Below are 50,918 nucleotides of genomic sequence, written 5' to 3' on the forward strand. Positions count from 1 at the left end.
CTGCCCGCCTACATGGTCCCCACCGCCCTCGTCATCCTCGACACCCTCCCCCTCAACCACAACGGCAAAGTCGACCGCGACGCCCTGCCCGCCCCCGTGCGGGGGGAGGCGGCCGAGGAGGAACAGGGGCCGAGGACCGAGGCCGAGGAGCTGGTCGCGGAGGTCTGGGCCGAGGTGCTCGGGGTCGAGCGGATCGGCGTGCGCGACGACTTCTTCGCCCTCGGCGGCAACTCGCTGCTGGCCATCCGGGTCGCCGCCAGGATCAGGGCGGCCGTGGACCTGGAGATACCGGTCAACGCGGTCTTCACCGACCCCACGGTCGAACGGCTGGCCGACACCGTCGAGGCGCTGCTCATCAACGACATAGAAGGAAGAACCGCCTGATGACCGACCAGCTGTCGGAGCGTGCCGGCGCCCTCACCGCCGACAAACGCGCCCTGCTGTCACAGCGACTGCGCGGGCGGGCGGGGAGCGCGACCGTCCTGCCCCGTCCTCCGGGGACCGAACCGCCACCGTCCAGCGGGCAGGAGCGGCTGTGGTTCATGGAGCAGCTCGCCCCGGGGAACGTCGCCTACACGCTTCCCGTCGCCATGCGCCTGAAGGGGGAGCTGGACGTCGCGCTGCTCGCCGAGGCTCTGACCGCGCTGGTGGCCGGGCACGAGGCGCTGCGGATGCGTTTCCCCGCCACCCAGGACGGGCGGCCGAGGGTCGTCGTCGACGAGCCGTGGCCCGTCACGCTTGAGGTCACCGAGGCGGAGGACGTGGAGCGGGCGGCCGAGATCCTCGGCGCGGAGGCGGCCCGGCCGTTCGACCTGACGAGCGACGCGCCGCTGCGGACGTCGCTGGTCCGCGTCGGGCCCGGCGACCACGTGCTCATGCTCCTCGTCCACCACATCGTGAGCGACGGCCGGTCGCTGGAGATCATGACGGGTGAGCTGCTCGCCCTGTACGGCGGGCTGCGTGAGGGCACCCCCGGTCCGCCGCCGGGCCCGGCCGTGCAGTTCGGCGACTTCGCCGTCTGGGAGCGGGAGCGGCTGGCCGGGCCCGCGGCCGAGGCCGACGGCGCCTTCTGGCGCGCGGAACTGGCCGGGCTGCCCGACCTGGAGCTGCCGACCGACCGTCCCCGGCCTCCCGAGCAGCGGTTCGAGGGCGCGGCCCACTCCTTCACCTGGGACGCCGAGCTGACCGAGACCGTACGCGAGCTGGGCAGGGCGCACTCCGTCACGCTCTACATGACCCTGCTGGCGGCCTACCACGCGGTGCTCGCCCGGCACGCGGGCCAGGACGACTTCGCGATCGGCTCGCCGGTGGCCGGACGGCCCTACCGGGAGCTTGAGGGGGTGGTCGGCGCCTTCGTCAACATGGTGACCCTGCGCGGCCGTACCGGGGCGGACCCGACCGTGGCCGAGCACCTGCGCGAGACCAGGCAGACCGTGCTGGGCGCGCTGGCGCACCAGGACTACCCCTTCCACCGGCTGGTCAACGACCTGCGGGTCGAGCGGGACCCCGGCCGGTCCGCGGTCTTCCAGGCGACGTTCACGCTGGTCGACCGGGCGGTCCGTGAGACGACCGTCGCGGGGCTTGAGGTGAGCCCGTTCGACCTGCGGCTGCGCGCCACCCAGTTCGACCTGGCGCTGTACGTCAGCGAGACCCCCGAGGGGCTGAGCGGTTTCATCACCTACCGGACCGACCTGTTCGAGGCCGTGACCGTCGAGCGTGTCGAACACTCGATGCGGCGCTTCCTGCGGCAGGCCGCGGCCGATCCCGCGCTGCGCCTGTCCGAGGTGGACCTGCTCGGCGAGCGGGAGCGGCGCACGCTGCTCGGCGAGTGGGCGGGCACCCGTACCTGGCGGCCGCAGCATCGCACGCTCGGCGAGATGGCCGAGGCGCAGGCGGCGCGGACCCCGGACGCGCTCGCCCTCGTCGCCGGGGAACGGTCGCTGACCTTCGCCGAACTGCACAGCCGGGCCAACCGGCTGGCCAGGCGGCTGCGGGAGCTCGGTACCGGCCCCGACACGCGGGTGGCGATCTGTCTCGACGAGACCGTGGAGGCCGCCGTCGCGATCCTCGCGGTGCTCAAGGCGGGCGGCGCCTACCTGCCGCTCGACCCCGAGCAGCCGCGTGAACGGATGGACCTTCTGCTCGCCGACGCCTCGGCCGTGCTGCTGGTCACCGACTCGGCGCTGCGCGAGCGGGCGAGCGGTTTCACCGGCCCGGTCGTCGAAATGGACCGGCTGGACGGCCCGGGCGACGACACGCCGCTCGAACCGGTGGCGGGCCCCGGCGACCTCGCCTACGTGATCTACACCTCCGGCACGACCGGGCGGCCCAAGGGGGTCGGCGTCCAGCACCGGCACATCGTGGCCTACCTGGAGTACATCCGCCAGGAGTACGACATCGTGCCCGGCGCCACCTTCGGCCTGCTCCAGTCGCTCGCCTTCGACTTCAGCATGCTGATGTTCCACCTGCCGCTCACCGGCGGCGGAACCCTGCACCAGCTGCCCCGCCGCGGTTCCGGGCCCGAACTGGCCGAGGCCGTGCGGGGCCTCGACTATCTGAAGATGACGCCCTCCCACCTGGCCGCGCTCGGCGCGGAGGTCGAGCCGGAACGGCTGCTGCCGCGCCGGGCGCTCGTCCTGGCGGGTGAGGCGTCCCCGGCCGCCTGGGTCCGTGACCTGGCCTCCCGCGCGGGCTGCGCGATCTTCAACAGCTACGGCCCGACCGAGACGGTCGTCGCGGTGACCGGCGAGCGGGTGGACCCGTCGGCCCTGTCCGGCGGTACGGCCTGGCCCGTCGGCCGCCCCTTCCCCGACGCCCGCGTCTACGTGCTCGACCGGGCGCTGCGCCCGGTGCCGCCGGGGGCCGCCGGTGAGCTCTACGTCGGCGGCGACACCCTGGCCAGGGGTTATCTCGGCAGGCCGGGCCTCACCGCGGAACGCTTCGTCGCCGACCCGTACGGCGAGCCGGGCGCGCGCATGTACCGCACCGGCGACCTCGTCCGGTGGCTCCCCGGCGGGCGCCTCGACTTCCTCGGCCGGGCCGACCACCAGATGAAGATCCGCGGCTACCGGGTCGAGCCCGGCGAGGTCGAGGCGGCGCTTGGCGCCCTGCCCGGCGTCGTCCAGGGTGTGGCCGGGCTGCGCGGCGACCGTCTCGTCGCGTGGCTCGAACGGGAACCGGACGCGCCGGAGACCGGCGCCGCCGAGCTGCGGGCGTTCCTGCTCGACCGGCTCCCCGAGTACATGGTCCCCGGCCGGTTCGTCTGGCTCGACCGGCTCCCGCTCCAGGCGCACGGCAAGGTGGACCGCGCGGCGCTGCCCGACCCGGAGCCGGAACGGCCCGACCTGCGGCCCGGCTACACCGCCCCGGCCGATCCGACGGAGGAGGCCGTCGCCGCCATCTGGGCGGGCGTCCTCGACCTCGAACGGGTCGGCACCGGCGACGACTTCTTCGAGCTCGGCGGCCACTCGTTGCTGGCCACCCAGGTCGTGGCCAGGATGCGCAAGGCCTTCCCGGAGAGCAGGCCGCCGATCGGCGTGCTGGAGATGTTCACCCACCCCACGGTCGCCGCCCTCGCCACGCTCGTCACCGAACGCCGGGCCGGGGCCGCCGCGCCGCGCCGCGTCCTGGCCGAGCTGACCCGCCCGGTCTCCCCCGAGGACCGGGTCGGCTCCGTCATCTGCGTGCCGTACGGCGGCGCGAACGCGGTCGTCTACCAGACGCTCGCCGACGCGATGCCCGCCGGTTACTCCCTCTACGCGGTCGCCGCGCCGGGGCGCGAGCCGGGCGAGGAGGGGCAGCTGCCCTTCGAGGAGGTGGCCAGGCTCTGCGCCGAGGAGATCGCCGAACGCGTCCGGGGCCCCGTCGTGATCTACGGGCACTGCGCGCCCGGCAGCGCCCTGGCCATCGAACTGGCCCGCCACGTCGAGGCGTCCGGCCGTGAGCTCGACGCCCTCTACCTGGGCGGCATCTTCCCCTTCGCCAAGCCGAGGGGCCGTCTCCTCGGCCCGCTCAGCAGCCTCATCAACGACCGGCTGCAGGGCACCAGGAGGGTCGCGGCCGAACTGCGCGCCATCGGCGGCGACGTGTCCGGACTCGACGAGGAGCAGGTGGCCTTCACCGTCGAGCTGATGCGTGAGGACGGCCGGATGGCCGAGGAGTACTACACGCGGATCCTGGCCGCCGAGCAGCCGCGGCTGCGGGCGCCGGTCATCTCGGTCGTCGGCGAACGCGACCCGGGCACCGAGTTCTACCAGGAGCGCTTCAAGGAGTGGTGCTTCGTGTCCGAGTCGGCCTCGCTGGTCGTCATCGACGAGGCGGGCCACTTCTTCCCCAAGTACCGCGCCGGTGAGCTGGCCCAGATCCTGACGGGCACCCACACCGCCGACGAGGCCTGGCGCCGGGAGCACTCGCGGGAGGCGGGCGGCACCTGGTGGCTGCAGGACTCCGTGACGCGGCGGGCCGCCGTACGGCGGGAGCGGGAGCCGGACGTGCGCCGCTTCCTGGCCGTCGCGCTCGGGCAGCTGGTCTCGCTGACCGGGTCGGCGCTGACCGAGTTCGCGGTGCCGATCTGGATCTACACGGTCACCGGGTCCCTGGTCCACTTCGGGCTCATCGCCCTGCTCGCCCTGGTGCCGGGAATCTGCGTCGCGCCGCTGGCGGGCGCCGTGGTCGACCGTCACGACCGGCGGCGGGTGATGATCGCCGGTGACCTGTGCTCGGGGCTGGCCCAGGCGGCGATGCTCGCCCTGCTGCTCACCGGCGGGCTCACGGTCGCCCCGCTGTACGTGCTGATAGCGGTCGTCTCGGTCTCCGCGACCTTCCAGCGGCTCGCCTACCAGGCGTCGATCCCGCAGCTGGTGCCGAAACGCTACCTCGGGCACGCCAACGGCATCGTGCAGCTGGCGATCGGCACCGCCCAGTTCCTCGTCCCGCTCGTCGCGGTCGGCCTGCTGGCCGCCATCGGCCTTGAGGGCATCCTGACCATCCAGGTGGCGGCCTACGTCTTCGCCGTCGTCGTGGTGCTGTTCGTCAGGTTCCCCACCACGCTGGGGCTGCGCCGCCGTGAGCCGATGTCCGCGGAGATCGCCAACGGTTTCCGGTTCTCGCTGGGGCACCGGAGCTTCCGGGCCATGCTCGCCCTCTTCGCCGGGGTGAACCTGTTCCTGGCGCCCATGTTCGTCATGGTCTCGCCGCTCGTGCTGTCCTTCTCCTCGCTGACCGCCGCCGGTGCCATGGCGGTCGCGGCCGGAGCGGGCGCGGTCGCCGGCGGCGTCACCATGAGCCTGTGGGGCGGCCCGACCCACCGCAGGCTGCGCGGCGTGATCCTCACCACGACGCTGATGGCGGTCTCGGGACTGCTGATCGGGCTGCGGCCCAACCTCTGGCTGATCGGAGCCGGGGCCTTCGGCATGTCCTACGCGCTGGCGCTGATCAACGGCGTCATCATGACGATCATCCAGGTGAAGGTGCCCTACCGCTTCCAGGGGCGCGTCATCGCGGTCAACACCATGATCGCCGCGGCGACCACACCGATCGGCTTCGGCGTCATCGCCCCGCTCGCCGCCCCCCTCCTCGACCCGCTGCTCGCCGCGGGCGGCCCGCTCGCCGGCACCCTCGGCGTGGTGATCGGCACCGGGCCGGGACGCGGCATCGGGCTGCTCTACCTGCTGTGCGGGCTCGGCATCGCCCTGCTGACGGTCGCGGGCCTCCGGATCAGGACCCTGGCGCGTTTCGACGACGACGTGCCCGACGCCAGGCCCGACGACCTCGTCGGCATCGAAGAACTCGAAAGGACGCGCGCATCGTGAACACCACCATCGCCTGGGAGGTCGAGGACGGCCGCCCCGCCGCGGCCGACGCCCAGGGGACCGGTCTGAGGGAGACCTGCGAGTGGCTGCGGGAGAACCGTCAGGCCCTCAGGGCGGGCCTGGACGTCCACGGCGCCCTCTACCTGCGGGGGCTGCCGCTCACGGGGGTCGAGGACTTCGCCGAGGTGCGTGACGCCCTGGTCTCCAGGCCCGCCGGGTATGTGGAGAAGGCCACCCCGCGCAGCCACTTCGGCAAGGACGTCTACTCCTCGACGGACCTGCCGCCGTCCCAGGCGATCCGCCCGCACAACGAGAACAGCTACGCGCTCAGCTTCCCCGGGCTGCTGATGTTCGGCTGCCTGGTCGCCCCCGACCAGGGGGGCGCGACCCCGGTGACCGACGTGCGCAAGGTGCTCGGGGACATCCCGGCGCCGCTCGCCGACCGGTTCCGCGCGCACGGCTGGTCCCTGGTGCGCAACTACGGCGACCACATCAGCCTCGGCTGGCGCACCGCCTTCGGCACCGAGGACAGGGACGAGGTCGCCGCGTACTGCGCGGCCAACCACATCGCCCACGAGTGGCTGGACGGCGACAGGCTGCGGACGACGCAGCGCCGCTCGGCGACCATCCGCCACCCGGGGACCGGGGAGGAGGTGTGGTTCAACCACACGGTCTTCTGGAACGAGTGGGCGCTCGACCCGGAGGTGCGTGAGGTGTTCCTTGAGGACCTCGGACACGACAACCTGCCCTTCAACACGGCCTACGGCGACGGCGAGCCGATCTCCAGGCAGGACGTGGAGACGATCGACGAGGCCTACCGGCGGGCGACGGTCAGGGAGACGTGGCGGCCGGGCGACGTCCTGATCGTGGACAACATCCTGTCGGCGCACGCCCGTGAGGCGTTCCGGGGCGGCCGCAGGATCGTGGTCGCGATGGGTGACCCGGTCGCCCTGGACGACTGCGCGCCGACGGTCCCGCCGCTGGGCGGCTTCGCGGCCCCGACGGCCGGACCGGCGAAGAGGCGCCGCTGGTTCGGCCGCCGTTCCTGACTCCTCGGGAGGGGACCGGTCAGGCGCCGTCCTCCAGGTCCCCCTCCGATGCGAGGTAGACCTCCCGCAGCTCGCGCAGGACGTCCGGGTCGGGGTGTTCCCACATGCCCCGGCCCGCCGCCTCAAGCAGGCGTTCGGCGATGCCGTGCAACGCCCACGGGTTGGACTCGGACAGGAACGCCTGGTTCTCCGGGTCGAGCACGTAGGTCGCGGCGAGCTTGTCGTACATCCAGTCGGCCACGACCCCGGTGGTGGCGTCGTAGCCGAACAGGTAGTCGACGGTCGCGGCCAGCTCGAAGGCGCCCTTGTAGCCGTGCCTGCGCATGGCGGCCAGCCAGCGCGGGTTGACCACCCGGGCGCGGAAGATCCTGGAGGTCTCCTCGGACAGGGTCCTGGTGCGGACCGCGTCGGGGCGGGTGCTGTCGCCGACGTAGGCGGCGGGGGCCCTGCCGGTGAGCGCCCTGACGGTGGCGACCATGCCGCCGTGGTACTGGAAGTAGTCGTCGGAGTCGGCGATGTCGTGCTCGCGGGTGTCGACGTTCTTGGCCGCGACCGCGATCCGCCGGTAGGCGGCCTCCATGTCCTGCCTGGCCGGGACCCCTTCGACACCCCTTCCGTAGGCGAAGCCGCCCCACACGGCGTACACCTCGGCCAGGTCGGCGTCGTCGCGCCAGTTGCGGCTGTCGATCAGCGGCAGCAGCCCGGCGCCGTACGCCCCGGGACGGGAGCCGAAGATGCGCATGGTCGCCCTGCGCTCGTCGCCGTGCTCACGGGTGTCGGCCAGCACGTGCGCCCTGACGTAGTTGTCCTCGTCCGGTTCGTCCAGCCCGGCGGCCAGCCGTACGGCGTCGTCGAGCAGGGCGACCACGTGCGGGAAGGCGTCCCTGAAGAAGCCGCTGATGCGGACGGTCACGTCGATCCTGGGCCTGCCCAGTTCCCCGGCGGGGATCGCCTCAAGGCCGGTGACCCGCCGCGACGCCTCGTCCCACACCGGGCGCACGCCCAGCAGCGCCAGCACCTCGGCCACGTCGTCCCCTGCGGTGCGCATGGCGCTGGTGCCCCACACCGACAGGCCGACCGAGCGCGGCCAGTCGCCGTGCTCGGAGCGGTAGCGTTCGAGGAGTGATTCGGCCATCGCCTGCCCGGTCTCCCAGGCCAGCCTGCTCGGCACGGCCTTCGGGTCGACCGAGTAGAAGTTGCGGCCGGTCGGCAGCACGTTGACCAGCCCGCGCAGCGGCGACCCGCTCGGTCCCGCCGGGACGTAGCCGCCGTCGAGGGCGTGCAGGATCGCGCCGATCTCGTCCACGGTGCGCGCCAGCCTGGGGACGACCTCCTCGGCCGCGAACCGCAGGACACGCCCGACCTGCTCCCGGTCGCCGCCCGTCACGGACGCGGCGACCTCGGCCGTGGCGGCCGGGTCCCAGCCGCGTTCCTCCATCGCCTCGACCAGTGACCTGGCCTCGGCCTCCGCCTCGTCGACGCCCAGGCGCCCGGCGGTGCCGTCCTCACGCAGGCCGAGCGCCTCGCGCAGGCCGGGCAGCGCCATGCCGCCCGCCCACATCTGGCGGGCGCGCAGGATGGCCAGCACCAGGTCGACGCGGACGGCACCCTGCGGGGCCGCGCCGAGCACGTGCAGGCCGTCGCGGATCTGGACGTCCTTGACCTCGCACAGCCAGCCGTCCACGTGCAGCAGGAAGTCGTCGAACTCGGCGTCGTGCGGACGGTCCTCGATGCCGAGGTCGTGGTCGAGCCTGGCGGCCTGGATCAGCGTCCAGATCTGCGCCCGGATCGCGGGCAGCTTGGCCGGGTCCATCGCGGCGATGGAGGCGTGCTCGTCGAGGAGCTGTTCAAGCCTGGCCATGTCGCCGTAGGTGTCGGCGCGGGCCATCGGCGGGACGAGGTGGTCGACCAGCGTGGCGTGGGCGCGGCGCTTGGCCTGGGTGCCCTCGCCGGGGTCGTTGACCAGGAACGGGTAGATCAGCGGCAGGTCCCCGAGGGCGGCGTCGGGGCCGCAGGAGGCCGACAGGCCCGCCGACTTGCCGGGCAGCCACTCCAGGTTGCCGTGCTTGCCGACGTGCACCACGGCGTGCGCGCCGAAGCCGTCGGACAGCCAGCGGTAGGCGGCCAGGTAGTGGTGGCTGGGCGGCAGGTCGGGGTCGTGGTAGATGGCGATGGGGTTCTCGCCGAACCCCCGGGGCGGCTGCACCATGACGACGACGTTGCCCGCGCGCAGCGCGGCCAGCACGATCTCACCGTCCGGGTCGGCGGAGGTGTCGACGAACAGTTCACCGGGCGGGGGTCCCCAGTGCTCCTCGACCGAGGCCCGCAGGTCCTCGGGCAGCGTGGCGAACCACGCGGCGTAGCGGGAGGCCTTGATCCGCACCGGGTTGCCCGCGAGCCGTTCCTCGGTGAGCCAGTCGGGGTCCTGGCCTCCGGCGGCGATGAGGGCGTGGATCAGCGCGTCGCCGTCCTGCCCGGTGACGCCGGGCAGTTCGTCCTCGGCGCCGATGTCGTAGCCGTGCTCGCGCATCGCGGCAAGCAGCCGCACCAGGCTCGCCGGGGTGTCGAGGCCGACGGCGTTGCCGATCCTGGAGTGCTTGGTCGGGTAGGCCGACAGCATCAGCACGATCCGCCGCTCTGCGGGCGGGACGTGCCGCAGGACGGCGTGCCGTACGGCGATGCCCGCCACGCGGGAGGCCCGCTCGGGGTCGGCGACGTAGACGGTCAGGCCGTCCCCGTCGATCTCCTTGAAGGAGAACGGCACCGTGATGATCCGCCCGTCGAACTCGGGGATCGCCACCTGGGTCGCCGCGTCGAGCGGGGAGAGGCCGTCGTCGTTGGCCTCCCAGGCGGCCCTGCCGCCGGTCAGGCACAGGCCCTGCAGGATCGGCACGTCGAGTTCGGCGAGCGCGCCGACGTCCCAGGCCTCGTCGTCGCCGCCCGCGGACGCGGTGGCCGGGCGGGTGCCGCCCGCGGCCAGCACGGTCACCACCAGGGCGTCGACCGTGCCCAGGGTGTCGAGCAGGCCCTGCTCGGCGCTGCGCAGGGAGGCGCAGTAGACGGGCAGCGCGCGGGCGCCCGCGTCCTCGATCGCGGCGCAGAGCGTCTCGACGAAGGCGGTGTTGCCCGCGACGTGGTGGGCGCGGTAGTAGAGCACGCCGACGACCGGGCCCTCCTCGCGGCGCGCCCGGCGTTCGAGCGCGCCCCAGGCGGGCGTCGGGGCGGGCGGGGCGAAGCCGTGGCCGGTCAGCAGCAGCGTGTCCGACAGGAAGCGGCCCAGTTCGGCGAGGTTGGCGGCCCCGCCGTGGGCGAGGTAGGCGTGCGCCTCGGCGCACACCCCGCCGGGCACGGTCGACAGTTCCATCAGCTCGGCGTCCGGCGCCTGCTCGCCGCCGAGCACGACGACGGGCAGCGGCCCGGCGAGCAGGGCGTCCAGGCCCTCCTCCCAGGCGCGGCGCCCGCCGAGCAGCCGTACGACGACCAGGTCGGCGCCCTCGACGAGGGGAGGCAGGTCCCCCGCGGTGAGCCTGGCGGGATTGCCGAGCCGGTAGTCCGCGCCGCTGGCGCGGGCGCTGAGCAGGTCGGTGTCGGAGGTGGAGAGCAGGAGGATCATTCGCCACGCTCCCCGGCGGGGAGCGGCGCGGCCGTGAACGGCGGTGCGGGCTTGCGGCTGGGGAACGGCGAACAGCGCACAGGGCTTTCCTCCCTCGGGGTCCTCGCCCCGGGTCGTCGTCGGCTACGACGGCTGGAGTCTCCTGGCTCCCGGATCGATGCTCCCCCCGGCCTTCCCGCCCGTTGCCGGACCGTGGCTGGATGGGGTTCGCTCCCCGGTTACAGTGGCGGGACCGCGCCGGATTCACACCGGCTTCCTCCCTTTTGCCGTCGCCAACGATGAGACTACGGCAGCGAGGTCCCCGCAAGAAACTGGAGTTACCATCCTCAGCGTGTCAAAAGGTCACTTCTCCGGACGATCTCATCCCGACGCGTGCCCGGGGGCGCTCCAGGTGCATTCCGCGGCCGACGGCGGCCTGGCGCGCGTCAGAGTGCCCGGAGGGCGCCTGACGGCCCCGCAGCTGCGCGAGCTGGCCTCGGCCGCCGAGACCTGCGGCAACGGCGTCATCGAGCTGACCTCCCGGGCGAACGTCCAGGTGCGCGGACTGGGCGCCGGGGACGCCTTCGCGGCCCGCATGGCACAGGCGGGGCTGCTGCCCTCGGCCACCCACGAACGGGTCCGCAACGTCCTGGCCTCACCGCTGAGCGGCCTCGACGGCCGGGGGATTCTCGACGTGGGACCGCTGACCCGTGAGCTCGACCTGCGCCTGTGCGGCACGCCCGCGCTCGCCGGCCTGCCGGGGCGGTTCCTGTTCGCGCTCGACGACGGCCGGGGCGACGTGGCCTGGCTCGGGGCGGACGCCGCGATCCTGCCGACCGGCCCCGGCGAGGTGGCGTTGCTGCTGGCCGAGGCCGACAGCGGCCTGCGGATGCCACCGGGATCGGCGGTCGCCGCGCTGCTGACCGCCGCCGAGGCGTTCCTGACCGAGCCCGGGGTGCGGGAGGGCCGTGTGTGGCGGATCGGCGAACTGCCCGGCTGCGCGGAGCGCGTCGCCGCCCGGGTCGCGGCCACCCTGGAGACGACCTCCGCCCCCGTACGGCGGGACCCCGTCCCGGCGCCCTCCCACGGGCCCGTCGGGACCGTCGAACAGCCCTCAGGCCTGAACACGCTCGGCGTCACGGCGCCGCTGGGGCGGCTGACCTCCGCCCAGGCCGCCCTGCTGGCCGGCCTGGCCGTCGAGGAGGTACGGCTGACGCCGTGGCGCGGCGTCGTCCTGCCCGGCCTGTCCCCGGCCGCTCTCTCCGAGGTCGCCGGGCGGCTCGTCGCCGCCGGGCTGGTCCTCGACCCGGCCTCGCCGTGGACGGGTGTGACGGCCTGCGCGGGACGGCCCGGCTGCGCGAAGTCACTGGCCGACGTGCGGGCCGACGCCGCCCGCTGGATCGCGGCCGAGAGCGACCCGCCCTCGGCCGTCCCCGCCCGCCCCGGTACGCTCCCGGTGCACTGGGCGGGCTGCGAACGACGTTGCGGCCGCCCGCGAGGACGGGCCGTCGACGTGGTCGCGACCACGACCGGCTACCGGGTCCTCCTGGAGGACAGCGGCTTGGACAGCGGCTTGAACAGTGGCCCGGAAAGCGGCCTGAACTGCGCGGACACCAAGGAGACCACGGCCGCCGTGGCGGCTCTGAGAGGGGAAACGTGACCGACTACGTCCGGGACGGCGCGGAGATCTACCGGCGTTCCTTCGCCACCATCCGCGCCGAGAGCGACCTGGACGGCCTGCCGCCGGACGTCGCCCAGGTGGCGGTCCGCATGATCCACGCCTGCGGGATGGTGGACCTGGTCGCCGACCTCGGCTGGTCGCCGGGCGTGGTCGCCTCGGCCAGGGCGGCCCTGCGCGCGGGGGCACCCGTGCTGTGCGACGCGATGATGGTCGCCTCGGGGGTGACCCGGCGCCGCCTGCCCGCGGGCAACGAGGTGCTCTGCACGCTGGGTGAGCCCGGCGTGCCCGAGCTGGCCGTACGGCTCGGCACCACCCGCAGCGCGGCCGCCCTCGAACTGTGGCGCGACCGTCTCGAAGGGGCGGTCGTCGCGATCGGCAACGCGCCGACCGCGCTGTTCAGGCTGCTGGAGATGGTCGAGGAGGGGGCGGGACGGCCCGCCGCCGTGCTCGGCGTGCCGGTGGGTTTCATCGGCGCCGCCGAGTCGAAGCAGGCGCTCGCCGGGCATCCGGCGGGTCTGGAGTACCTGGTCGTGCACGGGCGCCGGGGTGGGAGTGCGATGGCCGCCGCCGCGGTCAACGCGATCGCGAGTGAGGTCGAGTGAACGACACGTCAGCGGGACGGCTCAGGGGCGTCGGGCTCGGCCCGGGAGACCCGGAACTGGTGACCGTCAAGGCGGCCAGGCTCATCGGGGAGGCGGACGTCATCGCCTACCACAGCGCCCGCCACGGCAGGAGCATCGCCCGCTCGGTGGCGGCGCCGTACCTGCGGGAGGGGCAGATCGAGGAGGCGCTGATCTACCCGCTCACCACGGAGACCACCGACCACCCCGGCGGCTACCAGGGCGCCATCGACGACTTCTACGCCGACTGCGCGCTGCGGCTGGCCGCCCACCTGGACGCGGGCCGCGACGTGGTCGTGCTGTGCGAGGGCGACCCGCTCTTCTACGGCTCCTACATGCACATGCACAAGCGGCTGGCCCACCGCTACGTCACCGAGGTCGTGCCCGGGGTGACGTCGGTGAGCGGCGCCGCGGCCGTGCTCGGCAGGCCGCTGGTCGAGCGGGACGAGGTCCTGACGGTGCTTCCCGGCACGTTGCCCGCCGAGGTCATCGCCGAACGCCTGGCCGCGACCGACTCCGCGGCGATCCTCAAGCTCGGCCGTACCTTCACCAAGGTTCGCGACGCGCTGGCCGAGGCGGGCCGTCTCGACGAGGCGTGGTACGTGGAGCGCGCGACCACCGGCGCGCAGCGCCTGGCCCCGCTCGCCGAGGTGGACCCGGACAGCGTGCCGTACTTCTCGCTGGCGCTGGTGCCGAGCCCGGTCAACTCCGGCCTTCCCGGCACCCACGGTGAGAGCCGGGCCCCGGAGCGCGTCCAGGGCGGCGAGGTCGTCGTGGTCGGGCTCGGGCCCGCCGGGCGGCCCTGGCTGACGCCGGAGGCTCAGGAGGCGCTGGCCGCCGCCGACGACCTCGTCGGGTACGGCCCCTACCTGGACCGCGTCCCGCCGAACCCGCGCCAGCGCCGTCACCCGACGGACAACCGGGTGGAGGCCGAACGGGCGGCGCACGCCCTCGAACTGGCCGCGGCCGGGGCGCGGGTCGCGGTGGTCTCCTCCGGCGACCCCGGGGTGTTCGCGATGGCCAGCGCGGTGCTTGAGGTCTCCTGCGAGCCGAGGTTCGCCGACGTCGCGGTGCGGGTGCTGCCCGGCCTGACCGCGGCGCACGCGGTGGCCAGCCGGGTCGGGGCGCCGCTCGGCCACGACTACTGCGTGCTGTCGCTGTCCGACCTGCTCAAGCCGTGGGAGGTCGTCGCGGACAGGATCAGCGCCGCCGCGCGGGCCGACCTGGTCCTGGCGATCTACAACCCGGCCTCCAGGAGCCGCACCTGGCAGGTCGCGGCGGCCAGGGACCTGCTGCTCGAACACCGCTCGCCGGACACGCCCGTGGTCGTCGGCCGTGACGTCGGCGGCGCCGGGGAGAGCCTGACCGTCACCACCCTCGGCGACCTCGACCCGGCCACGGTCGACATGCGCTGCCTGCTGCTGGTCGGCTCCTCGACCACCAGGGTCGCCGAAAGGAAGGACGGGAGGCGGGTGGTCTTCACCCCCCGCCGCTATCCCGCCTGACCGCCCGCCACGGCGTCCAGCCACGCCGTGGCCTGCTCGACCGTCTCGGCCGCCGGGACCCCGCCGGGTACGGCGGGGCGGCGCACGACGACGACGGGCAGCCCGAGCTCGCGGGCGGCGAACAGTTTGGCGGTCGTCATCCGGCCGCCGCTGTCCTTGGTGACCACCACCTCGACGCGGTTGTCCCGCATGAGGTCGAGTTCCCCCTCGACGGTGAACGGCCCCCGGCTGAGCAGCACCTGGAGGTTGCGCGGCAGCGGCGGCTGGGGCGGGTCGACGGAGCGGGCCAGGAACCACAGGTCGTCCAGGCCCGCGAAGACCGGCAGGCTGCGCCGGCCCGTGGTCAGGAAGACCCTGCGGCCCAGGCCGGGCAGCGACTCGGCGGCGGCCTCAAGGGAGGGCGTCCAGCGCCAGTCGTCTCCCGGCCCCTGCCGCCAGCCGGGCCGCCGCAGGATCAGCAGCGGCACCCCGGCCAGACCCGCCGCCTCGGCCGCGGACGCGGTCATCCTGGCGGCGAAGGGGTGGGTGGCGTCGACGACGACGCCGATCCCGTTCTCCTCGATCCAGGCCCTGAGTCCGGCGGGTCCGCCGAAGCCGCCCTCGCGCACCTCCCCGACCGGCAGCCTGGGGTCACGGACCCGCCCGGCCAGGGAGGAGATCACACGCGTCCCCGGCCGGTCGGCGAGCGCGGCGGCCAGTCTTCTCGCCTCGTCGGTGCCGCCGAGCACCAGGACGTTCAGCGTGCCCGGGTCAGTCACGGCAGCGGGCCGCGGAGTACAGGTGGCTGTCGGGGAACTCCGAGGCGGTCAGCACCCTGCCGACCACGATCACCGCGGTGCGCACGACGCCCGCGGCGCGGACCTGCCCGGCGATGTCGGCGAGCGTGCCGCGCAGGATCACCTCGTCGTCCCTGCTGGCCCTGGCCACCACGGCCACCGGGCAGTCGAGGCCGTACCTGGGGACCAGCTCCGCCACGACCTCCTCGGCGCGCTGCACGGCCAGGTGCAGGACCATCGTCGCCCCCGACCTGCCGAGGGTGTCCAGGTCCTCCCCCTCCGGCATGGGGGTCGCCCGCGCCGAGGTACGGGTGAGCACCACCGTCTGGCCGACGCCGGGCACGGTCAGCTCCCGCTTCAGCGACGCCGCCGCGGCGGCGAAGGCGGGCACCCCGGGAACCACCTCGTACGGCACGCCCTCGGCGTCCAGGCGCCGCATCTGCTCGGCCATCGCGCTGTAGACCGAGGGGTCCCCCGAGTGCAGCCTGGCCACGTCGTGCCCCGCCTCGTGGGCGGCGAGCATCTCGGCCACGATCTCGTCGAGGGCCATCCTCGCGGTGTCGACGAGGCGCGCGCCCGGCGGGCAGCACTCCAGCAGGGCCTCCGGGACCAGGGAGCCCGCGTACAGGCACACCGGTGAGGCGGCGATCACCCGCTGCCCCCGCAGGGTGATGAGGTCGGCGGCCCCCGGCCCCGCCCCGACGAACCGCACCGTCACCGTTCCTCCTGTGTCCCGGCGGGTTTGACCGCCGTCCAGATCGTCACCGGCATCATGGGCCGCCAGCCGGTGAAACCACCGACCGGGGCGGCCCTGCTGACCGCGAGCCTGACCATCTCGCTGTGGGAGCCGCCGATCCTGGCGTGCCAGGCGGCGACCGTGGTCTCCGACTCGACGGTCACCGCGTTGGCCACCAGCCTGCCGCCGGGCCGCAGCGCCCGCCAGCAGGCATCGATCACGCCGGGGACGCTCACCGCGCCGCCGACGAAGACGGCGTCCGGGGCCGTGAGCCCGCCGAGCGCGCCGGGGGCGGCGCCGGTCACCACGTTCAGGCCGGGCACGCCGAGGGCGAAGGCGTTGCGGGTGAGCCGCCCGGCCCGGTCGCCGTCCCTCTCGACGGCGATCGCCCGGTTCTCCGGGTGGGCGCGCATCCACTCGATCGCGAGGCTGCCCGCCCCGGCGCCGACGTCCCACAGCAGTTCGCCGGGGACGGGCGCGAGCCGGGACATGGTGACCGCCCGCACCTCGCGCTTGGTGAGCTGGCCGTCGTGCTCGAACGCCTCGTCGGGCAGGCCGGGCAGGACCGGCAGCGGGACGGTCCCCGGCGCGGCCACGCACTCGACGGCCACGACGTTGAGGTCGTCGGCCTCGGTCAGGGACCAGCCGCCCGCCGTACCGGAGACCAGGCGTTCGGCCTCACCGCCGAGCCGTTCCAGGACGGTCATCGGGCTCGCGCCGTAGCCACGGGCGGTGAGCAGCGCGGCGACCCGGGCCGGGGTGCGGCCGTCGGCGCTGAGGACGAGCACCCTGCGCCCGTCGTGGACGGCGGTGTGCACGGCCTCGGCGGGACGCCTCACGAGGCTGACCACCTCGACGCGGTCGGCGGCCCAGCCGAGCCTGGCGCAGGCCAGCGAGACCGAGGAGGGGGACGGCAGCACCCTGACCCGTCCGGCGCCGAGCAGCCGCACCAGCGTCGTGCCGATGCCGTGGAACATGGGGTCGCCGCTGGCCAGCACGCACACCGCGCGCCCGCGACCGGCCTCGATCAGGCCGGGCAGCGCGGGCAGCAGCGGCGACGGCCAGGTGACGCGCTCGGCCGTACCGGCGGGGATCAGGGCGAGTTGCCTGGCGCTGCCCATCAGCACCTCGGCGGCGAGCAGCTCCTCGCGTGCCTCCGGGGACAGACCGGCCCAGCCGTCGGCTCCGACGCCGACGACGGTTATCCGGTCAGACATTTCCGAGAACTCGGGTGACGCGGATCTCGATCACGACGCGGGAGGGGTTCTCCCTGGGCTGCCGGTAGCGCTCGGCGTAGCGGCGCACGCCCTCGGCGATCGAGCCGGGGTCCCTGCGGATGACCGCGCTGCCCTCCAGCGTCGACCAGCGCCCGCCGTCGACCTGGCAGACGGCGACGCGCGCGCCGCCGTCCCCGGCGGCCTCGATGTGGCGGACCTTGCGCGAGCCGTCCGAGGTGATCACCCGGGCGATCCCGGCCTCGGCGTCCAGCGTCACGCCGACCGGGATGACGTGCGGCGTGCCGTCGGCCCGCAGCGTGGTCAGCGTGCACAGGTGGTACTCCCGCCAGAAGGCGTGGAAACCGTCCTCGCGATCCGTCAACACCGGCTGTCCCTCCCCATGGCTGCTGTCTACGGGGCGACATGCTAGCCGGGAGGCCGGCCCGGCGGAGGACCGGCTCCACCGGGCCCGGGACTCACTCCGCCGCGGACGCCTGTTCCCCCGCCGCCTCGTCGGCCGTCTCCTTGGACGCCTTGTAGGCCGCGAGGAGCTGCTGACGACGCTCGGCGGGGAGCCTGTCGATGTACAGCATGCCGTCCAGGTGGTCGGTCTCGTGCTGCAGGCAGCGGGCGAGCAGCCCGGTGCCCTCGACCGTGATCGGGGCGCCGGTGACGTCGAACCCGTGCACCACCGCCCGGTCCGGCCTGGCCAGGCTGGCCCGCTGCCCGGGAACGGACAGACAGCCCTCGTCGTAGTCGTCCAGGTTCCGCTCACCGTGACCGGGCAGCACCAGGGTCGGGTTGACCACGACGCCCTTGCGGTACTCCTCGGTCTCGTCCGGGCAGTCGTAGACGAACACCCGCAGCGGCACGCCGATCTGGTTGGCGGCCAGGCCGACTCCCTCCGCGGCGTACATGCTGGCGAACATGTCGGCCACGAGCGCGGCCAGCTCCTCGTCGAAGCCGGTCACGTCCTGGCACGGGCGGTGCAGCACCGGCTCACCCACGAACGTGATCTGCCTCGCCGTGCCCTCGCCGCTTGCTTCCATCCGTCATGCCTCCAGGGTCGCGGTGTGTGGTTCGCAGCAGACTACCGACGGCCGCGCGCTCCCCGTGACGGGCGTCAGCTGCCCCCGCTGTAGATGACCTGCTCGGGCCTGATCCTGACGGTGACGCGCTGCTCGCCCGGCTGGCGGTAGGGGTAGGTCTCCACCCCGAGGTACTTGTTGGCCAGGCCGTCGATGACCTCGTCGGCGCCGTCGAGCTCGAACTCGGCGACACCGGAGACGCTCACCAGGTGGAAGGCGTCCTTCGGGTCGAGCACGCTCACCGAGACCTGCGGGTTGTCGCGCAGGTGGCGCTCCTTGGCGCGGCCGACCGCGGTGTTGAAGATGACGTCGTCTCCGTCGACGTCCACCCAGACGACGGTGCTGTGCAGCGAGCCGTCAGGGCGCAGGGTGGTCACCCAGCCGTGAATGGGCTGGCTGAGCAGGGCCTTGGCGTCGTCGTTCAGCTTTCCCACGGGAACCTCCGCAGTCGCGTGATGTGCCTGTCGACCCATCGAACATCACGGGTAACCGATCAATTCCACCGCCCCCCGCCGAGAGGTAACATCCGCCCAGAGACCGCCCACACGACGGAGGTTCCGCATGAGCTTCGACGAGGCCGCCTTCCAGGTTCCGGCGCGGGGACCCGTCCCGTCGTCCTGACCTGAGGCCGCCCGCGCGCGGTCCCGGTCGCGGCGGTCCGTGCTCCTCGCCCCGGAACGATCACCTTTTCCCCGATCGTTCCTTCCTTCCGAGGAGCTCTTTTGCGTGCTCGCACGTCCGCGCGTCTCGGCGCGGACTTCGGCAAACTCTGGACCGCCTCCGCCGTCTCCAACGTCGGCGACGGGGTCACCCTGACGGCCGGTCCCCTCCTTGTCGCCTCACTGAGCGACGACCCCGTCCTCGTCGCGGGCGCCGTCCTGGCCCAGCAGCTCCCATGGGTGCTGTTCTCCCTGGTCAGCGGCGCCTATGTGGACCGGCTCGACCGGCGGCGGCTGATCGTCGCCGTCAACCTGGTCCGCGCCCTCGCCCTGGGGACGCTCTGCGCCGTCATCGCGGCGGGGGCGCTGACCGTTCCCCTCGTCTACGTCGTCTTCTTCCTGCTCGGCACGGCGGAGACCGTCGCCGACACCGCCTCGGCCGCCCTGCTTCCCGCCGTCGTCGCGCCGGAGCTGCTGGCCGGGGCGAACACACGGCTGATGGCCACCTTCACCGTCGGCAACCAGTTCGCGGCCAAACCGCTCGGCGGATGGCTGTTCACCGTCTCGGCCGCGCTGCCGTTCGGTTTCGACGCGCTGACCTTCGTGGTGGCCGCCGCCCTGGTGTCCGCCATGCGGCCCCTGCCTCTCGCCTCCCCTCCCGGGCCGAGCGGCGGTCTGCGCGCCGACATCGCCGAGGGGGTGCGCCGGCTGTGGCGGCACCGGTTACTGCGGACCCTGGCGCTGAGCATGGGGGTGGGCAACCTGATGTTCTGCGGGGCCTTCGCGGTCTTCGTGCTGTACGCCCGGCAACGTCTGGGCCTGTCGGAGGTGGGGTACGGCCTGCTGCTGACCGCCTTCGCCGCCGGCGGCCTGCTCGGCACGCTGACGGCGGGCCGGTTGTGGTCGCGGTTCGGCGCGACCGCGCTGCTGCGCGCCGGGCTGCTCATCGAGGCGGCGACCCATCTCGTCCTCGCCCTGACCACGCGGCCGTGGGTGGCCGCGGCCATCCTGGTGGTCTTCGGCACACACGCGATGGTGTGGGGGGTGATCGTCGTGACGCTGCGCCAGCGGGCGGTGCCCGGCGGCCTCCTCGGACGGGTCACCAGCGCGTACGCGCTGCTCGACGTCAGCGGCGCCGCCCTCGGCTCGCTGCTCGGCGGTGTCGTCGCCCACGCGCTGGGGATCACGGCGCCGTTCTGGATCGCCGCCGGGACGATGCTCGTCGTCCTGGCCGTCGCCTGGCGCCCCCTGGGCCGGGCGGACGCCCAGGCCCCCGGCCCCGCCGTCGCCGGATAGGGGCCCGGGGCACGGCCCGCCCGCCCCGGGCGGGCCGTACGATCGGCGGATGACCGCCCGCCAGAGTCAGCTCGTCGTCGACTGCGCCCGCCCCGAGACGCTCGCCGTGTTCTGGAGCCGTCTGCTCGGCGGGGTCCCGGTGCACCGGGACCCCGCCTGGTCCAGTCTCGACCCCCCGGGCGGGCTCAGGATGGCCTTCCAGCGGGTTCCCGAGGCCAAGGCGGGCAAGAACCGGCTCCACCTGGACGTCGCCGTCGAGGACGTCGTCGCGGCTGCGGAGGGCGCGCTGAGCCTCGGCGGCCGCCGTTGCGGCGGGCCGGTGCGCGACGCGGCGGGCGTCTTCCAGGTGATGCTCGACCCCGAGGGCAACGAGTTCTGCCTCGTCGGTCCCTGAGGCCCCGCTCAGTGGACGGAGAGCCCGCCGTCCACGAAGATCGACTGCCCGGTGACGTACGCCGAGGCGCGGCTCGCCAGGAAGACCGCCGCGCCCGCGAAGTCCTCCGCCAGGCCGTTGCGGCCGACCATCGTCCGCGCGGCCAGCGCGGCGACCCGCTCGGGGTCGGACGACAGCCGCGCGTTGAGCGGCGTCATCACGAACCCGGGCACGAGCGTGTTGCAGGTGACGCCGTACGGCGACCACGCCTCGGCCTGGGAGCGTGACAGCGATTCGAGCCCTCCCTTGGAGACGCCGTAGGCGCCGCTCTGCACGAAGGCCCGGTGCGCCTGCTGGGAGCTGATGTGGATGATCCGGCCGAACCCCCGTTCCGCCATGCCCGGCCCGAAGCGCTGCCCCAGCAGGTAGGGCGCCTCCAGGTTGACGGCCATGGTGATGTCCCACACGTCCTCGCCCAGCTCCCCCATGGGGGGACGCTGGTTGATCCCGGCGCTGTTGACGAGGATGTCGGGCTCCCCGAACGCCTTCACCGCCTCCTCCGCCGCGGCGCGCACGCCCTCGCGGGTGCTCAGGTCGGCGCTGACCCAGGCGACGCGGCAGCCGTCGGCCTCAAGCTCGGCGGTCGTGGCGGCCAGTTCCTCCGGCCTGCGCGCCACGACCACGACGGCCGCCCCGGCCCGTGCCAGCGCCCCCGCGATGCAGCGGCCGATGCCGGAACTCCCGCCGGTCACCACGGCGACCCTGCCGTCCAGTGAGAACAGGTCCGACAGATACTTCTGCGTTGTCATGGCCGGAACTGTAGAGGAGTCCCGCTCCGAGGCCCGGGAGCGGGGCGTGAACCCGATCGGGGGGTTGTGGCAAGACATCGCCGACCCCTGCCCCTACGGAAAGGCCGGCCCGATGCCATGGTGCCGACGATGACCGCACCGCCCACGACCGGCACGTGTGACCGCGACCTGGTACGCGAGTCCTGGACACGTCCTGAGGCGTTCGCCGCGCTGTTCGACCGCTACGCCGGCATGCTCTACCGGTACGTCTCCCGCAGGCTCGGCCCCGAGACGGCCGAGGACCTGGTCGGTGAGACGTTCCTGGTCGCCTTCGACCGCAGGAGACGCTACGACCTGGCCTACGCCGACGCCCGTCCCTGGCTGTTCGGCATCGTGACCAAACTCCTCTCCAGGCATCACCGCACCGAGGCCGCCAGGTACCGTGCGCTGCGGCGCAGCCCCGGGGAGGGCGTGGTCGAGAACCCGGCCGACCGGGTGGCCGCCGAGGTCACCGCCCTGGCCTGCAGGCCCGTGCTCGCGGAGGCGCTCGCGGGGCTGCCGCCCAGGGACCGTGACGTCCTGTTGCTGATCGCCTGGGGCGACCTGTCGTACGAGGAGACCGCCCGCTCCCTCGGTGTCCCGGTCGGCACCGTGCGCTCCCGGCTGAACAGGGCCCGCAGGAGGATACGCGCGGCGCTCGGCGAGACCAACCCGATGCACGAGGAGGAGTGACCATGGACGACCTGACGACGCTCCGCGCCCTCGGCGGCGAACTGGAGCACGAACCGTCCGCCGCCGCGCTCGACGGCCAGCGGCGACGCCTGCTCGGCTCCCTGGACGGCGGGAGACGTGGACGCCGATGGCCGCGCAGGCCCGGTGCGCGCGGCGCGGTGATGCTCGCCCTGGCCGCCGCGGCCACCGCCGCCGTGCTCGTCGTCCCGAACCTGCTGCTGCGGGGCCACGAGGTGCCCTCCCCGGTGGGGGCGCGCCCGGTCAAGGCGAACGAGGCGATCAACGTGCTGGTCGCCGGGACCGACGGCCAGGCGGGGGCCAGGAGGAGCCGCGGGGAGGACGTCGGGGACCCCAGGGCGAACGCCGCGCGCGCCGACACACTGCTCCTGGTGCACCTGTCCGCCGACCGCGAGCGGGTCTCCGTCATCAGCATCCCCAGGGACTCGATGGTCCTGGTTCCCCCCTGTTCGAGTCCGGCGGGCAAGACCGTTCCCGCGAGGATCGAAATGATCAACGCCTCCTTCGCCGAAGGCGGCATGGCCTGCCTCTGGAAGCGGGTCGAGACCCTGACCGGGGTCCGCGTCGACCACGCGGTCGAGGTGGACTTCTCCGGCTTCAAGGGCATGGTCGACGCCATCGGAGGGATCGAGGTCACCCTGCCCTCCCCGGTCGAGGACCGGCAGGCGAAGGTACGGCTCCCCAAGGGCAGACAGGTGCTCAACGGCGACCAGGCGCTCGGCTACGTGCGGGTACGCTACAGCCTGGGCGACGGCTCCGACCTTGAGCGGATCAGCCGTCAGCAACGGTTCATGGCGTCCCTGGCGCGCAAGGCCGCGGGCCTGACGTCGGACCCCGTCCGCCTCGCCGCCTTCCTCGGCGAGGCCGCGAAATCGGTCAAGGCGGATCGCGGGCTCGACCTGGCGACGCTGCGGGCGATCGCCGAGAGCCTGGACGGGACGGCCCCCGGCTCCGTCGAGTTCCTCACGGTGCCCGTCCGCCCGTCCGCCGTGGATCCCATGAGGCTCGACTGGGACCGCGCCGCCGCGTCGCGCCTGTTCGCGAAGGTCCGCGACGACACACTGTGAGCCGGGGGCCGTGCGGGAGTCCGTACCGGGGCGGGTGCGCGGGGCGCGCCTCGTTGCGGCCTCCCGCGCGCCCGGCCGACAATGATCGGGTGATCACCCGTGTGCGTTCCGTGATCAGGGTCGAGGGCGTCGTGCAGGGAGTCGGCTTCCGCCCCTTCGTGTACGGCCTGGCGGTGCGGCTCGGCCTCGGCGGGCTGGTCGGCAACGACGAACGCGGGGTGTTCATCGAGGTCGAGGGGGCTCCGGCCCTCGTGGCGGAGTTCACCGCGGCGCTCAGCGCGAGCCCGCCGCCGCTGGCCACCGTCGAACGGGTCAGCGCGCGGCCCGCGACGGCGACGGGTGAGACGCGCTTCGCCATCGCGGGCAGCTCCGGGGGCGGGCCGCGGCGGACGCTCGTCTCCCCCGACGTGGCCACCTGCGACGACTGCCTGCGCGAGATGGACGACCCGGCGGACCGGCGGTACGGCTACGCCTTCGTCAACTGCACCAACTGCGGGCCCCGGTTCACGATCGTGCGGGACGTCCCCTACGACAGGCCGAACACCACGATGGCGGGCTTCGCCATGTGCGCGGACTGCGCGCGGGAGTACCACGACCCGGCGGACCGGCGCTTCCACGCCCAGCCGGTGTGCTGCCCGGTCTGCGGCCCCCGGCTGCGGTTGCTCGGCCCCGCGGGCGGCCCGCTGCCGGGCGACCCGGTCGAGGAGGCCGTACGGCTGCTGCGCGGCGGCGGGGTGCTCGCGGTCAAGGGGCTTGGCGGTTACCACCTGGCCGCCCTCGCCTCCCGCGAGCCCGCCGTCGCGGCGCTGCGTTCCAGGAAGCACCGGATGGAGAAGCCCTTCGCGGTGATGGTGGCCGGCCTGGCGGCGGCGCGGCTGCTGTGCGAGGTGGACGAGGCGGAGGAGCGGCTGCTCACCTCGGGGGCGCGCCCGATCGTGCTGCTGCGCGGGCGCGAGGAGAGCACCCGTCTCGTCGCCCCCTCCGTGGCCCCCTCCGGCGGCCCTTCCGGTGAGAGGCCCGGGGACCGGTGGCTCGGGGTGATGCTGCCCTACACCCCGCTGCACCACCTGCTGCTGCGCGGCCTGGACGCGCCCATGGTGCTCACCAGCGGCAACGTCTCCGACGAGCCGATCGCCTACCGCGACGAGGACGCGCTGGCCCGCCTGGGCGGGGTCGCCGACGCCTTCCTCGTCCACGACCGGCCGATCCACACGCGCACCGACGACTCGGTCGTGCGGGTCCTGCGGGGCCGTGAGCTGCCGCTGCGGCGCTCCCGGGGGTACGCCCCGCGCCCGCTGCCGCTCGCCCGCGCCCTGCCCGGGCCCGTGCTGGCCTGCGGCGCGGAGCTGAAGCACACCTTCTGCGTGGCCAGGGGCGCCCACGCCTTCGTCTCCCACCACATCGGCGACCTGGAGAACTACGAGACGTTCCGGTCCTTCACCGAAGGGGTCGGCCACTTCCTGCGGCTGTTCGACGTCGTCCCCGAGGTGGTGGCCCACGACCTGCACCCGGAGTACCTGTCGACCAAGTACGCGCTCGCCCTTGAGGGGCCTCTCGCGGGGGCCCGCCCGGTGGCGGTACAGCACCACCACGCGCACGTGGCCTCGTGCCTGGCCGACAACGGGGTCGCGGGGCCGGTGATCGGGGTGGCCTTCGACGGGCTCGGCTACGGTCCGGACGCGACGCTGTGGGGCGGGGAGTTCCTGGTGGCCGACCTGGTCTCCTTCGAGCGGGCGGGTCATCTGGCCACGGTGCCGATGCCCGGCGGGGCGGCGGCGGTCAGGCAGCCGTGGCGGATGGCCGCCGCCTACCTCGACGCGGCGTACGGCGGTGCCGTACCCGGTGACCTGGACGTCGTACGGCGCAACGCCGAGGCCTGGGAGGGGGTCCTGGCGCTCGGCAGGCGCGGGGTGAACGCCCCCCTGACGTCGAGCGCGGGCAGGCTGTTCGACGCGGTGGCCTCGGTCGCGGGCGTCCGGGACGTCATCGGCTACGAGGGGCAGGCGGCGATCGAGTGGGAACGGCTCGCCGACCCGGCGGAGACGGGCCGTTACGGCTTCCGCCTGACGGGTTCGGCCCCCTTCGTCGTCCACGGGACCGACCTGGTCGCGGCGGTCGCCGAGGACGTCCGGGCGGGCACGGAGACCGGGGTGGTCTCCGCCAGGTTCCACAACACGGTCGCGCGGATCGTCGCCGAGGGCTGCGCCCGGGTCAGGCGGGCGGGCGGGCCGTCCACGGTCGCGCTCTCCGGGGGCGTGTTCCAGAACGCGCTGTTGCTCGTGCGGGCCGCCGCCCTCCTGGAGGAGGACGGCTTCCACGTGCTGACGCACGGGCGGGTGCCGCCCAACGACGGCGGCGTCAGCCTGGGCCAGGCCGTCGTCGCGGGCGCCCGCGACGTCCGGCTCTGACGCGTGCGCCCGCGACGTCCGGCGCTGGCCCGGGCGTCCGTGGGTGCCTGGGCACGTCTGTGGGCGGCTGTGGGCGGGCTCCCTCAGCAGATGCGGGGCAGCGGGTCGCCGACCAGCAGGTCCACGATGCGGGTGCCGCCGAAACCGGTCTTCAGCAGCACCAGCCCCGGCGGGTCCTGCCCGACGCGGCCGACGAGCGCGGCGCCCTCGCCGAGGGGGTGCGCGCGCAGGGCCGCCAGCGCGGCGTCCGCCACCGCGCCGTCGACCACGGCGACCAGACGTCCCTCGCAGGCCACGTAGAGCGGGTCGATGCCGAGCAGTTCGCACGCGCCGCGTACGGCCCGCCGTACCGGGACCGCGTCCTCCTCGACGACCACGGCGACGCCGGAGGCCCGCGCGATCTCGTTCAGGATCGTGGCGACCCCGCCCCTGGTCGCGTCGCGCATGCAGCGCACGGCGCCGGGGCAGGCGTCAAGGAGCGCGGCGGCCGGCCCGTTCAGCGGCGCCGTGTCGGAGACCAGGTCGGCCTCGATGTCCAGTTCGCCCCGGGCGAGCATGATGGTGACGCCGTGCTCGCCGACCGGCCCGGAGACGATGACGGCGTCGCCGGGTCGCGCCCCCGCCACACCCAGGGCGCCGGGCCGGTCGAGCAGCCCGACCCCGGCCGTGTTGACGTAGCACCCGTCGGCCTTGCCGCGCTGCACCACCTTGGTGTCGCCGGTGACGATCCGGACCCCGGCCGCCTGCGCCGCCTCGGCCATCGACGCGACGACGCGCCTGAGGTCGCCGACGGGGAACCCCTCCTCCAGGATGAAGCCCGCCGAGAGGTACAGCGGGCGGGCGCCGCACATCGCCAGGTCGTTGACGGTCCCGTTGACCGCGAGGTCGCCGATGTTCCCCCCGGGGAAGAACAACGGGGAGACGACGTAGGAGTCGGTGGTCAGGGCCAGGCGCTGGGTGCCGGCGTCGAACACGGCGCCGTCCTCGAGCGGTTCGAGCAACGGGTTGCGGAAGGACTCAAGGAAGACCGCCTCGACCAGGGACTGGGTCGCCTTGCCCCCCGCCCCGTGGGCCATGGTGATGTGTTCCTCCCGCACCGTGGCCTTGCGGCGGCGTGCCCGGTCGACGCGTTCGAGGACCTGTTCCTCGCGGCCCGGCCGTACGGTCTGGTTCTCGTGTTCGCGGACCAGGGCCTCGGCCCAGGCCGCGGTTCCCTCGGCGCCGGTCACCGTGTCGCCTCCCGCACCCGTTCCCGGGAGAAACGGCCGAAGTTGTAGTAGGCCGCGCAGGCCCCCTCCGAGGAGACCATGCAGGTGCCGATCGGGGTCTCCGGGGTGCAGGCGGTGCCGAACACCTTGCACTCCCACGGTTTGAGCACGCCCTTGAGCACCTCGCCGCACTGGCAGGCCTTGGGGTCGGCCACCCGGACGCCGGGGATGCCGAAGATCTGTTCCGCGTCGTGGACGGCGTAGCGTTCCCGCATGCCGAGCGCGGAGTGGGAGATGAACCCCAGGCCGCGCCACTCGAAGTAGGGCCGCAGCCGCATCACCTGGTTGACGGCGGCGAGCGCCCTGGGGTTGCCCTCCCACGGCACGACGCGGGCGTACTGGTTCTCCACCTCGGAGCGCCCCTCGGCCAGTTGCAGCAGCAGCATGTAGATCGACTGCAGGAGGTCGAGCGGCTCGAACCCCGCGACGACGAGCGGTTTGCCGTAGTCACGGGCGATGAACTCGTACGGCCCGCAGCCGATGACCGTCGAGACGTGGCCGGGGCCGATGAACCCGTCAAGGCGCAGGTCCGGGGAGTCCAGGATGGCCTTGATCGCGGGGATGATCGTCACGTGGTTGCAGAAGACGGAGAAGTTGGTGATCCGCTCGGCCTCGGCGCGCATGACCGTCATGGCGGTCGAGGGAGCCGTGGTCTCGAAGCCGATCGCCATGAAGACGACACGTCTGTCCGGGTTCTGCCGGGCGATCTTGAGGGCGTCCAGCGGTGAGTAGACCATGCGGATCTCGGCGCCCTGGGCCATGGAGTCGAAGAACGAGCCCCGCCCGCCGGGGACCCGCATCATGTCGCCGAAGGAGGTCATGATCACATCTGGCCGCTCGGCGATGTGGATGGCGTCGTCGACCCGTCCCATCGGGATGACGCAGACCGGGCAGCCGGGGCCGTGCACCAGGGTGATGTTCTCCGGCAGGTGGTCCTCAAGCCCGTGCTTGTAGATGGTGTGCGTGTGGCCGCCGCAGACCTCCATGAACTTGTAGCGCCGCCCCGGTTCGCACAGGTTCGCGATCTTCGCGGCGAGGGCCCGCGCCTTCTCCGCGTCACGGTACTCGTCGACGAAACGCATCACACCTCACCCCGGCCGATCGGATCGAAGGGGTCCAGCGAGGACTCCTTGAGTGCGGCGAGTTCGTCGTCGTACGCCTGGCCGATGCTCTCCAGGAACTCCATCGCGGCCTTCGCCTCGTCCTCGTCGATCTTCGAGAGGGCGAAGCCGACGTGGATGAGGATCCAGTCGCCCGGCCTGAGCTCCTCGCCTTCGAGCAGGCCGACGTTGATCGCCCGCCGTACCCCGCTCACGTCGACCCTCGCGAGGTCAGTGTGATCCGCCAGGATCTCCACGATCTCCCCCGGAATCCCCAGACACATGGCTCACCACCTCCTCAAGCTCGATGGATTCGAGGGTCAGCTCGTCGCCGCCCAGCAGGTCGACGTCGGTGCTCGCGCAGCCACCGCACACGGCCAGCGCGTCGTAGGTCTCCCGGTCCTCGCCGCAGGAGCGGCAGGTGAGCCTGGCGGGCACCACGACCAGGTCCGCCGTGGCGCCCTCCGCCACGCTGCCCGGCGCGACCAGGGAGAACGCCTGGTCGAACGCGGGCCCGGTGATCCGCAGCATCGCCCCGGCCCGCACGCGCAGGCGCGCCACCTTGCGTCCCCGGGCCCTTCGCTCGACCGCGTCGAGCACCGCCTCGGCTATTCCGAACTCGTGCACGGCCCCGCCGCCTCTCGTGTCGGTCCTTCACCCCGGGTGGCCCGCGCGGGGCCGTACCGGCCGGTCACATCTCCCTCATCCGCTTGTAGCGCAGGATGTCGGGCAGGGAGACGGCGATCACGACCGCCACCCCCGCGGCGGCCGTCAGCAGCAGCACTTTCCCGATCATGTCCTTCCCCTCTCGATACGCGCGGCGCCTGACGCCGCGACCTGTTCCGCGACCAGCTCCCGGACGAGCCCCGCGGCCACGGGGACCGCGTGGGCGACCGGTTCGCTGAGTCCCATGCCCGGCGAGGTGTCGGCGGGCTCGCAGCCGACGAGCAGGACCGGCTCGGTGGTGACGCCGAGCGGGCCGAACAGCGCGAACAGCGCGTCCGGCGTCATGCCGTGGGAGTCGCCGAGCGCCCCCATGAGGAGCGGCGTCTCGTCCCGGGCCCCCCGGTCGATGCCGGGTTCGATGACCGACAGCGTCCCCGGCCGCTCCCCCCTGGGGACGGCGTCGAGGAGGATCAGGCCGTCGTACCCGGCCAGCAGCTCGTAGGCCAGGTGGACGCCGCGGATGCCGAAGTCGGCCACCACGGCGCCCTCCGGCGGCCCCTGCTCGCCGAGCAGCCTGACCACCTCGACGCCGAACCCGTCGTCGCCGAAGAAGACGTTGCCGACGCCCGCCACCAGGATCCCGCCGCTCATCGGCCCTCCCTCTCCGCCGGGGCGCCGTCGAGCGGCTCGACCTCGTCCGGCGAGAAGTACAGGAAGCGGCCCTGGGCGCGTTGCAGGTCGGCTCCCGGGTCGTCCTCCAGGGTCACGGCCAGGTGGTGGACGCCGTCCACGTCGAGCAGGACGGCCTCGACCGTCGCGGCCCGCCCGGTCAGGAACATGTCGTGGGCGTCCGCGCGGCGCCCGCCGGGCGCCCCCGGGCAGGCGCCCCCGCCGGGCAGCAGCCGGACCCTGCTGCCCCGGGCGAGGGTCACCCCCGCGACGACGACGCCGTCGCTCCCCGGGGAGACCGAGGTGTCCGCGCCGGGGTCCCACCACGGCACCGGCTGTCTCCCCTGTTCCTGCCGTACGGGCTCCGGCCCGCAGGAGCGCAGGTAGCGGATGGCGCCGTGCAGCCGTTCGAGCATCTCGCCCGGCATGTCCCCGGTCCGCTCGACGATGCGGGCGGCCCGCGGGTCGGTGGCCCTCGCCTCCCGCTTCTCCTCCTCGGTCAGGGTCATCGTCCTGAGGCTGAGGATCTCGTCGATCTCGGTGGCGTCGAAGAGGTCGCCGGGGCTCTCCGGGGCGACGGCCGGGTGGTCGTACAGGATGATCGGCGCCGAGAGCACGGCGTCGCGCCGTCCCGGCTCGCCGACGAGCACCGGCCAGGTGTGCAGGTTCCGGCAGGCGCGCGCCGCCTCTCCCGCCCATTCCGGCGGGTCGAGCAGGGACAGGAACTCCCCGCCCGTGACCGCGAGCAGCGTGTGGGCGGCGATCGGCGACCTGCGCAGCGCGTCGTCACGGCCCGCCTCCGGCCCCGGCTCCCAGTCGCAGGTGTTCTCCACCCACACCCGCAGCCTGACCGGCCCGTACGGCCCGGCGAGCCGTTCGGCGCCGATCCGCACCACCACCTCGACCGGCAGGTGCTCGCGCACGACACGGCCTGCGGCCCGCCCCGAGGAGGCCAGGAGCGGCTCGGCCGTACGGCCCCCGGGAAAGCCCGCCTCCAGGGTCCGCCCGGCCCCGAGCAGCTCCGCCAGCGGCAGGACGGCCTCGCACTCCCGCTCGACGGCCTCGTCGAAGCTCAGGTGGGTCTCCTCGCCGATCCGCAGGGAGGGGACCGGCCGGTGGGCGCCGTCGGCTTCGAGCCGTTCGACGGTCCTGGCGACCAGGTGCAGGAAGCGCAGCCTGACGTGGACCGTCGCCTCCTCTCCCGCCTGGAGGAGACACTCGGTCTGGCAGCGGGACGGTTCGGCGGTCGCGGTGTAGCCGGGCGGCACGAGCACCCCGAACTGCCAGCGTGTCCGGTTCTTCGCGGCCGACGCCCGGTAGGGGTAGAGCAGGTAGCCCTCGTACAGCACGGTGTCGGCGACCTGCCGGGCGGTCTCCATCGGGGTGCTCATCCGGCGGCCTCCCTCGTCTGCGCGAGCAGCGCCCGCACGGTCTCGTCCCAGGTGGTCAGCGCCCTGGCGGACTTGAAGCGGCCGAGCTCGCGCAGGGTCTCCCGGTCGAGCCGCAGCCACCCCTGCCCGGGGAAGTGGCGGTCCATCAGCTCACGCCACACGGCCACCGGCAGCCGGTGGCGCGCCTCCCGGTCCCAGGGCACCTGCCCGGCGGACAGGCCCTGCGGGGTGCGGGTGAACACGGTGCCGCTGAACAGCAGGATCAGCGGGATCTCGCCGTCGTCGAGGGCCGCGAAGTACCTGGCCGCCGCGACCTCCAGGTCGTAGGTGACGGGCACCGGCAGGTCGATCTCGGTCTCGCCGGTGAAGCCGGGCACCGTGGCCGAGACGTTGGCGAACTGCAGCGCCGTGAGCGTGGTGCCCCAGCGGGAGGGGTCGCCGAACAGGTCGCCAAGCAGTTCGGCCTCCTGCGGCGTGTGGCGGCGGCGGCGCGGCTCGACGCGGATCTGGCAGCGCAGCACGGCGGCCTGCACCCTGCCGCCGTCCGGCTCGGTCAGGCGCAGCCGGAAGAGCAGCGTCGGGGCGGCCGCGAAGGGGTCGGGACGGGCGTCCAGGCAGGAGAAGCCGAGGTCAGTCACGGTCCCCGCCCCCTTCACCGGCGGGCCCACCGACGACCCGGCCGCGTTCACGCAGGTCCGTGAAGAAGGAGTCGATGGCCTCCCACGCCTCCTGCCCGCCGCCGAAGCCCTTCCACAGGGTCCTGACCAGGCCGACCAGCTCGTAGCAGGCGTCGATCGGCACCAGATGGCCCGCGAAGCCGTCCGGCCCCCGGTCGACGAGCAGCGCCTCGACGTCCGGCCTGACGCCGGCGAGGGCGGGGTTGGCCGCCAGGACCCGTTCCCAGGTCTCCGCGGGCAGTTCGGACTCGGTCGCCCCTCCGGGGCTCGGATAGAGGGCGACCGTACGGCCGAGTGCCGAGTTGCGGAAGAAGAACGCCATCCGCACGGGGATCCGCAGCTCCTGCCAGTCGGCCTCCGACAGGGCGAGGCGGGGTGCGTACAGGTGACGGCCCGGCACCGCGAGGAACCTGCCCATGGCCGCCCCCTCGGTGGTGAAGAGCAGGTGGCAGCCGCGGCAGGCGCACATCAGGGCGCGGCCGCCGACGTCCACCACGTGGGCGTGCCGTTCGCCGATCGGTTCGGCGCACAGCTCGCAGCACCGCGCCCCCGGGCTTACCGGCGGCCCGGGGACGGCCGGCTCCCTGAAGCGCCGCAGTCCCGTGCTCACCGCGCCACCGTCCCCGCCCCTGACCGCGCGCCCGGCTGTGCTCCCGGTTCCGGGACCGGGCACGGCCCGGGAGGCGGCCTGGTGCCTATCTGCAGCAGCGAGCCGTCCCCGGCTGCGCCCTCGGCCGCGACCTCGACCATGCCCTCGACCTCGACGCGGACCACCTCGGGGGCCGCCCCGGTCACCGCCCGCTCGATCGCGTGCCGCACCGTGATCCTGGAGGAGGGGCAGCCGTCGCAGGCGCCGCGCAGGCGCAGCCGTACCACGCCGGTGTCCTCCTCGACGGAGACGAGTTCCACGTCCCCCGAGTGGCCGCCCAGGTGGGGCCTGACCTCCTCAAGGGCGAGCCGTACCCGCTCGCCGGTGTCCAGCGGGTGCAGGTCGTGCACCGCCAGCAGCCCGCACAGCAGGGGGTCGCAGGTCACCCGGCGCAGCACCCCCGCGGCCTCCTCCTCCGTCACGATCTCCATGACGCGTTCGAGACCCGCGCCGTACAGGCCGACCAGCGCCCGCACCAGTTCCTCGGCCCTGGCGCGGGCGAGGGGGTCGCCGAGCGCGGCCAGTTCGGCCAGCAGCTCCTCGACCCGCTCACCCGTCGCCTGCGCGCCGGTGGTCTCCGACATCCGCCCGCCCCCGTCTCAGGCGCCGAACGCGTGCGGGGTGTGCAGCCTGCGCAACTCGCCACCGCCGCCGAGGTACATGTGGACCCCGCACGGCAGGCAGGGGTCGAAGCTGCGCACCGCCCTCATGATGTCGATGCCCTTGAAGCGCTCGGGCGGGTTCTCCTCGAAGATCGGCGTGTTCTGCACGGCGTCCTCGTACGGCCCCGGCGTGCCGTGGCTGTCGCGCACGCTGGCGTTCCACGGCGTCGGCGGATACGGGTGGTAGTTGGCGATCTTCCCGTCGCGGATCACCATGTGGTGCGAGAGCACCCCGCGGACCGCCTCGGTGAAGCCGCAGCTGACCGCCTCCTCGGGCACCGTGAACGGCGTCCAGGTGTCGCTGCGGCCCGCGCGCACCTCCGCCAGCCCCTGCTCGACGAAGTACAGCGCGCAGGCCGCGGCGTAGGCCTGGAAGTAGGTGCGCGCCCGGTTGCGTTCAAGGGCGTTCGACAGCGGCTGCCCGTTGTGCTCGGGGATCCTCCACTCGAAGCTCCTCTCCGGCTTCGTCGCGCTCTTGGGCAGGTTGATCTGCACGCTGTGCCCGGTGGCCTTGACGTAGCCGATGTCGACGAGCCCGGCGAGCGCCGTGGCCCACAGCCTGGCGATGGGGCCGCCGCCGGTGTCCAGGGCCAGCAGGTTCTCCCCGTCGTGCCAGCGCGGCGACATCACCCAGCTGTACTTGTCGGCGAAGTCCCGTTTCTGCGGGTGCGGGATGGTGTGCTGGTTCCACGGATGGCGGGCGTCGACCGGGTTGCCCAGCGGGTCGTGGGTGACGAACTTCTCCTGCCCCTCCCAGTCGTCGTAGAAGGAGCTGCCCAGCAGGATCCTGATGCCCAGGTTGATGTCCACCAGGTCGGTGGTCAGCAGCCTGCCGTCGACCACGACGCCCGGGGTGACGAAGGCCCGCCGTCCCCAGTCGCTCATCGTGCGGTAGTCGTAGTCGCAGTAGCCGGGGTCCTGGAAGCTGCCCCAGCAGCCCAGCAGGACCCGGCGCCTGCCGACCTCCTCGTAGCCGGGCAGCGCCGTGTAGAAGAAGTCGAACAGGTCGTCGTGCATCGGCACGACCTTCTTCATGAACTCCACGTACCGCATGAGCCGCGACAGGTAGTCGGTGAACAGCTGCACGGTTGCCACCGTGCCGACCCCGCCGGGGTACAGCGTCGAGGGGTGTACGTGCCTGCCCTCCATCAGGCAGAACATCTCCCTGGTCAGCCTGCTCATCTGCAGCGCCTCGCGGTAGAACTCCCCTTCGAGCGGGTTGAGCGAGCGCATGATGTCGGCGATCGTGGCGTAGCCGTGCTCGCCCGCGTGCGGGGCCTCGGTGCGTTCGGCCGTCGCCAGCACGCCGGGGTTGGTCTCGGCGATCATCTTCTCGCAGTAGTCGACCCCCACCAGGTTCTCCTGGTAGATGTTGTGGTCGAACATGTACTCGGCGGCCTCGCCGAGGTTGACGATCCACTCCCCCAGCGCGGGCGGGCGGATGCCGTAGGCCATGTTCTGCGCGTAGACCGAGCAGGTGGCGTGGTTGTCGCCGCAGATCCCGCAGATCCTGCTGGTGATGAAGTGCGCGTCCCTGGGGTCCTTGCCCTTCATGAAGATGCTGTAGCCGCGGAAGATCGACGAGGTGCTGTAGCACTCGGCGACCCGGCGTTGCTTGAAGTCGACCTTGGCGTAGATGCCCAGGCTGCCCACGATCCTGGTGATCGGGTCCCAGGCCATCTCCACCAGTTCGCTGTCCCCCGGACCCGGTCCCGCCGCGGATTTCCCGGGTTTCGCGCCGCCCTGGTGCGGTGTCGTCGTCATGTCAGCCCCGTCCCGCCCGCGTGCGCGCGGGCCTGCCCTCGCCGTGTTCGTTACGCCCGTGTCCTGCCGGACATCGCGGGCCGGTCACCCCGGTGCCGTTCACCAGGGCGCCCGGTAGCCGGTCAGCAGTTCGTGCCCCCGCCTGCGCCACTTCGGTTCCTTGTCCGCCGTCTTGAGGGTGATGGCGCGCAGCCTGCGGATCACCCCGCCGTAGGCGGCACTGGCCGTCGAGGAGATGAGCGCCCCCGGCGGCTCGTCCATGAACGGCATGAACTTGTCGGGGAAGCCCGGCATCGTGCAGGCGATGCAGATGCCGCCCACGTTCGGGCAGCCGCCGACCCCGTTCAGCCAGCCGCGCTTGGGCACGTTGCACTTGACGACCGGCCCCCAGCACCCGATCTTCACCAGGCATCGTGGCGAGCCGTGCTCGGTCGCGAACTGCCCCTGTTCGTAGTAGCCCGCCCGGTCGCATCCCTCGTGCACGGTGGCCCCGAACAGCCAGGTCGGCCGCAGGGCCTCGTCCAGCGGGATCATCGGGGCCTGGCCCGCGACCTGGTAGAGCAGGTACACGATCGTCTCGGACAGGTTGTCCGGCTGGACCGGGCAGCCCGGCACGTTCACGATCGGCAGCCCCGCCTTGGAGCGCCAGTCCCAGCCCAGGTAGTCGGCGACCCCCATGGCGCCGGTCGGGTTGCCCTCCATGGCGTGGACTCCGCCGTAGGTGGCGCACGTGCCGGCGGCCAGCACCGCGGTGGCCTTCGGAGCCAGCCGGTCGAGCCACTGGCTCGTCGTCATCGGCTGCCCGGTCTCCGGGTCGTTGCCGAAACCGCACCAGTAACCCTCCTGCTTGATCCCCTCGTTGGGGATGGAGCCCTCGACCACCAGTACGAACGGGTCGAGTTCGCCCCGTTCGGCCTTGAAGAACCAGTCGATGAACACGTCCGCCCCCTGCACGGGGCCGGACTCGAAGTCGATCAGCGGCCAGTGCACCGCGACCTTCGGCAGGCCGGGCAGCGCGCCGAGCACGATCTCCTCGATGCTCGGCTGGGTCGCCGCGGTCAGCGAGACCGAGTCGCCGTCGCAGCTCAGGCCCGCATTGATCCACAGAATGTGAACGACCGGCTCTTGTGTTGTCTCCGCGTTGGTCGCCTTCGACCCGCTCTGCGTGGTCATGCGCCTCACCACCTTCGCGGGCTCCTGCCCGCCGTCGGACGAGTGCTTGTCAGCCTGAGCCGCTCCCGGCCGGAGTCCCGTGCCGGGAGAGCGCGTGCTGGGTGAGCTCCCACAGCACGTGGTAGATGGTCGTCTGGGCCTCCTGGATGCGGTGCACCGAGCTCGACGGCACCACGAACAGGTGGTCGACGGTGCCGAGCTCGGCCATCTGACCGCCGTCGTAGCCCGCCAGTCCCACCGTGGTCATCCCCCGCCGGTCCGCCTCCTCGAAGGCGGCGACGAGGTTGCGTGAGTTGCCGCTCGTCGAGAGCCCGAACGCGATGTCCCCGGCGCGTCCCGAGGCGGCGAGCTGGCGGGCGAACACGACCTCGAAGCCGACGTCGTTCGACAGCGCCGTCATCACCGCGACGTCCCCGGTGAGGGCGAAGGCGGGCAGCGGTTTCGTGGCCCCGACGTCCGGCAGGAATCCGGGACCGAGGAACAGGGCGGCCACGTCCTGCGCGTCGGTCGCGCTGCCTCCGTTGCCGAAGGCGAACAGTCTCGCGCCGCCGGCGAAGGCCTCGGCCAGGGCCTCGGCGCAGGCGGCGATCCCGGCGCCGTCGCGGTCGAGCACCTCCCGGCGCAGGGCGACGATCTCACCGGCCTTCTCCTCCGTCGAGCGGCGCACCGCCGCCAGCACGGCCTCCAGGTCCGTCGGGCCCGCGTAGAGGAACGGGTACAGCGACTCGACCGAGGTGTCCGGCGCGCTCATGTGTCCACTCCCCTGAGTACGGCGATGGCCTCCCTGGCGTGCACGAGCACGACGTCGCCGACCTGGGCGTCGACCAGGGCGACGCTGATCTCCACCGTTTCCCGCCCGGCGCCCCGCCCGGCCTCCGCCACGGCCAGGCCCGCGTCGAGCAGCCGTACCACCCTGGCCGGCACCGCCTCGTCGGAGCAGGTCAGGCACACCTCCTCGTGGCACGGCTCAGGCGGGGTCCGGCCCCCGGCAGCGCCGCCCGCCGTGCCGTCCGCCGTGCCGTCCGCCCGCTCCCGGCCGGTCACGCGACCACCCTCGGGGCGAGCACGCCGGGCTGTTCGAGGAACACGTGCACCAGCTCCCACAGGACGTGGTACATCGTGACGTGCGTCTCCTTGACCACCCGGGGGTCGTGGGAGCGGGCGGCGAGCACGTGGTCGGCCGCACCGCTCTCCCGGATCGCCCCGCCGTCCCCGCCGACCAGCGCCAGCGTGAGCAGGCCGAGGGCCCTGGCGGTCTCCAGCGCCCTGAGCACGTCGGCGCAGTTCCCGGTCGCGGACACGCCGAGTGCCATGTCGCCGGGGACGGCCAGGTGGCGGAGCTGGTGGGCGAAGACCTCCTCGGCCCCCGCGACCGCGGTGATGCCGGTGATGGTCGCCACGTCGTTCGTCAGGGAGAAGGCAGGCAGGGCGCGTTTGCCCACGATCACCGGGTGGACGAACTCGACGGCGATGTGCTGGGCGTCGGTCGCGGCCTCCCCGCTGCCGAAGACGACGAGCCTGCCTCCGCCGTGGAAGCGTTCCGCCATGGCGTGGCAGGCCCCGGCCACCCGGCCCGCGTCCTCCGCCAGCGCGAGGGCAGGCTCGACCCGGCGCGCGAACGCGTCCTGGGCACGGGCCAAAGGCGTCTGGTCCACGACCGGTTCTCTCCCCTCGCGCCGGACGTCATCCCTGTCCTAACGACCGTACGGCGGGGCTACCTGGGCGGGAGAAAACGACAATCGGAGATTTCGCAAAGATAATTCGGGATGCCTGACATATTTCTCAACATCCCCGGAAGAACCCCTGAAGGGATATCTCTTGAGGTTTTTCCCGCGAAGGAAGCGGAAAGAGAACCTGCCCCCGTACGGCGGTCGCACGGGGGCGGTCCCGTGCGACGGTCAGATCGGCGCCTCGACCCTGAGGATCTTCACGAACTCCCGCATCCAGGCCGGGTGGTCCGGCCAGGCGCGCCCGGTGACCAGGTTGCCGTCGATGTGCGCGGCGCTGTCGACCCAGGTGCCTCCCGCTACCTCGACGTCGGCCGCGCAGGCGGGGTAGGCGCTGCTCGACCGTCCCCGCAGGACCCCGGCCGCGGCCAGCACGAGCGGGCCGTGGCAGAGCGCCGCGATCGGCTTACCCGCCTCGTCGAAGTGCCTGACGATCCGCTGGAGGTCGGCGTCGGAGCGGATGTACTCGGGCGCCCTGCCGCCGGGCACCACCAGGGCGGCGTACTCCTGCGGGTCGACGTCGGCGAAGGCCGCGTCGGCCGTCCAGGTGTGGCCCGGCTTCTCGGTGTAGGTGTCGAAGCCCTCGACGAAGTCGTGCACGACGAACTGCAGCCGCTTGACGCCCGGGGCGGCGATCGTCACCTCGTAGCCCTCCTCCTGCAGACGCTGGTAGGGATAGAAGACCTCCAGGTCCTCCGCGGCGTCGCCGGTGACGAGCAGGATCTTGGCCATGGTCGGGGCCCCTCCTGTGGTTCAGCTGGAAACGATGTCCTGCCGGTTGTGCCCGCTGGAATCGTTTCCCGACCCGGTTCCCACCGGACTTCTTCGCCATTCGCGCGCCTCGCGTCGCGCCGCGGCGGCGACGTTGCGCGGCATCCTGCCGAAGATCAGGCCGTGGAAGGGCGACAGGGCGTGCCAGTAGAGGTGACCGGCCAGCCCGTGGGGGTGGAAGATCGCCCGCTGCAGGTACACGGTCTCCTCCCCGGCGCGGCCGACGCCGAGTTCGAGCCAGGCCAGGCCGGGCAGGCGCATCTCCGCCCGCAGCCGCAGCAGCCGTCCCGGCTCGACCTCCTCGACCCGCCAGAAGTCGACCGCGTCGCCGACGCGCAGGTGCCGTGGGTCGCGGCGGCCCCGGCGCAGCCCGACCCCGCCGACGAGACGGTCGAGGAAACCGCGGGCGCGCCAGGCGACCGGCAGGGAGTACCAGCCGCTCTCCCCGCCGACCGACTCGATCACCGCCCAGAGGGCCTCCGGCGACGCCCGGACACGGCGGGCCCGCCGGTCGGTGTAGAGGCTGCCGCCCGCCCAGTCGGGGTCGGTCGGCAGCGGGTCGCTCGGCGCGCCCGGCGTCGAGGCCGAGGACCAGCGGGTGGTGACCTTCGCCTCCCTGATCCGCCGCAGGGCGAGCGCGACGGAGTCACCGAAGCCGACGAGCCCTTCGGGCGGGTCGGGGATGTGACGGGCGATGTCGTGCTCGCGGCAGACGGTCTCGTTGCGCAGCGACTCGACCAGGGGCCTGGCGATGCCCGCGGGGACGGGGGTGACCAGCCCCACCCAGTGGCTCGACAGGCCGGGGCTGAGCAGCGGCACCGGGATGATGACGCGGCGGGGCAGCCCGGCGACGCGGGCGTAGACGCGCATCATGTCGGCGTAGGTGAGCACGTCCGGGCCACCGATGTCGAAGGAGCGGTTCACCTCCTCCTCGACCGACGCCCATCCCACGAGGTAGCGCAGGACGTCACGGATCGCGATGGGCTGCGTCCTGGTCCGCACCCAGCTCGGCGTCGTCATCACCGGCAGCCGCTCGGTGAGGTAGCGCAGCATCTCGAACGACACCGAGCCGGAGCCGATGACGACCGCCGCCCGCAGCACCACGGCGGGCACCGGGGCGTCGAGGAGGATGCGCCCGACCTCGGCGCGGGAGCGCATGTGCGGCGACAGCCCCTGCCCGGGCGCCGGCTCACGCCCGGAGGCCGGCCCGTCCTCGGGAATCGGCCCTCCCTCGGGAATCGGCCCGCTCTCGGAGGTCAGCCCGCCGAGGTAGACGACGCGGCGCACCCCGGCCCGCGCGGCGGCGGAGGCGAAGACCGTGGCGGCGCGGCGGTCGGAGGCGGCGAAGTCCCTGCCCCCGCCCATGGCGTGGATGAGGTAGTAGGCGACCTCGACGCCGTCGAGGGCCCTGGCCGTGCTCTCCTCGTCCGTGGCGTCGGCCTGGACCGTCTCGACCCGGCCCGCCCACGGGTGGTCACGCAGCCGGGCCGCCGAGCGCGCCATGCAGCGCACCTCGTGACCCGCCTCCAGCAGTTCGGGCACGAGCCGCCCGCCGACGTATCCGGTCGCACCGGTGACAAGGCACTTCACTCGACCATGTTCGTACGGCGGGGCGCGCGCGGTTGCGACCCCGCGCCGTGTGTTACAACCCTTCGCGGAGTTCGAGGAGCAGTTGCCTGGTGCGCCCGACCGGTTCGGCCTCGATGCACAGGCGCTCCATGACCTCCAGATAGCTGTCGACGTCGTCGCGCTTCTCCAGGTAGACCGCGCTGGTGAGCTGCTCCATGTAGACCACGTCGGGCAGGTCGGGCTGGGAGAAGCGCAGGATGCTGAAGGGCCCGCCCGCCGCGGCGTGACCGCCCACGCTGAACGGCACGATCTGGACGGTCACGTTGGGCAGTTCGAGCGAGTTCAGGATGTGGTCGATCTGGCCGCGCATCACCTCGGGGCCGCCGAGGGGACGGCGCAGCACCGCCTCGTCGACCACGGCCCACAGGCGGGGCGGATCCTGGGCGTGCAGGATGCGCTGGCGCGCCATGCGCAGCCGTACGCGCCGCTCGACCTCGTCCTCCGAGGCGCTGGGGTAGCCGAGCAGGACGACCGCCCTGGCGTAGTCCTCGGTCTGCAGCAGGCCGGGCACGAACTGGACCTCGTAGTTACGGATGACGGAGGCCGACTCCTCAAGGCCGACGTACGTCTCGAACCAGGAGGGCAGGACGTCGTTGTAGTTGTGCCACCACCCGGCCACGTTGGCCCGCTCGACCAGGCCGAGCAGCGCCTGGCGCTCGTCGGGGGCGGTCACGCCGTACAGGGTGAGCAGGTCGGCGACGTCTCTCACACGGAAGCTGACCCTGCCCAGCTCCATGCGGCTGACCTTGGAGTGCGAGGCGCGGATGGTCCGCCCGGCCGCCTCCAGGGTGATGTGGCGCTCCTCGCGCAGGCGGCGGAGCTGGGCACCGAGCACGATCCTGAGCACCGTCGAGCTGCCTCGCGGCACGGCCATCGAGGTCGGAGGGACCGGCTCGCCCTCTGCGTGAGGTGTGATCATCTGGTAGTCCTTCAAGCGCGGAACGCGAGCCCCCGCCCACTCTTTGTGGCGATCGCGAGCCTTCACGGTACCCCCGTCAAGCCCTCCCGGCCACCCAGAATTTTGTTCTTTCAGTCGGCCGCGGCGATCAGGTCGTCGAAGTCGCCTCCCTTGATCCCCCGGACGAAGGCGCCGAGTTCCCGGGAGGTGTAGATCAGGGCGGGCCCGAGGGGATCGCGCGAGTTGCGGATCGCCACCCCGCCGCCTGGAAGTACGGCCAGCTCAACACAGTTGCCGCTGGGATTGCTGAACCGGCTCTTGCGCCAGACGACTCCGTCCAGCAGGGCCGCCGACATGCCGTTGTGCAACTGACTCATCCTCGCCTCTCACCTGTCCAGGGAGGGAAACTCTCGTACGATCATACTTCTTTGTGCAGATGCACGTGCATCTGTACTTGCCTATGCACATCACGCCGTGCAAGATGACTAGACGGATTGCCCTCGCAACGCGATCGCCACGCCTCCCCAAGGTCGCAGATGACTGCTCGCCAAAGACATCAAGCCACATCCATCCGGACAGAGATCGGTGGGTGGGAACGGTGGTTGTCAATGCTTGATCACGTGCTCCCGCCGAGCGGCCTGCCGCCGTGGACGGAGGGCGAAGGTCAGTCGGCCCATCTCCAGATGGCCGCCCGCAGCCTTCTTCACGACCCCTACGCGGCCAGGACCGCCAGGGAGTTCACCTCGACCGCCCTGCGCGCCTGGCAGCTCGACCCGCTCATCGACGACACCGGCGTGGTCGTCTCCGAACTGGTCACCAACGCCGTACGGCACGGCGTCCGCGGGGTGGTCGGCACCCACCGGGTGCAGGAGGTCCGGGTGATCCTCTGCTGCACGGAGAACACGGTGCTGTGCGCGGTCACCGACCCCAGCGACCAGGGCCCGAGCCTGCGCGAGCCCGACTACGAGGCCGAGAGCGGGCGAGGGCTTCAGGTGATCCAGGGGATCAGCCAGACCTGGGGCTGGGCCCCGCTGGCCAGCCGCGGCAAGGCCGTGTGGGCCGCCTTCGCCCTCCCCTCGGGAGAGGGACGGCGCCTGGAGCCCTGCCACTGACATCGGCCCCGGCGGACCCGGACGTCGGTGTGGCATATCCGAAAACACCCTTTAAGTGCGTCAAATCACGAATGCCATGCGATAAATACTGAATAGTTATCACTTTTCTCCATTGCCAGGGAGTAGGCGTCTACCAATGGACGGCCTGATTCCTTAGTCTCACAGGCAACCGGGGAGGTGACGCATGAGCGACTCGGTCAGGCGGTTCCCGGCGGCTCTGGACACGAGCGTGCCGAACGCCGCGCGGATGAACGACTACTTCCTCGGCGGCAAGGACAACTTCGCCGCCGACCGCAGGGCCGCGGAACAGGTACTGGCCGTGGCCCCGGAGATCAGGACGATGGCCAGGGAGCGGCAGGCCTTCATCGCCCGCGCGGTCGGCTACCTCACCGGGCAGGGCGTGGACCAGTTCCTCGTGCTGGGCGCCGGGCTTCCCACGCGACGCAACGTCCACGAGGTCGCCCAGTCCCGGTTGCCCGGCGCCCGCGTGGTCTACGTCGCCGACGACCCGGTCGTGCTCTCCCACGCCAGGGCGCTGCTGGCGACCGACCCCAGGACCGCCGTCGTCATGGGGGACGCGCTCAGGCCGGAGGAGGTGCTCGCCGATCCCGACCTGCGGTGCCTGATCGATCCGGGCCGCCCCGTGGCCGCGCTGATCCCGCACACGCTGCAGTTCACCCCGGACGAGGACGACCCCTTCAAGAGCGTGGCGCTGCTGCGTGACTCGCTCGCCCCGGGAAGCCACCTCGTCCTCGCCCACGTGGTCTTCGACACCCGTCCCGAGGTCGCGGGGCCGATCGTCGCCGTCTACCAGCGGGCCCTGGGCAGGAGCGAGGACACCAGGCGCACCCGGGGACAGGTGCTGCGCTTCTTCGACGGGCTGGACCTGGTCGATCCCGGCCTCGTCCACCTGCGCCACTGGCGCCCGGACAATCCGCTCACCACACGGGGACCGGACAGGACGTGGGCGGTCGGCGGCGTCGGCCGCAAACCCACCACCTGAAAGACCCGGACAGCCCGGTGAGGGGCACCGGCGGCGGATGCCCCTCAGCCGTACGGCCGCCGGTCACTGCGGCGGGGTGAGCACCTTGTCGATGAGGTAGATGACGGCGTTCGCCGTGGGCAGGTTGCCGCAGACGACCTTGGCGTCGTTGACCGTGTACTCCCCGTTCTCCTGCTTCACGGTGAGCTTGCCGCCCTCAAGCGTCTCAAGCGAGCCGCTCTGCAGCTCCGAGGGCTTCACCTTGCCGGAGACGACGTGGTAGGTGAGGACCTTCTTGAGCTGGGCGGGGTCAGCCTTGAGCTTGTCCTTGACGTCCTGCGGCAGCGCGGAGAACGCCTCGTTGGTCGGCGCGAACACCGTGACGCCCTCGGAGGAGTTCAGCTGCTCGACCAGCTCCGACTTCTTGAGGGCCTCGGCGAGCTGGGACAGCAGAGGGCTCTGCTCGACGGCGGTCGCGACCTTCTCCTTGGCGATCTCGACCGGGCTGCCCGGACCGGTCTCGGGGAGCTTCCTGCAGCCCGGCCCGAAGGGCACGGCCGCGGCTCCCTCGGAGGGACCTTCGGAGGCGCCTTCGGACGGGCCCTCGGAAGGAGCGCCCGAGGGCTCGACGGGAACCATCTCGGACGGTTCCGGTTCCGGCGCGGGTGTGAAGGTGAGGACGGAACCGGCGGCGCTCGCCTGGGCGGCCACCGGGAGGGCCGCCAGGGCCACCGCGGCGAGAGCGGCTGCGAGAAGAGAGGACTTCACGTTGATCTCCTTGGTTGGACGGATGGGCCGCCCGGGCCCACCGGACGGGTCCCGATGCCTCATCGCTCTGTCGTAGATCAATGCCCCCTCCTTTCGCGACAAATGCCCCACTGAGTGAATCTTGACTACATATCTCCCATGTACCTCCAATAGTCACAGAAACCTGACACACCCCTACAGAGCACGCTTAAGCCTGTAGATCACGAATAATCAGGAGATCATTCTCTAAATGCGGTCATCTCCGCCGCGCGACTCCGGTGTTCACCCGGATCTCCCCGCCGAGCCGGAAGCCCTCGGCGAGCCTGAGGTCGTCCCCGCTCCAGAAACGTCCCGGGTCGTACCAGTTGGGCCTGCGGTCCGCGGGCAGCAGGCCCATGGCCTCGTAGGTCACGGCGACGACCTCGGCGCAGTAGGCGCTCTCCAGCGCGTCCTGCGAGGCGCCCCTCTTGAAGATCCTCGGCACCCTGCCGCGAATCCAGCGGCCCGCGAGCCTGGCCGTCGAGGGGAACGGCGTGCCGTCCAGAAGGGCGACCGTGCGCAGCGCCGCGTCCTCCATCTCCCTGGTGGCCTGCGGTTCGAGCTGGCGCAGCCACGCGCGCTGGCCGTACCGGGTGGCCCAGACGCCGACCGCGTCCCGCAGGTCGTGCAGCTGGACTCCGCGCTGGTTGGTCCCTGACCACATGTCGGGCAGCGACCGGCCGAGTTCCGCGTGCCACATCAACGGGGGCATGTCGTCGATGACGACGGACATTCCGACATGGTTGACCGGGCTGTTCGTCATGGTCTGAATGGCTCTGTCGGGGACGGTACGGCCGCGGAACAGCCATACGTCGCCGGTACGGGTCAGATCGACCGCCTCATCGAGGCTGATGCTCTTGCCGGACATTTCTGTAGCCTAGGCATATGCGGTGGTGGAAGATACTCGGTCTCGCCGGGGTGGCGGGCGTCGCGGCGACCGGCGTGGTGATCGCCAGAGCCGAGCGGCGGCGGCGCGCCTACACCCCCGAGGAGATCCGGGACCGCCTCCGCACCCGCCTCGCCGAGGGTTCGGGCGACGCCGAGGGCGGCGTGCCCGCGGAGGACCAGGCCTGACCGGTCTGAAGGCCGCGGGAGGACCGCCGGTGACGCCTGCCCACGGGGTCACGGGGTGGGTGCCGTCCGCCATGCTCAGGGCGTAAATCATGACTTTTCCGTGCACGACCGCTGCATAAAGCCGTCACGGACGACGCCGGAGAGAGAGGGTGGACGGAATCGGCCTGATCCCCGATGAGATGTGGAGGAAGACGTGACACCAGAGGTACCCGGCGGCAAGCGGGGAACCATGACTCTGGAGATCGCCGACGGGGTGCCGCTCACGCTCCTGCCGTACCTGCGTGAGAGCGCCGACAGACTGCTCCAGGACGCCGCGGGCCTGCCCGAGGCCGAACTGCGCGCCCCGTCACGACTGCCCGGCTGGACCCGGGCACACGTGGTCGCCCACCTCACGGCGGGCGCCGAATCCCGTTTCAGGCTGCTGGTCGCCGCGCGGACCGGCCTGCCCATCCCGCGCTACCCCGGAGAGCGCGACCGGGCCGAACAGGTCGAACGGGACGCCAGGGGCCCCGCGGCCGACCTCATGGAGCGGCTGCGCTCCTCGGTCACCAGGGTGCTGACCGCCATCCGCGAGCATCCCCGGGCCGCCTGGCGCCGCCCGGTCCGCTGGCCGGACGAGTCGGGGCGCCCCGTGCACGAGACGGTCTCCAGCCTGCTGCAGGAACTGGAGATCCATCACGTGGACCTGGGCACCGCCTACACGCCCGACGACTGGCCCGGCTGGTTCGCCGCCGACGAGTGCCGCAGGGTGGTCGCCGACCTGGCGGCCAGGCGCGACGTTCCCGGTATGCGGATCGTGGCGACCGACGGGGAGATCAGGCACGACTTCGGCCCCGGACCGCTCGTGACCGGCAGGAGCCGGGCGCTGCTCGCCTGGCTGATCGGCAGGAGCGACGGCGCCGGGCTCACGGTCAGCCCCGCGGGACCGCTGCCCGCTCCGCCTCCCTGGCTGCGGTGACGGCCCCTGCCACGCGACATCTCCCATGGTCGGGGTAAATAAGCATTTGCCAGAAATGACATGAGGAGATGACGATGACGCACGATCGCGCGGGGCAGCCGGCCCAGCCGTCCGACCTGGTCGACGTGGCCCGCCTGGTGACCGCCTACTACGCGCTGCACCCCGACCCCGGGGAGGCGGGCCAGCGGGTGTCCTTCGGCACCTCGGGCCACCGCGGCTCGTCACTGAACGCCGCCTTCAACGAGGACCACATCCTGGCCACCAGCCAGGCCATCGTGGAGTACCGCGCGGCCCGGGGGATCGACGGCCCGTTGTTCCTCGGTGCGGACAGTCACGCGCTCTCCGAGCCCGCGCGGGTGTCGGCGCTTGAGGTCTTCGCGGCCAACGGGGTGCGGGTCCTGGTGGACAGCCGGGACGGCTACACGCCGACCCCGGCGGTCTCACACGCCATCCTCACCCACAACCGGTCGGGTACGGCGGGCACCGCGGACGGCGTGGTCGTCACCCCCTCGCACAACCCGCCGACGGACGGCGGCTTCAAGTACAACCCGCCCAACGGCGGCCCCGCGGACACCGACGCCACCTCGTGGATCCAGGACAGGGCCAACGCGCTGATCGCCGACGGGCTGAAGGAGGTCAGGCGGCTGCCCTACGCCAGGGCGCTGGCCGCCGACACCACCGGCCGCCACGACTTCCTGGCGGCCTACGTCGACGACCTGCCCTCCGTGCTCGACCTCGACGCGATCAGGGAGGCGGGGGTGCGCGTCGGCGCCGACCCGCTGGGCGGGGCGAGCGTGGCCTACTGGGCCGAGATCGCGCAGCGGCACCGCCTCGACCTGACGGTGGTCAACCCGCTGACCGACCCGACCTGGCGTTTCATGACGCTGGACTGGGACGGCAGGATCCGGATGGACTGCTCGTCGCCGTACGCGATGGCCTCCCTCATCGCGGGCCGGGACGCCTTCGACGTCTCGACGGGCAACGACGCCGACGCCGACCGGCACGGCGTCGTCACCCCGGACGGCGGCCTGATGAACCCCAACCACTACCTCGCCGTGGCGATCTCCTACCTGTACTCCCACCGGCCGCACTGGCCCGCGGGCGCGGGCGTCGGCAAGACCATGGTGAGCAGCGGAATGATCGACCGCGTCGCCGCGGACCTGGGCAGGCGGTTGTACGAGGTGCCCGTCGGGTTCAAGTGGTTCGTCCCCGGGCTGCTCGACGGCTCCCTCGGCTTCGGAGGCGAGGAGAGCGCCGGGGCGTCGTTCCTGCGCCGCGACGGCTCGGTGTGGACCACCGACAAGGACGGCCTGATCCTGGCGCTGCTGGCCGCGGAGATCATCGCGACCACGGGACGCTCGCCGAGCGAGCACTACGCCGGCCTGGTGTCCCGCTTCGGCGACCCGGCCTACGCCAGGGTGGACGCCCCGGCGACCAGGGAGCAGAAGACGGTGCTCGCCGGGCTCTCCGCCGACCGGGTGACCGCCACGACGCTCGCCGGGGAGCCGATCACCGGGATCCTCACCTCGGCGCCCGGCAACGGGGCCGCCCTCGGCGGTGTCAAGGTCTCGACGGACAGCGCCTGGTTCGCCGCCCGCCCCTCGGGCACCGAGGACGTCTACAAGATCTACGCCGAGTCGTTCAAGGGGCCGGAGCACCTGGCGCTGGTCCAGGAGGCGGCCAGGGAACTGGTCTCGGAGACGCTCGGCTGAGCCGCCGGAGAGGACGGGGTCAGGGGAGGCGCCGCCAGCGGCGGACGCCGACCCACACCCCGGCGATCAGGCCGAACAGGACCGCCAGAACGTAGACGCCCCTGGTCGAGGCCTCGGAGACGTAACCGCTCCCCCCGACCAGGACCGCCATGATCAGTCCGCTCAGCACGCAGACCAGCGCCGCGGCGCCGAACCCGAACGCCAGGGCCCGCAACAGGCGTCCCGGCCGCCAGGTACGGCCCTGCGAACGCCCCATCACCGACATCAGGCGCTCGACGACGACCTCGGGGTCGTCGTCGAGCTGGCCCGCGGCGAACTCGGTGACGGGCGCGCCCCGTCCCGGTTCGCTCAGGTAGATCCACTGGCGCCCGTCGAGGAAGAGCGCGGCGTCACTGGCCCCGGGAAGGCGCAGCCGCAGGAACGGCGTGCCCTCGGGGAAACGCCTGAGCCGATGCCGGATCACGGGCGCGTTCGCGTCGAGCGCCGTCCCCAGGGCTCGCAGCGCCCGTTCCTCATCAGGGTCCTCCACCCGCGGGAACTCCCTTCGCGTGACCTCTCACACGGTTTGTTCCCAGCTCACAGCCCTGAACCGAATGTTTTCCAAGAAATACGATCATTCAGCCACGGAACGGTGGCACCGGAGCCACATGGGACCCCTACCCGGCGGGCCGGACGCCCAGGGCGGGGGCGAGTTCGGCGAGCTGGACGACCGCGCCGTCCAGGTCGACGGGAAGCGGCTGAAGGGCGACGTGGTCGGCTCCGGCGTCCAGGTGCGCCCTGACCCGCGCGGCGACGGTCTCCACGTCACCCCAGGCCACGATCGCGTCGACCAGGCGGTCGCTGCCGCCGTCGGTCAGATCGTCCTCGCCGTAGCCGAGGTGCAGCAGGTTGTTGACGTAGTTGGGCAGCTTGAGATAGCCCGCCATGTGCTCACGGGCGATCCGCCTGGCCTCGGCGGGGTCGGTCTCCAGGACCACGGCCTGCTCGGGGGCGAGCAGGGGGCCCTCCCCGAGGATCTTCCTGGCGAGCACGGTGTGCTCCGGCGGCACGAAGTAGGGGTGGGCGCCGTCGGCCTTGTCCCTGGCGAGTTCGAGCATCCTGGGCCGCAGCGCGGCCAGCAGGCGGGGGGTGGGCGGCTCGGCGACGAAGGGCAGTTCACCCGTCACGGCGTCCATCGCGTCGAGGTAGGCGCTCATCGCGGCCAGCGGGCGGGCGTAGTCGTGTCCCCGCTGGGAGACCAGGGGGGCGTGGCTGACCCCGATGCCCAGGGCGAACCTGCCCGGGTAGGCCTCGCCGTACGCCACGGCCCCGGCCGCCATGGCGGTCGCGTCCCGGACCCAGATGTTGGCGATGCCGGTGCCGACCACCACCCGCTCCGTCGCCGCCAGCAGGATTCCCGAGGTGGCGAACGCGTCCCTGGTCCCCGGCGCCTCGCCGAACCAGAGGGCGCCGTAGCCCAGCCCCTCGATCGCCGCCGCCGTCCGGCGCACGGCCGCCGCCTCGCCCCTGCCGAACAGCGGATGCCACACGCCGACCTGGCCGATGCCCATGTTCTTCTCCGATCAACCCCGTGGAACGCGCGGGATCCGCTCCGGACCCCGTCCGCGCCCGCGTACGGCCGGGCGACGGTTTCCCGATCATCCCATGTTCGGTGAGGAAGATCACGCAGGGGCTCAGGCCTCGCGGGCGGCGGTGAGGTCGCCCCCGTGGCGGTCCAGCAGGGCGTCGGCCTCGCCGGGGCCGACGCCCCGCTCGGCCACCAGAACCGCCGTCTTCACCCGCCATCCGGACGCCTCCAGCGCGGCGCGGGCCTCCTGCGGGCTCACGCCGGTGAGGTCGCCGACCATCCGCACCGCCCTGCCGGCGAGTTTGGCGTTCGTCACCGTCATCTCCACCATGCTGCCGCCGTGGGTGCGGCCGAGCCTGACCATCGTGATGGTGGAGATCATGTTGAGGACCAGCTTCTGCGCGGTGCCCGCCCTGAGCCTGGTCGAGCCCGCGACCACCTCGGGACCGACGACCACCTCTATCGGGTGCCGGGCCGCCCGGGAGAGCGCGGTGCCCGTGTTGCAGGTCAGCGCGACGGTCAGGGCGCCCCTGCGGCCCGCCTCGGTGAGCGCGGCCAGGACGAACGGGGCCCCTCCCCCGGCGGAGACGCCGACCACCGCGTCGAGCGCGCCGACCCGCCGGTCCGCGATCGCCCCGGTCCCCGCCTCCGCGTCGTCCTCGGCGCCCTCGACGGCGCGGCTCAGCGCGGGCTCGCCGCCCGCGATGACGCCCTGGACAAGTCCGGGGTCGGTGCCGAAGGTCGGCGGGCACTCGGCGGCGTCGAGCACGGCGAGCCTGCCCGAGGTGCCCGCGCCGACGTAGAGCAGACGGCCTCCCGCGCGCATCCTGGCGACCACGGCGTCGATCGCCGCGGAGATCGCCGGGATCGCCCCGGCCACCGCGGCGGGCACGGTCGCGTCGGCGGCGTTCATCAGCCGGGCGAGCTCCTCGGTGCCGAGCCGGTCGATCCGGTCGTAGCGCGGGTCGCGCCGCTCGGTCGGCGCATCACCGGTCACGGCCGCCCCAGCTTCCTGCGGTAGAGCCAGAAGACGCGTTCTGCGCGTGCTCCGACCGCCCTGGAGTAGAAGCGCAGCGGCCCGACCCAGGAGATCTGCGCCTCGGTCAGGCCCGCGTCCCGCTGCTCGGCCAGGCAGCGGCGCAGCAGCACCTGGCCGACGCCGAGTCCTCTGGCGGCCTCCGCGACGCCCGTCGGGCCGAACCAGGCGGGCCTGGTGCCCCACGCGGCGAAGCCGATGATCTCGCCGTCGCGGGAGGCGTAGTGGCAGCCGGACGCCTGTGCCGTCTCCCAGGCCCAGTCGCCGCCCCAGTGCGTTTCGACGAAGGCGGTCACGGCTCCGGCGTCCTGCCGGGTGGCCCGGCGCACGGTGACGCCCGCCGCCGCCAGTCTTTCGAGGTCGGCCTCGACGGACAGGTCCCCGGTGAGGTCGGCGGTCATGTTCCAGGCGGTGTCGTACCGTTCGTAGCCGAGACGCTCGGCCAGGCAGGCGGCGGGGGTGTAGCGCACGTCCACGCCGGGCCAGGCGTAGCAGGGCGGGTTGCCCGCGAACCTCGCCTCGGTCGCGCCCTGACCGCGCAGCCACTCCTCCGCCGCCCCGACCAGCGCCCTGCCCCTGCCCCGCCTCCCGGCGCCGGGGGCGACGGCCAGCAGGTCGATGTGCCCGTCGGAGGTGGTCGCGGACATCGAGGCGAACAGCACCCCGTCGAGGTCCTCGGTCACCAGCGCCGTCCATCTGCGCTGCCTCGGCGGACGCAGCAGCCTGGCGACGAGCAGGGGCGCCTCCCGGGCGTCCAGTGTGAGCGCGGCCCGCGCGACCTCGCCGACGGCCACCGCGTCCGCCGCGGTCATCTCCCGGACTCCCCGTTCTCCCACCGGCCCCTCCCCCGCCTCGCACCGCTCCCGCCGCTCATACGGCGGGCCCGATGACCTGCGTCGATCATACGAAGCGCGGGGCCGTAGCGCCCGGTCCGGCCGTGCGGTACGGCCCGCGCCTCCCTGTCCGGACGCACGAACAACCTTCCGCTCTTCGGTAAACCTGACGAATTCCGCTGACCCCGACCTGTCATACCGTCGCGATAACCACGCATCGAAGGGTTGGCACGTGTCCGCTGATCTACATCACCGCGCCGTCGTCGCGGATACCCACAACGACCTGCTGATGGCGGTCACCGCGCGGCCGCCCCACCGATGGGCCTCCTTCTTCCGCGACCGATGGCTGCCCCAACTCCACGAAGGCGGCGTGAACATCCAGGTCCTGCCCGTCTTCAT

The 50,918-nt window shown here is 72.9% G+C and carries 49 protein-coding genes and 1 riboswitch; of the genes, 16 read left to right on the forward strand and 33 right to left on the reverse strand.

Annotated elements, in window-relative coordinates; all coding sequences use genetic code 11:
* From ABT340_RS41655 to ABT340_RS41665, 3 genes are all read left to right on the forward strand, one after another.
* Positions 1 to 384 (forward strand): phosphopantetheine-binding protein (locus ABT340_RS41655; protein WP_352016477.1); only part of this gene is annotated, 384 nt, incomplete at its 5' end.
* Positions 384 to 5,810: a non-ribosomal peptide synthetase/MFS transporter gene (locus ABT340_RS41660; protein ID WP_352016478.1), complete on the forward strand. Its 5,427-nt coding sequence runs from the start codon at positions 384 to 386 to the stop codon at positions 5,808 to 5,810. The genes ABT340_RS41655 and ABT340_RS41660, both read left to right, overlap by 1 nt.
* Entirely contained in the window at positions 5,807 to 6,859 is a 1,053-nt protein-coding gene (locus ABT340_RS41665) for a TauD/TfdA family dioxygenase (protein ID WP_352016479.1), read from the forward strand. Before ABT340_RS41660 ends, ABT340_RS41665 begins: the two co-directional genes overlap by 4 nt.
* A 19-nt stretch (positions 6,860 to 6,878) precedes the next feature.
* Here ABT340_RS41665 and cobN read toward each other — a convergent pair whose 3' ends face one another.
* On the reverse strand, positions 6,879 to 10,472 hold the full coding sequence (gene cobN / locus ABT340_RS41670) for a cobaltochelatase subunit CobN (protein ID WP_352016480.1): 3,594 nt from the start codon (positions 10,470 to 10,472) through the stop codon (positions 6,879 to 6,881).
* A gap of 113 nt (positions 10,473 to 10,585) precedes the next feature.
* A riboswitch (cobalamin riboswitch) is annotated at positions 10,586 to 10,784 on the reverse strand.
* Between the two features lie 19 nt (positions 10,785 to 10,803).
* Between cobN and cobG the strand changes: the two genes are divergently transcribed.
* The 3 genes from cobG to ABT340_RS41685 are packed head-to-tail and all read left to right on the forward strand — an operon-like array spanning position 10,804 to position 14,257.
* Positions 10,804 to 12,111 (forward strand): precorrin-3B synthase, encoded by a 1,308-nt coding sequence (cobG, locus tag ABT340_RS41675; protein ID WP_352016481.1) that lies wholly within the window; start codon positions 10,804 to 10,806, stop codon positions 12,109 to 12,111.
* Positions 12,108 to 12,734: a precorrin-8X methylmutase gene (locus ABT340_RS41680; protein WP_352016482.1), complete on the forward strand. Its 627-nt coding sequence runs from the start codon at positions 12,108 to 12,110 to the stop codon at positions 12,732 to 12,734. The genes cobG and ABT340_RS41680 overlap by 4 nt, the downstream gene beginning before the upstream one ends.
* Positions 12,731 to 14,257, forward strand: coding sequence for a precorrin-2 C(20)-methyltransferase (locus tag ABT340_RS41685; protein WP_352016483.1), 1,527 nt, complete (start codon positions 12,731 to 12,733; stop codon positions 14,255 to 14,257). The genes ABT340_RS41680 and ABT340_RS41685 overlap by 4 nt, the downstream gene beginning before the upstream one ends.
* On the opposite strand, the gene ABT340_RS41690 is transcribed toward ABT340_RS41685, so the two are convergent.
* The 6 genes from ABT340_RS41690 to ABT340_RS41715 form a co-directional block, all read right to left on the reverse strand.
* On the reverse strand, positions 14,245 to 15,015 hold the full coding sequence (locus tag ABT340_RS41690; RefSeq protein ID WP_352016484.1) for a cobalt-precorrin-6A reductase: 771 nt from the start codon (positions 15,013 to 15,015) through the stop codon (positions 14,245 to 14,247). The genes ABT340_RS41685 and ABT340_RS41690 overlap by 13 nt on opposite strands.
* On the reverse strand, positions 15,008 to 15,751 hold the full coding sequence (gene cobM / locus ABT340_RS41695) for a precorrin-4 C(11)-methyltransferase (RefSeq protein WP_352016485.1): 744 nt from the start codon (positions 15,749 to 15,751) through the stop codon (positions 15,008 to 15,010). The genes ABT340_RS41690 and cobM overlap by 8 nt, the downstream gene beginning before the upstream one ends.
* A complete protein-coding gene (gene cbiE / locus ABT340_RS41700; RefSeq protein WP_352016486.1) occupies positions 15,748 to 16,986 on the reverse strand; it encodes a precorrin-6y C5,15-methyltransferase (decarboxylating) subunit CbiE in 1,239 nt (412 codons plus the stop codon). The genes cobM and cbiE overlap by 4 nt, the downstream gene beginning before the upstream one ends.
* The gene (locus tag ABT340_RS41705; protein WP_352016487.1) at positions 16,979 to 17,371 is read right to left on the reverse strand and encodes a pyridoxamine 5'-phosphate oxidase family protein; all 393 of its coding nucleotides are present in this window, start codon (positions 17,369 to 17,371) and stop codon (positions 16,979 to 16,981) included. Before ABT340_RS41705 ends, cbiE begins: the two co-directional genes overlap by 8 nt.
* 91 nt (positions 17,372 to 17,462) lie before the next feature.
* A complete protein-coding gene (gene def / locus ABT340_RS41710; protein WP_352016488.1) occupies positions 17,463 to 18,035 on the reverse strand; it encodes a peptide deformylase in 573 nt (190 codons plus the stop codon).
* Between the two features lie 74 nt (positions 18,036 to 18,109).
* Positions 18,110 to 18,508, reverse strand: coding sequence for a TIGR03618 family F420-dependent PPOX class oxidoreductase (locus ABT340_RS41715; protein WP_352016489.1), 399 nt, complete (start codon positions 18,506 to 18,508; stop codon positions 18,110 to 18,112).
* Positions 18,509 to 18,796: 288 nt separating this feature from the next.
* Here ABT340_RS41715 and ABT340_RS41720 point away from each other — a divergent pair, with 288 nt between their 5' ends.
* Entirely contained in the window at positions 18,797 to 20,029 is a 1,233-nt protein-coding gene (locus ABT340_RS41720) for an MFS transporter (RefSeq protein ID WP_352016490.1), read from the forward strand.
* Positions 20,030 to 20,078: 49 nt separating this feature from the next.
* On the forward strand, positions 20,079 to 20,423 hold the full coding sequence (locus tag ABT340_RS41725) for a VOC family protein (RefSeq protein ID WP_352016491.1): 345 nt from the start codon (positions 20,079 to 20,081) through the stop codon (positions 20,421 to 20,423).
* 8 nt (positions 20,424 to 20,431) lie between these two features.
* Here the strand turns inward: ABT340_RS41725 and ABT340_RS41730 are convergent, their stop codons facing one another.
* On the reverse strand, positions 20,432 to 21,211 hold the full coding sequence (locus tag ABT340_RS41730; protein ID WP_352016492.1) for an SDR family NAD(P)-dependent oxidoreductase: 780 nt from the start codon (positions 21,209 to 21,211) through the stop codon (positions 20,432 to 20,434).
* 129 nt (positions 21,212 to 21,340) lie between these two features.
* Between ABT340_RS41730 and ABT340_RS41735 the strand changes: the two genes are divergently transcribed.
* The 3 genes from ABT340_RS41735 to hypF all read left to right on the forward strand — a co-directional run bounded on the left by ABT340_RS41735 (position 21,341) and on the right by hypF (position 25,415).
* The gene (locus ABT340_RS41735; protein WP_352016493.1) at positions 21,341 to 21,922 is read left to right on the forward strand and encodes an RNA polymerase sigma factor; all 582 of its coding nucleotides are present in this window, start codon (positions 21,341 to 21,343) and stop codon (positions 21,920 to 21,922) included.
* Between the two features lie 2 nt (positions 21,923 to 21,924).
* Positions 21,925 to 23,007 carry an LCP family protein gene (locus ABT340_RS41740; protein WP_352016494.1) on the forward strand — a complete coding sequence of 361 codons (1,083 nt, stop codon included), beginning with the start codon at positions 21,925 to 21,927 and terminating at the stop codon, positions 23,005 to 23,007.
* 89 nt (positions 23,008 to 23,096) lie between these two features.
* Positions 23,097 to 25,415, forward strand: coding sequence for a carbamoyltransferase HypF (hypF, locus tag ABT340_RS41745; RefSeq protein ID WP_352016495.1), 2,319 nt, complete (start codon positions 23,097 to 23,099; stop codon positions 25,413 to 25,415).
* A gap of 83 nt (positions 25,416 to 25,498) precedes the next feature.
* On the opposite strand, the gene hypE is transcribed toward hypF, so the two are convergent.
* From hypE to ABT340_RS41835, 19 genes are all read right to left on the reverse strand, one after another.
* Positions 25,499 to 26,644: a hydrogenase expression/formation protein HypE gene (gene hypE, locus ABT340_RS41750; RefSeq protein ID WP_352016496.1), complete on the reverse strand. Its 1,146-nt coding sequence runs from the start codon at positions 26,642 to 26,644 to the stop codon at positions 25,499 to 25,501.
* Positions 26,641 to 27,765, reverse strand: a complete 1,125-nt coding sequence (gene hypD, locus ABT340_RS41755) for a hydrogenase formation protein HypD (RefSeq protein WP_352016497.1) — start codon at positions 27,763 to 27,765, stop codon at positions 26,641 to 26,643. Before hypD ends, hypE begins: the two co-directional genes overlap by 4 nt.
* Positions 27,765 to 28,040: a HypC/HybG/HupF family hydrogenase formation chaperone gene (locus tag ABT340_RS41760; protein ID WP_352016498.1), complete on the reverse strand. Its 276-nt coding sequence runs from the start codon at positions 28,038 to 28,040 to the stop codon at positions 27,765 to 27,767. The genes hypD and ABT340_RS41760 overlap by 1 nt, the downstream gene beginning before the upstream one ends.
* Positions 28,015 to 28,410, reverse strand: coding sequence for a hydrogenase maturation nickel metallochaperone HypA/HybF (locus tag ABT340_RS41765; protein ID WP_352016499.1), 396 nt, complete (start codon positions 28,408 to 28,410; stop codon positions 28,015 to 28,017). The genes ABT340_RS41760 and ABT340_RS41765 overlap by 26 nt, the downstream gene beginning before the upstream one ends.
* A gap of 64 nt (positions 28,411 to 28,474) precedes the next feature.
* On the reverse strand, positions 28,475 to 28,579 hold the full coding sequence (locus tag ABT340_RS42575) for a DUF6893 family small protein (protein WP_386196579.1): 105 nt from the start codon (positions 28,577 to 28,579) through the stop codon (positions 28,475 to 28,477).
* A complete protein-coding gene (locus ABT340_RS41770; protein WP_352016500.1) occupies positions 28,576 to 29,100 on the reverse strand; it encodes a hydrogenase maturation protease in 525 nt (174 codons plus the stop codon). Before ABT340_RS41770 ends, ABT340_RS42575 begins: the two co-directional genes overlap by 4 nt.
* Entirely contained in the window at positions 29,097 to 30,509 is a 1,413-nt protein-coding gene (locus ABT340_RS41775; RefSeq protein WP_352016501.1) for a hypothetical protein, read from the reverse strand. Before ABT340_RS41775 ends, ABT340_RS41770 begins: the two co-directional genes overlap by 4 nt.
* Entirely contained in the window at positions 30,506 to 31,147 is a 642-nt protein-coding gene (locus tag ABT340_RS41780) for a DUF6084 family protein (RefSeq protein ID WP_352016502.1), read from the reverse strand. Before ABT340_RS41780 ends, ABT340_RS41775 begins: the two co-directional genes overlap by 4 nt.
* Entirely contained in the window at positions 31,140 to 31,796 is a 657-nt protein-coding gene (locus ABT340_RS41785; RefSeq protein ID WP_352016503.1) for a DUF5947 family protein, read from the reverse strand. Before ABT340_RS41785 ends, ABT340_RS41780 begins: the two co-directional genes overlap by 8 nt.
* Positions 31,793 to 32,419: a NifU family protein gene (locus ABT340_RS41790; protein ID WP_352016504.1), complete on the reverse strand. Its 627-nt coding sequence runs from the start codon at positions 32,417 to 32,419 to the stop codon at positions 31,793 to 31,795. The genes ABT340_RS41785 and ABT340_RS41790 overlap by 4 nt, the downstream gene beginning before the upstream one ends.
* A gap of 15 nt (positions 32,420 to 32,434) precedes the next feature.
* Entirely contained in the window at positions 32,435 to 34,261 is a 1,827-nt protein-coding gene (locus ABT340_RS41795; RefSeq protein WP_352016505.1) for a nickel-dependent hydrogenase large subunit, read from the reverse strand.
* A 99-nt stretch (positions 34,262 to 34,360) separates the two neighbouring features.
* On the reverse strand, positions 34,361 to 35,434 hold the full coding sequence (locus ABT340_RS41800; protein ID WP_352016506.1) for an NADH-quinone oxidoreductase subunit B family protein: 1,074 nt from the start codon (positions 35,432 to 35,434) through the stop codon (positions 34,361 to 34,363).
* 49 nt (positions 35,435 to 35,483) lie between these two features.
* On the reverse strand, positions 35,484 to 36,185 hold the full coding sequence (locus ABT340_RS41805) for a D-sedoheptulose-7-phosphate isomerase (protein ID WP_352016507.1): 702 nt from the start codon (positions 36,183 to 36,185) through the stop codon (positions 35,484 to 35,486).
* A complete protein-coding gene (locus ABT340_RS41810; protein ID WP_352016508.1) occupies positions 36,182 to 36,478 on the reverse strand; it encodes a HypC/HybG/HupF family hydrogenase formation chaperone in 297 nt (98 codons plus the stop codon). Before ABT340_RS41810 ends, ABT340_RS41805 begins: the two co-directional genes overlap by 4 nt.
* Complete coding sequence (locus tag ABT340_RS41815) at positions 36,475 to 37,089, reverse strand: D-sedoheptulose-7-phosphate isomerase (protein ID WP_352016509.1); 615 nt, start codon at positions 37,087 to 37,089, stop codon at positions 36,475 to 36,477. The genes ABT340_RS41810 and ABT340_RS41815 overlap by 4 nt, the downstream gene beginning before the upstream one ends.
* A 243-nt stretch (positions 37,090 to 37,332) precedes the next feature.
* Positions 37,333 to 37,893, reverse strand: a complete 561-nt coding sequence (locus ABT340_RS41820; RefSeq protein ID WP_352016510.1) for a DJ-1/PfpI family protein — start codon at positions 37,891 to 37,893, stop codon at positions 37,333 to 37,335.
* 21 nt (positions 37,894 to 37,914) lie between these two features.
* Positions 37,915 to 39,522, reverse strand: a complete 1,608-nt coding sequence (locus ABT340_RS41825; protein ID WP_352016511.1) for an SDR family oxidoreductase — start codon at positions 39,520 to 39,522, stop codon at positions 37,915 to 37,917.
* Between the two features lie 52 nt (positions 39,523 to 39,574).
* Positions 39,575 to 40,480, reverse strand: coding sequence for a Sco1979 family transcriptional regulator (locus tag ABT340_RS41830; RefSeq protein WP_352016512.1), 906 nt, complete (start codon positions 40,478 to 40,480; stop codon positions 39,575 to 39,577).
* A 110-nt stretch (positions 40,481 to 40,590) separates the two neighbouring features.
* Positions 40,591 to 40,836: a DUF397 domain-containing protein gene (locus tag ABT340_RS41835; protein WP_352016513.1), complete on the reverse strand. Its 246-nt coding sequence runs from the start codon at positions 40,834 to 40,836 to the stop codon at positions 40,591 to 40,593.
* A 231-nt stretch (positions 40,837 to 41,067) separates the two neighbouring features.
* Between ABT340_RS41835 and ABT340_RS41840 the strand changes: the two genes are divergently transcribed.
* Entirely contained in the window at positions 41,068 to 41,571 is a 504-nt protein-coding gene (locus ABT340_RS41840; protein ID WP_352016514.1) for an ATP-binding protein, read from the forward strand.
* Positions 41,572 to 41,755: 184 nt separating this feature from the next.
* A complete protein-coding gene (locus ABT340_RS41845; protein ID WP_352016515.1) occupies positions 41,756 to 42,574 on the forward strand; it encodes an SAM-dependent methyltransferase in 819 nt (272 codons plus the stop codon).
* Between the two features lie 63 nt (positions 42,575 to 42,637).
* On the opposite strand, the gene ABT340_RS41850 is transcribed toward ABT340_RS41845, so the two are convergent.
* Together ABT340_RS41850 and ABT340_RS41855 are read right to left on the reverse strand one after the other, a co-directional pair.
* Positions 42,638 to 43,321, reverse strand: coding sequence for a fasciclin domain-containing protein (locus ABT340_RS41850; RefSeq protein WP_352016516.1), 684 nt, complete (start codon positions 43,319 to 43,321; stop codon positions 42,638 to 42,640).
* A gap of 235 nt (positions 43,322 to 43,556) precedes the next feature.
* Positions 43,557 to 44,207, reverse strand: coding sequence for a hypothetical protein (locus tag ABT340_RS41855; protein WP_352016517.1), 651 nt, complete (start codon positions 44,205 to 44,207; stop codon positions 43,557 to 43,559).
* A 17-nt stretch (positions 44,208 to 44,224) separates the two neighbouring features.
* Between ABT340_RS41855 and ABT340_RS41860 the strand changes: the two genes are divergently transcribed.
* The 3 genes from ABT340_RS41860 to pgm all read left to right on the forward strand — a co-directional run bounded on the left by ABT340_RS41860 (position 44,225) and on the right by pgm (position 47,083).
* Positions 44,225 to 44,413, forward strand: a complete 189-nt coding sequence (locus ABT340_RS41860) for a hypothetical protein (RefSeq protein ID WP_352016518.1) — start codon at positions 44,225 to 44,227, stop codon at positions 44,411 to 44,413.
* A 193-nt stretch (positions 44,414 to 44,606) separates the two neighbouring features.
* Positions 44,607 to 45,371, forward strand: a complete 765-nt coding sequence (locus ABT340_RS41865) for a maleylpyruvate isomerase family mycothiol-dependent enzyme (protein ID WP_352016519.1) — start codon at positions 44,607 to 44,609, stop codon at positions 45,369 to 45,371.
* 74 nt (positions 45,372 to 45,445) lie between these two features.
* Positions 45,446 to 47,083 carry a phosphoglucomutase (alpha-D-glucose-1,6-bisphosphate-dependent) gene (pgm, locus tag ABT340_RS41870; protein ID WP_352016520.1) on the forward strand — a complete coding sequence of 546 codons (1,638 nt, stop codon included), beginning with the start codon at positions 45,446 to 45,448 and terminating at the stop codon, positions 47,081 to 47,083.
* Positions 47,084 to 47,102: 19 nt separating this feature from the next.
* On the opposite strand, the gene ABT340_RS41875 is transcribed toward pgm, so the two are convergent.
* The 4 genes from ABT340_RS41875 to ABT340_RS41890 all read right to left on the reverse strand — a co-directional run bounded on the left by ABT340_RS41875 (position 47,103) and on the right by ABT340_RS41890 (position 50,522).
* Positions 47,103 to 47,612 (reverse strand): hypothetical protein, encoded by a 510-nt coding sequence (locus ABT340_RS41875; protein ID WP_352016521.1) that lies wholly within the window; start codon positions 47,610 to 47,612, stop codon positions 47,103 to 47,105.
* Between the two features lie 127 nt (positions 47,613 to 47,739).
* A complete protein-coding gene (locus ABT340_RS41880) occupies positions 47,740 to 48,633 on the reverse strand; it encodes an LLM class F420-dependent oxidoreductase (protein WP_352016522.1) in 894 nt (297 codons plus the stop codon).
* Between the two features lie 123 nt (positions 48,634 to 48,756).
* Positions 48,757 to 49,647: an N-acetylmuramic acid 6-phosphate etherase gene (gene murQ, locus ABT340_RS41885; protein WP_352016523.1), complete on the reverse strand. Its 891-nt coding sequence runs from the start codon at positions 49,645 to 49,647 to the stop codon at positions 48,757 to 48,759.
* Complete coding sequence (locus tag ABT340_RS41890; RefSeq protein WP_352016524.1) at positions 49,644 to 50,522, reverse strand: GNAT family N-acetyltransferase; 879 nt, start codon at positions 50,520 to 50,522, stop codon at positions 49,644 to 49,646. The genes murQ and ABT340_RS41890 overlap by 4 nt, the downstream gene beginning before the upstream one ends.
* Positions 50,523 to 50,918: the final 396 nt, after the last annotated feature.

Origin of the sequence: Streptosporangium sp. NPDC000239 (genome assembly GCF_040300765.1) — a bacterium.
Classification (GTDB): Bacteria; Actinomycetota; Actinomycetes; order Streptosporangiales; family Streptosporangiaceae; genus Streptosporangium.

Bases quoted from the DNA above. Each gene is read 5' to 3' on its own strand.
- ABT340_RS41840 (WP_352016514.1), top strand. From the start codon at position 41,068: ATGCTTGATCACGTGCTCCCGCCGAGCGGCCTGCCGCCGTGGACGGAG.
- ABT340_RS41845 (WP_352016515.1), top strand. From the start codon at position 41,756: ATGAGCGACTCGGTCAGGCGGTTCCCGGCGGCTCTGGACACGAGCGTG.
- ABT340_RS41730 (WP_352016492.1), bottom strand. From the start codon at position 21,211: ATGACAACGCAGAAGTATCTGTCGGACCTGTTCTCACTGGACGGCAGG.
- ABT340_RS41770 (WP_352016500.1), bottom strand. From the start codon at position 29,100: ATGAGCGGCGGGATCCTGGTGGCGGGCGTCGGCAACGTCTTCTTCGGC.
- ABT340_RS42575 (WP_386196579.1), bottom strand. From the start codon at position 28,579: ATGATCGGGAAAGTGCTGCTGCTGACGGCCGCCGCGGGGGTGGCGGTC.
- cobN (WP_352016480.1), bottom strand. From the start codon at position 10,472: ATGATCCTCCTGCTCTCCACCTCCGACACCGACCTGCTCAGCGCCCGC.
- ABT340_RS41805 (WP_352016507.1), bottom strand. From the start codon at position 36,185: ATGAGCGCGCCGGACACCTCGGTCGAGTCGCTGTACCCGTTCCTCTAC.
- ABT340_RS41835 (WP_352016513.1), bottom strand. From the start codon at position 40,836: ATGAGTCAGTTGCACAACGGCATGTCGGCGGCCCTGCTGGACGGAGTC.
- ABT340_RS41735 (WP_352016493.1), top strand. From the start codon at position 21,341: ATGACCGCACCGCCCACGACCGGCACGTGTGACCGCGACCTGGTACGC.
- ABT340_RS41660 (WP_352016478.1), top strand. From the start codon at position 384: ATGACCGACCAGCTGTCGGAGCGTGCCGGCGCCCTCACCGCCGACAAA.
- ABT340_RS41880 (WP_352016522.1), bottom strand. From the start codon at position 48,633: ATGGGCATCGGCCAGGTCGGCGTGTGGCATCCGCTGTTCGGCAGGGGC.
- pgm (WP_352016520.1), top strand. From the start codon at position 45,446: ATGACGCACGATCGCGCGGGGCAGCCGGCCCAGCCGTCCGACCTGGTC.
- ABT340_RS41775 (WP_352016501.1), bottom strand. From the start codon at position 30,509: ATGAGCACCCCGATGGAGACCGCCCGGCAGGTCGCCGACACCGTGCTG.
- ABT340_RS41860 (WP_352016518.1), top strand. From the start codon at position 44,225: ATGCGGTGGTGGAAGATACTCGGTCTCGCCGGGGTGGCGGGCGTCGCG.
- hypD (WP_352016497.1), bottom strand. From the start codon at position 27,765: ATGCGTTTCGTCGACGAGTACCGTGACGCGGAGAAGGCGCGGGCCCTC.
- def (WP_352016488.1), bottom strand. From the start codon at position 18,035: ATGGAAGCAAGCGGCGAGGGCACGGCGAGGCAGATCACGTTCGTGGGT.
- cbiE (WP_352016486.1), bottom strand. From the start codon at position 16,986: ATGTCTGACCGGATAACCGTCGTCGGCGTCGGAGCCGACGGCTGGGCC.
- ABT340_RS41790 (WP_352016504.1), bottom strand. From the start codon at position 32,419: ATGTCGGAGACCACCGGCGCGCAGGCGACGGGTGAGCGGGTCGAGGAG.
- ABT340_RS41740 (WP_352016494.1), top strand. From the start codon at position 21,925: ATGGACGACCTGACGACGCTCCGCGCCCTCGGCGGCGAACTGGAGCAC.
- ABT340_RS41725 (WP_352016491.1), top strand. From the start codon at position 20,079: ATGACCGCCCGCCAGAGTCAGCTCGTCGTCGACTGCGCCCGCCCCGAG.
- ABT340_RS41800 (WP_352016506.1), bottom strand. From the start codon at position 35,434: ATGACCACGCAGAGCGGGTCGAAGGCGACCAACGCGGAGACAACACAA.
- ABT340_RS41830 (WP_352016512.1), bottom strand. From the start codon at position 40,480: ATGATCACACCTCACGCAGAGGGCGAGCCGGTCCCTCCGACCTCGATG.
- ABT340_RS41795 (WP_352016505.1), bottom strand. From the start codon at position 34,261: ATGACGACGACACCGCACCAGGGCGGCGCGAAACCCGGGAAATCCGCG.
- ABT340_RS41820 (WP_352016510.1), bottom strand. From the start codon at position 37,893: ATGGCCAAGATCCTGCTCGTCACCGGCGACGCCGCGGAGGACCTGGAG.
- ABT340_RS41855 (WP_352016517.1), bottom strand. From the start codon at position 44,207: ATGTCCGGCAAGAGCATCAGCCTCGATGAGGCGGTCGATCTGACCCGT.